The following is a 57225-nucleotide window of genomic DNA, read 5'->3' as shown; positions in this document are numbered from 1 at the left end:
GCTGGGGTTCCTCGTCACCTTCCTGCTCGGCGGGCTGACGGGCATCATCCTGGCCTCGCCGCCGCTCGACTTCCAGCTCTCGGACAGCTATTTCGTGGTCGCGCACTTCCACTACGTGGTGTTCGGCACGGTGGTGTTCGCGATGTTCGGCGGGTTCTACTTCTGGTGGCCGAAACTCACCGGCCGGATGCTCGACGAACCGCTCGGCAAGCTGCACTTCTGGATGACCTTCATCGGTTTCCACACCACGTTCCTCATCCAGCACTGGCTCGGCGTCGAGGGCATGCCCCGCCGCTATGCCGACTACCTGCCCGAAGACGGATTCCAGCTCTACAACCAGATCTCGACCGTGGGCTCGCTGATCCTGGCGCTGTCGATCGTGCCGTTCGCGCTCAACCTCTGGCGCACCTCCCGCAAGCCCTACGAACAGCTGCCCGACGACCCGTGGGGCTACGCCGCGTCGCTGGAATGGGCGACGAGCTGCCCACCACCCCGCCACAACTTCGTCCGTCTGCCCCGCATCCGTTCCGAGCGACCGGCTTTCGACCTGCACCACCCGGAGATCGCCGCCGCCGACCGTCCCCTCGACGAGACCAGCGGGCCCACCGACCACGCCGACCTGGGCGACCGCGGCCCGGGCCTGAACGCCGGCCATCCGGGCGAGGGGACCGGCAACCGGGGTGTCGAAGACTGACTGCTCCCGCTCTGCTTCTGCTCTCGACTGTGGCCTCTCTCGACCGTGACCGCCCGAATCGCGGTGCCCGGCTCACCGTCGGCCCGGGGGATCGCGAACGACCCGGGGGAGCCTGCACCGCTCGCGAATCCGGGCGGCGCAGGGGGCATGGTTCCAGAAACGCCTGGACGCACGACAAGGTCATCCGGTGATTTCTTCGTCGATCGTACGGGTGTTCCCGAAATGAAAGGGTGCCCCCTCCACGCCGGCGGATGACCCTTGACCGGGGTTCGCGATCTGCCTAGCGTCGCCGGGAGCCAACCCAGGAGGATCAGTGCAGATCGTCAAGGCCGACGTCGTCGTCACCAGTCCCGACCGTAACTTCGTCACCCTTCGTCTGGAGACCGACGACGGGCTGGTGGGGCTGGGCGACGGCACGCTGAACGGCCGGGAGCTGGCCGTGGTCGCCTACCTGCGCGAACACGTGGTGCCGCTGCTGATCGGGCGTGACGCCTCGAGAATCGAGGACACCTGGCAGTTCCTGTACCGCAGCGCCTACTGGCGGCGCGGTCCGGTGACGATGGCGGCGATCGCGGCGGTCGACGTGGCCCTGTGGGACATCAAGGCCAGGGCCGCGAACATGCCGCTCTACCAGCTGCTGGGCGGAGCGTCCCGCACGGGGCTGCTGGCCTACGGGCACGCCTCGGGCCAGGAGCTGCCGGAGCTGTTCGACAGTATCCGCGAGCACCAGGAGCAGGGCTATCGGGCGATCCGGGTGCAGACGGGGGTGCCGGGGCTGAAATCGATCTACGGCATCGCCTCCAACGCCACCTACGACGGCGGGCGCTACGACCACGAGCCCGCGCAGCGGGGTGATCTGCCGGCCGAGGAGGACTGGGACACCCGCTCCTACCTGCGTCATGTGCCGACCGTGTTCGAGGCGGTGCGCCACGAGTTCGGGCCCGAGCTGCCGCTTCTGCACGACTCGCACCACCGGCTGACCCCGATCCAGGCGGCGCGGCTGGGCAAGTCGCTGGAGCCGTACGACCTGTTCTGGCTGGAGGACGTGACGCCCGCCGAGAACCAGGAGGCCCTGCGTCTGGTGCGGCAGCACACCACCACGCCGCTGGCGATCGGCGAGATCTTCAACACCGTGTGGGACTACCAGCTGATCATCCGTGAGCAGCTGATCGACTACGTGCGCAGCGCGGTCACGCACACCGGGGGCGTCACCCACCTGAAAAAGGTTCTGGACCACGCCAGTCAGTACCAGATCAAGTCGGGGATGCACGGCCCGACCGACATCTCACCGGTGGGACTGGCCGCCCAGATGCACCTGGGCCTGGCGATCCACAACTTCGGAATCCAGGAGTACATGAAGCACGGCGAACGCACGAATGAGGTCTTCCGGCAGTCGTTCACGTTCAGCGACGGGCTGCTGCACCCGGGGGAGCGGCCTGGCCTCGGGGTCGACCTGGATCTGGCCGAGGCCGCGAAATACGAGTACCAGCGCGCCTATCTACCGTTCAACCGGCTGGCGGACGGCACGGTGCACGACTGGTGAGCTGATGGTGGACGTGGTGGTCGGCACCCGCACGTCGATCGCCTCCCGGGGACGCGGCTCGGGCAGGGCGCCGGTCTCGATGAAGTGCACCTGGTGGGCGATCGTGACGGTGTGGTCGCCGTAGCGTTCGTAGAAGCGGCCCACCAGGGTCAGGTCGACGGCCGGCTCCACCCCGTGCGGCCAGTCCGGGGCGATCAGCGTGGCCAGCAGTTTTCGGTGCAGGCTGTCCATCTGGTCGTCGAGCGCCGCCACCTGCCGGACCAGCCGCAGGTCACGGGCCTCGAGCAGGTCACGGGTCATGGTGGCGAGCCGCCCGCCGACCTGGCCCATCGACAGCACCAGCACGTGCGAGGCGCCCGGGGCCGCGCAGCGGGGGTAGCGGCGCCGGGCCAGCTCGGCGACGTGCCGTGACAGCCCGCCCATCCGGGCCAGGTCGGCGCCCACCCGCAGCGCCGCGAGCAGGGTGCGCAGGTCTCGCGCCACGGGCGACCAGCGGGCGATGACGCGCAGCAGGCGGTTCTCGAGGCCCTGGTGCAGCATGTCGAGGTGCCGGTCGCGGTCGATGACCTGCTCGGCCAGCGACACGTCACGTTCGACGAGGGCCGTGGTGGCGTCTCGCATCGTGCTGTCGGCCAGGTCGCACATCTGCAGGAGGATGTCGTCGACCCGGAGAAGGTCTGTCTCGTAGGTACTTCGGATACCGGGCATGATCAGCGACTCCCCGTGCTGCCTGGCCGGACCGTCTCGCCGGGCCGGTGCCGTCACCCGAGCGGATGAACCAGGTCCGTGCATTCTGTCAGAACTCGCGACACCGGCACGCGGGCACGAGATGAACGGCCCCGGAATGGCAAGTGCGTTGTGGCCTGCATGATCACGGCACCGTGTCGGGTGGGTTTCGGCTTGCCGAGCGTGTTTCGGAACGTGACGGTGAGTGCATGACCTCCATCGTGAGCCGCGGCCTGCTGGCCGGAGCGGCCGGCACCGCCGTGCTGAACGCCATCACTCATGCCGACATGGCCGTGCGCGGCCGGGACGCCAGTGCCCTCCCGGCCCGTGCCGTCGAACGACTTTCGGATTCGCTCGACCTGCCGGTGCCGGGGTCACGCCATGAGCGCTCCAACCGGGTGAGTGCGCTCGGCGCCCTCGCCGGCACGGCCGGCGGCCTCGCCGTCGGGGTGGCCGCGTCCGTCGCGCGCTCGGCCGGGGTGCGCCTGCCGGCTCCGGTCGAGGCGGTGGCGATCGGGGCGGGAGCCCTCGTCGCCACCGAGGGGCCGACAGCGCTGCTCGGCCTGACCACGCCCCGGTCGTGGACGGCCCGCGACTGGATCGCCGACGCGGTGCCCCACCTGGGCTACGGCATCGCGGTCGCGGCGGTTCTGCGGGCCACCCGCACCATGGAGGACGACGTGGAGCCCGCCGGGGTGGCTCTCGTTCTCCGGTCGGTCGCCCTGGGGGTCGCGAGTGGCTGCCGCAGTTCGTTGGGACTGGCGGCGCCCACGCTGCGGGGCGCCGGGTCGCGGGCGTCGAAGGTGATCGCCCTGGCCACCACGGCCGGTGAGCTGGTGGGGGACAAGCTGCCCGGCGCCCCGGACCGGACCCGGGGTCCGGTCGCCGCGTCGCGCATCGGTGCGGCGGTGACCGGAGCGGTCACCCTGGCCCACCGGCGTAACCGCAACGTCGTCCTGCCGGTGATCGGCGCGTCCGTCGGTGCCGTTGCCGGTACCTGGGGTGGGCACGCATGGCGGGAGTGGGCCGGGGCCCGGATGCCGGACTGGCAGGCGGCCCTCCTGGAGGACGCGTTCGCCCTCACGGTGGGCCTGTGGGCCGTGGGGAGCACCGAGTCGCCCGAGGGATTCGAGCCCACTGCGTTCTGAGAGAGGAGGTCACGCCATACTTTCATCGTGATCATGCGCTATTCGCCCTGGCGATCCAGATTCCGCGGACTCCGGTCCCCATGATCGACCTGCCCCTAGGCTTCGCCCCCATGGGCTGGGAACAGGTGCTGACGACCACCTACCTGGTCGGTGAGTACGTCATCAAGTTCTTCGCGGTCGGCACGGTGCCGGAGAACCGGCGGCCCGCCTCGTCGTCCGCGTGGCTCCTGCTCATCCTGTTCCTGCCGGTCGTCGGGCTGCCGCTGTACTGGCTGATCGGCAGTCCGTACGTGCACGGGCGGCGCTACCGCATCCAGGCGCAGGCCAACCACATCCTGGCCGGGCGCTCGGCCCACCTGCCGCTGGTCCCCGAGGGGGTGAGTCCCTCGCCCGCGCTGACCGGCCTGCTGCACCAGAACCGGCAGCTCACCGGCATGCCCTGCGTGGACGGCCGGGTGCGGGGACTGCACGACGACGCGGCCGAGACGTACGCCGCGATGGCGGCCGCCGTGGACCGCGCCGAGCGCTACGTGAACGTCGAGTTCTACATCATGGCCTGGGACGACACGACCGACGTGTTCTTCTCGGCGCTGCAGAAGGCGGTGGCCCGCGGCGTCACCGTGCGGCTGCTGATGGACCACCTGGGCTCCCGGAAGTACCCGGACTGGAAGGGGTTCCGCCGGCGTCTGACCGAGGCCGGGATCGACTGGCACCTGATGATGCCGATCAATCCGCTCGAGGGCCGCTGGCGCCGTCCCGATCTGCGCAACCACCGCAAACTGCTGATGGTGGACGGTGAGGTCGCCTTCGTCGGGTCGCACAACCTGATCGACCCGCACTACGGCAGTGCGAACAACGCCCGGATCGGCCGCAAGTGGCACGACCTCTCGCTGGAGGTCAGCGGTGAGGTGGTCGCGGCCGTCGAGGCGGTGTTCGCGACCGACTGGTTCATCGAGACCGGCGAACTGGTGCAGGCCCGGCGCCCGGTGCAGGACCCGGTCGACCCGGGCGAGAACGCGCTGCAGATCGTGCCGTCCGGGCCGGGGTTCCCGACCGAGCCGAACCTGCGGCTGTTCGTGTCGCTCATCCACATGGCGCACGAGAAGATCGCGATCACCAGCCCGTACTTCGTGCCCGACGAATCGCTGCTGGCCGCCATCACCACCGCCTCCTACCGCGGGGTGCGGGTGGAGCTGTTCGTGGGGGAGCAGGCCGACCAGTTCCTCGTCGGGCACGCCCAGCGCTCCTACTACCGGACGCTGCTCGAGGCCGGGGTGCACATCTACCTCTACCCGGCCCCCGCGGTACTGCACGCCAAGTACCTGACGGTCGACGACGAGGTCGCGGTGATCGGCTCGTCGAACATGGACTTCCGCTCGTTCACCCTGACCTACGAGGTGATGCTGCTCGGCTTCGGCGGCGACCTGGTGTCGAAGCTGCAGGCGAACGACGAGCAGTACCGCGCCGTCTCGCGGGAGCTGACGCTCGAGGAGTGGCTCCAGGAACCCTGGCGGCGCCGCTACGTGGACAACGTCTGCCGGCTGACGGCCGCCCTGATGTGAGGCGCGGCCGGCGCGCTGGTTCCGCACCGCCCCCGTGACAACCCTCAGCAGGCCGGGTGCGTGCCCCGGGTGGGCGGGGACCGGCCACACGCCGTTCCCGGATCCCCGGAACGGGCGCTGCTCCCATGACAACCTTCCACCGGCCGGGGGCGTGCCCGGGTGGGCGGGGTCTGTCGCACCCACCGGAATATCCCCCGGGCCGAAAGGGTTGCGGCGTGGTTGCGCAGCGCCGACGCGAACGAGGAGCGACACGTGGCCATTCCGCAGACCTACCGGGCTGTCCGGTTCCATGAGTACGGCGACGCCGGCGTCCTGAACGTCGAGGAGCTGCCCCTGACCGCCCCCGGGCCGGGCGAGGTGCTCGTCGAGGTCCGGGCCGCGGGCATCAACCCGGGCGAGATCGCCATCCGCAGCGGGGCGACGAAAGACCTCTTCCCCGCCACCTTCCCGTCCGGCCAGGGCAGCGACCTGGCCGGTGTGGTGCTCGCGGTCGGCGACGGGGTGGAAGACCCCCAGGTCGGCGAGGAGGTGCTCGGCTGGTCGGGGGCCCGCTCCAGCCAGGCCTCGCACGTGGTCGTGCCCGCGGGGCAGCTGATCCCGAAACCGGCCGCGCTGGGCTGGGAAGAGGCCGGGGCGCTGTACGTCGCGGGGGTCACCGCCTACGCCGCCGTGCGCGCGGTCACGCCCATCGCCGGTGACACCGTCGCCGTCTCGGCCGCTGCCGGGGGAGTCGGCAGCCTGGTCGTGCAGATGCTGCGCGCCCGGGGTGTGCGGGTGCTCGGCATCGCCTCGCAGGCCAACCGCGAGTGGCTGGAAGGGCTGGGCGTGGTCCTCGTCGAGTACGGCGACGGACTGGCCGGGCGGCTGCGCGAGGCCGCGGGCGCCGACGGCATCGACGCGTTCATCGACCTGTTCGGCCCCGAGTACGTGGAACTGGCCGTGGAGCTGGGCATCCCGCGGCACCGCATCGAGACGGTGATCTCGTTCGAGGCGGCGGCCCGGCTCGGGGTGAAGGCCGAGGGCTCGGCCGGGGCCACCAGCCAGGAGGTGCTCGCCGACGTCGCCGACCGGGTGGCCACGCGCGACCTGAACCTGCTCGTCGCCGCGACCTACCCGCTCGAGAAGGTGGCCGACGCCTTCCGCGACCTCGAACGGCGGCACACCCGCGGAAAGATCGTCCTGATTCCCTAGATTGACCGGGGTCCGGAGCGCGAAGACTGTCCGTTCCGGCCGTTTGGGTTGGGCCAAATGGGTGGTTTACGTCAGGACGCTCGGTGACTGCGCCAATACTTAGGCGTTATCACCCAGTCCTGGAAGGGTCATGCTCCTCAACCAGCCGATGACGGTCGTGCCGGACTCCGTGCGCCGGGCCGCGCTCGTCGTGGCGGCCGAGCTGGCCGTCACCCTCGCCGCCTGGGCCGCGCTGCGCACCCTCGACCTGCACCAGAGCCCGCTCCCGGCGCTGCTGCTCGCCTGGGGCGCCTGCTTCGTGCTCTACACCGCGCCGGTGCAGGACCGTCTGGCCCGCCCCGGGCGCTCGCACGCCCCGAGCCTGGTGCTGACCTCGGCCGCGGTCTGGATCGCGATGACCACCACCGAGCTGCCGAGCATCTACCCGGTCGTGATCGGGGCCCTGGCGATGGAGGTGGCGCAGCGCGACGCGTCCACCCGCACCGCCCTGACCGGCCTGGCCGCGATGTTCCTGGGCACGGCGGCCTCCCAGGTCGCCGTGCACCACGGCTGGGTCTCGAGCGTCATCGGCCCGGTGCCCAGCGACCATCTGGCCGTGGTGCTGGTGACGGTCGGCGGGGTCGTGCTGGTGCGCGGCGTGGCCCTGGCCCGGCGCTCCGCCTCGACCCGCGCGGCGCTGGTGCAGGAACAGCGGCGGCGGCACGAGGAGCTGCAGCACGCCGCCGCCCACGACTCGCTCACCGGTCTGCTCAGCCGCCGCGGCCTGGAACCGGTGGCCCGCGCGGCGAGCGCCCAGGCCCGGCCCGGGCGCGGCGTCGCCCTGATGTTCCTCGACCTCGACGGTTTCAAGGCCGTCAACGACTCGCACGGGCACGGCGTCGGTGACGAGCTGCTGGCCTGTGCCGCAGCCCGTTTCGCCGGGGCGCTGGGCCCGGACGCGGTGCTGGCCCGGATGGGCGGCGACGAGTTCGTGGCCGTGCTGCGCGAGATGCCCTCACCCGCGGCCGCGGTCGCGCGGGCGCGGGCCGTGCAGGATTCGCTGGGCGAGGAGTTCCGCCTGGACGAGCCCGGGATCCCGGTGCGGATCGGGGTGAGCGTGGGCCTGGCCTGGGCCGAGCAGCCCACCGCGGTGGACACCCTGATGCGCGACGCCGACCGGGCCATGTACCGGGACAAGCGCTGTCGCGAGGGCGATCGCCGCCGGGTGATCGTGCTCGACGACTCAGACCGGGGCGTGTTCCAGACGGTTGAGGATCTCGCCCAGCAGCCGTAGCCGGGACTCGTCGTGCCAGCGGGTGCGCTCGGACTCCACCCGCACGTCGTGCAGCAGCTGACGGGCGTGCATGATGCGGCGGGCCCGGTGGGTCGCCTGGTCGTCGGCCAGGTGCAGCAGCTGCTCGTCGAGGTCCAGCAGAGCCGGCCCGGCCACGACGGCGGGCTCGCCCGGACGGGGGGCCGGGACGCCCGGGCAGGCCGGCGTGGCGTCGTTGCGGGCGTCGACGAGCAGGTTACGCACCTGCCTGAGCAGTGACGGCCGGTCGGCCCGCTCCTCCTCGAGACTGCGGCGCAGCAGGTGCTCGGCCAGCTCCAGGCGGGGGTCGAACCTCACCTCCACCCCGGGGTCGGGGGCCCGGCCCCGCCCGGCCCCCCGCGGCCGGCGCACCGGGGCGGAGTCCGGCGCGCCGGGGGAGGGCGCCGGGGTGGCGACCAGACCGGACGGCTTGTTCTGATGGGTGGTCATGCTGGTTCCTTCGAGTTGGTGTCGCCGGTGCGACTGACCCCCGCGGCCGCGAGCAGGGGCTCGAGCGGACCGTCGGGATGGTGCAGGTAATGACGCAGGGCCTGCGCCATCGCCGGGTTGCCGGGAGTCATGGCGGTCACGAAGACGTCTTTCTCGGCCATGCTCAGACCCCCGTCGTACACGTTCAGCCGGGCGGCCAGCCCGGCCAGCCGCAACCGGATGCCGGTCAGGTCGAGACCGCTGTTCTGGCCCGCCCACCAGTCCACGACCCGCTGCGCCATCAGGTGCCCGGTCGCCCGGGTGGGGAACGCGACATCCCCCTCGTCAGTGTGACGTCTGCGCACCAGGCCCGGATGGTCTTTACGGAGATCGTGCAGGTGCTGCCCGTGATGCAGGGACGGGCCGGTGAACGTGGTCTCGAACAGCACCAGGGCGGCCCAGTCCATCAGGCCCTCGGTGAAGACACCGATGTCGTGGTTCTCGCGCGGACGCGTGGGCACGTGGGCGAAGAACTCGTGCACGAGGATCTGCGGCAGCGACAGGTAGGCCTCGGGACCGAAATACCCGGCCACCGCACGCAGTTTCACCAGCGTCTCGTCGGGGGCCAGCACCACCGTGCAGCCCTCGGCCGTGTACGGATCGGCGTCGGGACTCACCCGCAGCGGATGGTCGCGCAGCGGCGCCAGCTGCCAGCTCACCGCGGGCCAGGCGCTGTCGGGCAGCTCACCGAGCGCGTGCTCGTAGAACGCGTGCACCTGGTCGGCCACCCGTTGCAGCAGCACCCCGATCGGGTCGCCGGGCGCCTCGGGCGAGATGCCGGACAGGTCGGCCTGCAGCCCGCGGTAGAACTGCGCGCTCGCGACGTCGAGCGCGGCGGCCCGCACGATCAGGTCGATCTGGTGGCTCAGGGCGTCGCGCAGCCGGGTGAGCAGATCGGCCGGGGCGCCCGACCGGTGCCGGGGCGGCCGGGCGGCGTACTGCAGGGTGGCGAGCAGCGCCCGGCACTCGGCGTCCTGACCGCGCACCTCGAGCAGCTCACCGAGCCGGTCGTGCCAGCGGTCGAGCACGACACCGCGCGCCCGGATGCTCTCGACGAGCCGGTCCGGATCGGGCGCGTCCACCCGGCGCACCGTGCGCCGGGACGGGGGCGTCACGTGCGGCGCGAGTGCCGGCCGTCGCGGCGCGGGCCGATCGCGTCGTCGGCCTTGCCGGTCAGCCGCGGCCAGATCTGGCTGATCCAGAGCTCCCAGGCGAACTTGACCGCCAGGCCCTTGCCGATCTCGATGATGATCTCGGTGGCGTCGGGCGCATTGCCCTGACCGCTGGCGCTGACCCGGATCGTGCGCTCGAGATCGACCACGCGCGGCTCGAGCTCGGTCAGGTCGAGCATCTGCTGCGGCTCGGGCCCCGCCTGCCGCGGCACCGGTGGCCGCTGCCGCGTGCGCAGCGACTCCTCGAGCACCTCGTCGACCACCGCCTGGATCTCGTCGACCCCGGCGCTTCCCCGTGCGAACACCCAGCGTCGGGCATCGTCGTTCTCGGTCATGGCTCACAACCCCCGTATGCAGCCGCCCTCTGTGTTGAGTCTAGAGGGACGGGCCGCATCCGGGTGACGCCGCGCCGGAAACTCGTTCTGTGCGAACGTGGTTCGACGCGGTGGTGACGTAAGGGCAAACCGGCACGAACAAGTCGTGACCGGGCCATTACGCCGAGGTGTTCTCCAGCCAGTCGGCCACGAGCTTCTTCGGGGCCTTCTGCCGCCAGGCCGCGATCAGAAGAGTGTTGACCAGGCCGGGATCGGCGCCCTCCAGCGTCACCTTCACGCCGTCGAGTTTCTGCCCCCACCAGAGCTCTTCACAGGTCTCGGCGGATTCGGATACGGCATCGTGCACGTCGTCCTCGGGGACGAACACGTGCAGCTGATCGCGTTCTGGTGTCATCGTGGCGAAGATGCTGCCCCGCACACGGAATGACGTCATGGTGAAGTGGGGCTGCTCGCGCGTCTCGGGTAAACCGAGAGCCAGCGTGCGGACCTCTGTCTCATCCATGGTCGTTCCCTCCCGACCGACGGATCCAGATGGGCTCCGGATTGCTCGGACAGACTACTCCTCCGCCGGTACTGACGGGTGAGTAGGGGGATAACCCTGTCGTCGTGTGCTCGGGACGGGAGGAGGACGCGAAGTGCCCGGCCGGATCCCCGGCCGGGCACCGCGTGCTGGTCAGCTCCTCGACCCCGAGCTGAACCGTGCTGTTTCGGCGTTCTGCCACCGGTCGCGCTGGGACTCCAGGCGATTCCGCTGCGTGATCAGTGAACCAGGTGGTCCAGTTCGCCGGACTTGGCGCTGCTGACCCAGGCGGAGAATCCCGCCGGCGCCAGGCGCAGGGTCGGGCCCCGGCCGTGCTGTTTCGTGTCGCGGACCTCGACAGCGGCCTGGTGCTGCCGCATTTCGACGCATGAGCCGGTCGCGCTGGATCGGCGGGCCTTGATCCACTGCGTCGGGTCGGGGGTGGTGCTCATGTCACGAACTCCTTCACTGGGACGGACTTGCCGTACAGTTCGCCGAAAATCTTCCTGTACTCGGCCAGTTCGCGCGCTGTCTCCATGTAGCGCGAGTCCAAGTGGCTCTCCGTGTAGACCACGGCGGGATCCGCCGGGTCGGGAAAGTCCAGCATGGTGAAAACACCGCCCGCGATCCATGGGTGAGGCCCCTCGGAGAACGGGCGGATTCGAATGTCGATCTGACTGCTCAGATCTCGGAGGTGATCGATCTGATCCCGCATCACGTCGTCCGAGCCGACGACGTACTTCAATGCGGCCTCCCCGAGGACAATTCTGATGTCACACGCGGGATCACTGGACATTAGCACGCGCTGACGTTCTAAACGGAAATCAAGACGCTTTCGTCGAACCTGGTCACTAAGACCGCTCACGGTTCCGAGAATCGCATAGGCATAAGCCGGCGTCTGAAGAAGTCCGTGAACCACGTCGCCGTCCCAGGCGGCCATTTGAGTACAGGCCGCCTCCAGATCGGCGAGAAGTCCGAGATCTCCCGAAACGACATCCCGATAACTGTCCACAATGCCCGGTTTCAGGGCACTTCGGCTGAGGTGGATGAGCTCCTCGGCCTGCATGTCTGGAATGTCGTAAATACGAGACAATTCCCGGATGTCCCCGGGCTTCGCGAGTGTGCGACCGGATTCGATGCGATAAATCTTGGTGTGATGCACCAAGAGTGCAGTTGCGGCGTCTTCCTGGGTCTTACCCGCCCGCTCCCGCATCTGTTTCAGCCTCTGGCCCACTCGTCGCTGGGCCAGAGAGGGTGGTCGTTCGTGCTTCCCTGCTTCCGTGGCCATAACCGCATCCCCTCGGTGTCAGCCTGCTTTTAAACCCATCCCCGTGGCCCCTGTGCGGCATTGCCTGCATGGCAAACCCTGCATTCAGTTGCCTGTGAGATGCAGGGTTGCACAGAACATGCCCCGTTCGCCACCTTGGGTGACATGTCCGATACGCGCAGTCGCAATGTGGCAGTACCTCGGCGCCGCCGCGTCCCGCGTCGGGTCGAGCCCACCATCAGTCTTCATCGTGATGACGGTGGGTTTTGTGAGGCGTGCGGGGCCATTTGGCCGTGTTCCGGGATCATTTCGACGCTCCGGACCGGCCGGGTCGAGCTCCCGCTCGTCAATGGACGGGGTTACAACACCGGGGTCGCCGTCACCGCGGCGGTCATGGACGACCTCGTCATTCTCTGGGCGGGCGACCGGACGCTGGCGGTGCTGCACCGGGGCCCGTTCGCGGACTGGTTGTGGCGTCCGTCAGGCCGTCGTCTGATCCAGGACGACATCGTGCTCTACGACCACGACGGTCGACTGGGGCTCACCATCGACGAGGAGGCGGCGTACTTCGTGGACGACCAGGCGGTCGAAACGCTCCGGTCGGTGATCATGCGATGAGTGTGATCCCGAGACAGGAAGGAACCTCGGCGGCGGAGCTGAGAGCTCAGCTGCGCACCGAACTCGCCGAGCTGGACCGGACTCTCGTGGGTCCGGGCGGCCAGGTGAGGTCGGAGGGCGACGAGACCCGGGCGGTGGCCCGGCGCCGGATGCGGCACACGGTGGAGGCCCTCACGTTCGTGCTCGACGCGCATCCGGTCGACGCGGCGGGGCGGTGCCACACCTGTGGCCGGCTGCGCCGGTGCCCGGCCTCGGAGCTGCTGCGGGCCTGGGTCTCCGGGTGGCTGAACACCGGCGGCCTGGCCGACCGGCGGGAGGGCGACCCGGAACTCGTCTCCAGTCGCCGGCTCACCTAGGAACCAGAACGAAGGACGCCGTCGAGCCCGGTGTCCGGCAGCGAACGGTACGGAGCGGGGCGGGTTCACAGAGGGTGGGGCGGCGGTCCGATGGTGCCGCCGCCTGGGTCTCCCTCTTCGCAAGGCCCGGGAAGACGCGCAGAGGTCCCCGTGGCCCTGCAGAAACTTCCCGATCGGTTCACGGGGTCCCGATCGGGGAGTTTCTGGAAGGTCACGTGGCGAGTCATGAGACGGAGGTGGTTGTTCGACAGCACGTGCCCGAATCACAGGTGGTCACGGGCCGCGATGCCTGGTCGCACGCGGACCACATCCCCCCGCACGCATCCCTCCGCCGGGTGCGCGGCCCGTGACCCGCCTTCCTGATGAAGGCCGGTCCTCGACGAACGGCCGGCCCATCGACGTACAGGGAAAGAGAGAGGTCATGATCGTGGACAAGGCTCCCGGCGATCTACGGGCGCTGCGGGGTGAGCCGGTCGCCGGGGGCTCTGTGCATGATCACGGCCTGAACGAATGTCCCTGAGCCGGGTGGGGATGGGCGAGGCGCGCGTCCATCCCCACCCACACAACCCCCGCGAGTCGCGCCGTTCGTCGTGTGAGGTGCCCCGACGCGTCCATCATGAAAAGCGCCTCAGTCGTGCGGGTGGGCATGCACACAGCAGTAGTGCGAATCCAGCGGGAGGCAGTGGCTGTACGGCCACAGCACCATCCAGTCGGTCTTGCGCGGCCGCGGTTCGGGCAGGTCACGTAATTCCCGCACCGACGTGGCCGCGCGCTGGTGCGGCATCCGCGTGAACTCGAGCCGGTCGCCGGCCTGCGTGCTCTCTGACATTGCGCCGTTTCCCCCTGCGGCTTGCGGTGGAACTCCTGTGAGTATGGAGTGACGCTGTGTAATGTACGGGTCGATGCGTCACCAGTGAGCGCAAGACACGGGGGAAAGTCAATGGCAGAAGTGACGAGTGTGTTCGGCAGTGAGACGGCCGGCCCGGAGAACGACCCGATCACGCTCACGCGGTCGGGCGAGGTCACCGAGTTGTCGCTGCGCCTGACGCCCGACCTGCACGGCCGGCTCTCGGCCATGTTCGCGGAGTACGGCATCTCCTCGATCGAGGAGGGGGTGCTGAAGTCGCTCGGGCTGTGGCGCTACCTCGACCGCACGCTGCGCGAGGGCCGCCAGGTGGTGGTGCTCGACCCGGTGCACCCCCAGGGGCCCTTCGATGTGCTCGACCTGCGTAACTGGTGATGGGGCCTGTCCTGAGGACCATCACCTACTGCGGGCCGATCGTCTCCGGTGCTGATCCCCAGGACAGGCCCTAAAAGCCTGCTTTGACGAAATCGGCGACCCGCTCGCCGATCATCACCGCGGTCGCGGCCGGCCCTCTCGAGGGGGTGCCCGGCAGCATCGACGTGTCCGCGACCCGGACGCCGCTCACCCCGTGCACGCGTCCGTACTGGTCGACCACCGCGTCGGGGGTGGACGCGGGCCCCATCGCGCAACTGCCGCAGGCGTGGATCGCGGTGCCGAGGTGCGCGAGCATCCAGGCGTCCAGCTTCGTGTCGTCGTTCAGCACCGTGTCGTCCAGCTCGCTCAGACGGCGGAAGAGCTTCTCGAAGGCCCGGGTTCGCAGCAGGGCCACCGCGGTGCGCACCACCTCGCGCATGCGCTGCCGGTCTTCGGGGGAGCTCAGGTAGTGGTAGTCGATCGTCGGCGGTACGTGCGGATCGGCCGAGACGGTGGTGATCGTGCCCCGCGACGCGGCTTGCTGCACCGCCACCGAGAGCGCCAGGTCGTTGCGCGTGAGAGCCTGCTGCACCAGCCTTTTCCAGGAGACGCCGCGCAGGTCGCGGATCACGGCCACGGGACGGCGCAGCAGGGGGGCCAGGCCCCGCGGGCCGGTGCTCAGGCCGAGCGCCTCGGCGAGCGGGCGCAGCTGGGGCAGGATCTCCAGGTCGCCGTCGTGCGGTGAGCCCTCGGCGGTGAAATTGAGGACGCTGTGGAACATCTCGCGCTGTCCGCGGGCGGTCAGGCGGCGCCTGGGGGTCCAGGTCACCGAGAGATCCGGATGGTCGGCGAAGTTCTTGCCGACACCGGGGGAGTCGTGAACCAGATCGATCCCGGCGTCTTCCAGTTCCGCGGCCGGGCCGACACCGGAAAGGGCCAGCAGGTGCGGGGTCTTGATCGCCCCGGCGCTGAGCACGACCAGCGGGGTGTCGATCACCTCGATCCGGCCGCCTGTCTCGACCTCGACGCCGACGGCCCGGGTTCCGTCGAAGAGGACCCGCCGCACCAGGGTGTCGCCGCGCACGGTGAGGTTGGGCCGCCGCCGGTGCGGGTTCACGTAGGCGATGCCGGTGTTGATGCGCACCCCGTCGAGCGCGTTGACCGGCAGCGGGCCGTACCCCGGGGTGCCCTCGGCGTTCTTGTCGGGTTCGGGGACGAAACCGAGCTCGGCGCAGGCCTGTGCGAACGCCTGCGTGACCGGATGGTTCTGCGGCGCTCTCGACACCGGCACCGGGCCGTCGTGCCCGTGCCCGGGCGAATCCGGGTAGTCGTGGTCGGTCTCGAGCCGGAGGTAGTAGGGCAGGCACTTCTCGTAGGTCCACTCGGTGTGGCCGGCGGCGGCCCAGGCGTCGAAGTCGGCCCGCCGGGCCCGCACGAAATAGGTGCCGTTGACGGCAGTGGAGCCGCCGAGGATCTTGCCGCGGGCCACCAGGTAGCTGAGGTCGGGCGTGAGCCGCGCGAGGAAGGCCCAGTTGTTCGGGTGTCCGGGCATGGCCGCGGACAGCCCACCGGCGTCGAGAATCTCGGGTGGGAACGCGGCGGTGCTGGGGGCGTCGGGACCGGCCTCGAGCAGGAGCACGCGACGCGACGGGTCTTCGCTGAGGCGTGCCGCCAGCGGTGCTCCGGCCGCTCCGGCACCCACCACCACGACGTCGAACCCGCGTCCTTCCACCGAGCCAGGCTAACCCGGCTCACGGGGTGGACTCCTTGGGGTTCGGCAGCAGCGCGGTCGCCTGCTCGCGGGACACGGCGCCCACGGTGTGCGCGGTGTCGCTGAGCCGGGCGGCCAGGCCCTGCCCCAGGCCCAGGCCCTGCCCCAGCCCCTGCCGCAGGCCGGTGAGCCGGGAGCGCAGGCGGGCGGCCACGCTGAGGGCCGAGGGTGTCTCCACCGCGACCACCACCGAGAGCACCGCCGCCGCCAGCACCAGCACGCTGACCGCGCTGAGCGCCGTCCGCAGCCCGGCCTCGCCCGCGACCAGGCCGATCAGGGGCGGCCCGGCCAGCGGGCCGACGTAGCCCACGGTCGCGGCCAGGCCCACGCCCCGGGCGCCGTTGATCATCCCGGCCCGGCCGATGGCCAGCGGGAACACGTTGGCCAGACCCAGTCCCACCATCAGGAAACCGCTCAGCGCGATCGGCAGGGTGGCGCCGAACGAGGCGGTCAGGGTGCCCGCCGCCGCCAGCAGCGTGCCGCCGATCAGCACCCGGGTGTCGCCCAGGCGCGCGACCAGCCGGTGCCCGGCGACCCGGCCGGTGGCCATGGCCAGACTGAACAGGGCGTAGCCGGCGGCGGCCAGACCCGGGTTGGCGTGCAGGTTCTCGCGCAGGTGCAGAGCTCCCCAGTCGCCCAGGGCGCCCTCGGCGAACGCGGTGCAGGCGGCGATCCCGCCGAGCGCCACGATGACGGCGGTGTGCGAGGAGAACCCGCCGGGCATGGTGGGACCGGCGTCGGACGGGAGCAGGTTCACCGTGATGCGCGGCGGCCCGGCCGGGCCGGCGTGCACGGCGTGCCGGGCGCGGCGGTGGAACGCGTGCCGTTCCTGGGCCGGGCCGACGACCTTGTCCATGACCCGGGTGAGCCAGACGCAGGCCAGCAGCGAGGCCCCGGCAATGCTTGAAAGATGAAGTGTGGAGGGGGTGAACCCGGCGAGCAGCCCGCCGACGGTCGCGCCGAGCAGGCCGCCGACGCTGAAGACGGCGTGCAGGGAGGACATCATCGGCCGTTTCGCCCGCGCCTCCACCTCCACGCCGAGGCTGTTGGCGGCGACGTTGGCGGCTCCGCTGGCGATGCCGAAAACCAGCAGCGCGAGGCTGAGTTCGGCGAGGTTACCGGCCAGTGCGGGAAGGGGTAGGGTGGCCGCGAACAGCGGCACCGCGACCTGCCCCACCCGTCCGGAGCCGAAACGTGCACAGAGACAACCGGTTACCTGCATGCTGGCGAGGGCCCCGAGCGAGATGCAGAACAGGGCGGCGCCGAGCGAGGCGGGGGTGAGCTGGAGCTGGCGCGCGATGTCGGGGACGCGCGCGGCCCAGCTCCCGAACGTGATGCCGTTGAGGGTGAAGAAGATCGAGGCAGCGAAAAACACAGGAGTGTCCCTCTGATGTCGGTCGGCAGGCCTGAGGTCGGTGCGACGTGATGCGCCGGCCATCCGGCGGAGACTTCCCGAACATCGGGTGCGCGGGGAGAAAGACCGCCTGACAGGCGTGGATTGGCTCCGTGGCCAGACGTTCTCAGCGTGCGGGCAGACCGGCGGGCGGGTCAACCGGAGGGGAATCCCTCGCCGGAAACGGGCTGACCTGCGCTTTCGTAGGCTACGCGAGCGTAGGGGAATCGTTGTCGTGCGGGGGCGGTGTTACGTCGGGGGTCGAAGTTCCCACGGATGGCCGAACGCTGCCCGCTTTACCCAGCCTTGGCGACGCGTCCGCCGCGTCGTCATCCGCTGTTTCCCTGCCCTGGATTGGCTGGTCGTGACGACCAAGAGGCGAGGACGGCGGAAATGCACCAGCAGCAGGGCGGTGGGCTCATCGGCTCGGTCCGGCGGGGCCGGGTCCGGCGCTCGACACCGAATCTCCTTCTAGTAGCGGGGATTCTGGTGCTGGGGACGGCTCTGCTCGCCGGGGTGTGCGGCTGGCAAGGGCTGGCGCGCCGGGCCGGGGCGCTCGAGCAGGCCCGGGCCGAGGCCGGGCAGCAGGTCCGGATCCAGACCGCGCGCACCACCCTGGTGATCGCCGACACCGACGCCGGCAACGACGTCCTCACCGGGGCCGACCCGGAGCTCTTCAGCAACCGCCTCTTCGCCTACGACGCCCAGCCCGCGCTGCTGGGCCTGGTGACCGCGGCGCGCACCGACGCCGACGCGGCCCGGCTGGCCACCGCCAACAACCGGCTGAGCGGGTACGTGATGCAGGTGGCCACCGCGCGCACCCTGGCCCGGCAGGGGCGGACCGCGGAGGCCACCGCGGCGCTGACCGAGGCCTCGACGACGCTGCACGACCGGGTGCTGCCGTTGCTGGCCGAGGTGCAGAAGGCCGGTCAGGACCGGCTGGCCGACGACGAGTCGGCCGCCGACACCGCACCGGTCGTCGCCGTGCTGGTCGGGATCCTGGCCGTGCTCGTCATCATCGGCGTGCACCTGTGGCTCACGCGCCGCACCCACCGGTTGCTGAATCTCGGCCTGCTGAGCGGGATCGTGGTGCTGATCGGGGTGACGATCGCGGGCACGGTGGTGGTCTCGAGCAGCCGGGAGCAGGTGCAGGAGGCCGAGGACCACGCGCTGCGGGTGGCCGACGCCGTGGTCGAGGCCCGGTTCTCGGCGTTCGACGCGCGCTCGTCCGAGGCCCTGGGCGTGCTGAACCGCACCACGGTGGACGACGAGAAGGAGTGGCGCAGCTCGATCGACAACGCCACCGCGATGCTGGAGTACGCGGCGGCCGGTCAGTCGCGGGAGGTGCGCGCGGACGTCGCGGACGTGACGGGCAAGCTGCGCTACTACACCGGCGTGCACGAGCGGATGGTCGACCAGGCCGAGGCCGGCAACTGGACGCGGGCCCGCGCGATGACGGCGAACCCGGCGCCCGGTGGGGTGGTCGGGTCGTTCGAGACGTTCGACGCCTACAGCGGTGCCCTGCTGGCCCGGCAGGTGCAGGCCGCCGACGACGCCTGGGGGACGGCGGGCGAGGACCTGCGGCTCGTCGGCTGGATCACGCTCGCGGTGGGGGTGCTGGCCGCCGCGCTCGGCTGGGCCGGGATCGCGGCCCGTCGTCGTGAGTACCGATGAATTGAGGGCGTGGTGGTCGTCCTAGCGGTGAACGTTTCCGTTCCCGGGGAGGATCGTCATGATCGACTTCACACCCGCCACCACCGAGGCCGCCCGGCTGCTGCCGGGGGTGCGTGACCTGGAAGGCCCGACACCGTGCGGGAAGTGGCCGGTCGAGCAGGTGCTCGACCACCTGCTCGGGCTGTCGTACGCCTTCACCCTCGGCGCGGCCAAGCAGTCGCTGCCGGTCGGAGGCCCCCCGCCCGAGCCCACCGGTGCGCTGCCCGAGGGCTGGCGCGACGAGCTGCCGCGCCGGCTCGGCACGCTGGCCGCCGCCTGGGCCGACCCGTCGGCCTGGCAGGGCGTGACCACGGTCGGGGGCGTCGCGATGCCGGGGGAGGTGTGCGCCCTGGTGGCGCTCGACGAGGTGGTCGTGCACAGCTGGGACCTGGCCGTCGCCACCGGGCAGGAGCTCACGGTGCATCCGGACGTGGCCGGTGCGCTGCTCACGTTCTGGTCGGCGCAGGAAGGGGCCGACGGCGATCTGCCGCTGCGCAGTGCCATTTTCGGTGAGGTGGTCGAGGTCCCGGCCGGGGCGCCGGTGTTCGAGCGGGTGCTCGGGCTGACCGGGCGGGACCCGCGCTGGGCGGTGCGTGGCTGATCCCGGGATCAGCCACGCATGCTCTCAGCTCTCGATGTCGGCCAGCGGCCAGCCACCCGCCGCGAGCCGGGCCGAGACCCGGGAGATGTCCTCCGGCGAGGCGGTGTCGAGCGTGGCGTCGCCGATCAGCTGCTCGACGTCGGCCGAGGTGATCTCGGCGCCGAGCTCGGCCTGCATGGCCAGGTCGGCGGAGATCTGATGCACCTCGGCCTCGGTCAGCTTGCGGCGCAGCAGGCCGAGCAGCACCACGTAGTCCTGCTGGGGCACACCGGCGGGATATCCAGCGCGCAGCCAGTCCACCACCCGGTTGACGATGGAGATCTCGTCACTCATGTCAGATCCTCACTCGGCCTATTTGTCAGCGAGCACGGGGTAGATGTGGTCGAAGCTGACCTCTTTGCCGAAGCCGCCGGCCACGATCACCATGATGCCGAGCGCGACGACCAGCAGCACGAGAGCGAAGATCACGAAGGCCAGGGCCCGGCCGGCCGGGTGCGGGGCGGGGGAGACACCGGCGGCGTGTTCCTCGGCCTCGCCGCCGGTGCCGAACGCCATCGCGCGGATGCCGAGGGCGAAGAGGGCGGGCAGGCCGGCACCGAGAATCACGGAGACCACGAAGATCTTCCAGATGGCCTGCCACTCGAGGGAAAGCGTGTGCATGTCAGGCCCTTCTAGGCTGCGGTGGGCTGCTGGGCGGGGGTGTCCCACTCGTCGTTGACGTTGCCCGGGTGGATCGGCGTCTTCTTCGAGTGCAGGTACATGGACGCGGCCGCCGCCGCCAGGAACGCGGTGATGACGATCGCCCCGAGCAGCCCGCCGCCCAGGAGGTCGGCGACGTACCAGGTGATCGCCCCGACCAGACCGGCCGCGGGCAGCGTGATCAGCCAGGCCGCGACCATCCGGCCGGCCACCCGCCAGCGCACGGTCGCGCCCGGCTTGCCCACGCCGGAGCCGAGGATCGAGCCGGTCGCGACGTGCGTGGTGGACAGGGCCAGGCCCAGGTGGCTGGAGATCAGGATGACGGCGCCGGACGCGCCCTCGGCCGCCATGCCCTGCGGGGAGGCGATCTCGACCAGGCCCTTGCCGAGGGTGCGGATGATGCGCCACCCACCCAGGTAGGTGCCACTGGCGATGGCGATCGCACAGGCGGCCTTGACCCAGAACGGGATGTTCTCCGGGTCGGTCCAGTGGCCCGACGCGATCAGGCCGAGGGTGATGACCCCCATCGTCTTCTGCGCGTCGTTGGTGCCGTGGGCCAGCGAGACCAGCGAGGCGGAACCGATCTGGCCCCAGCGGAAACCGTTCTCGGTGAAGCGCTGAGCCACCCCGGCGGTGATCCGGTAGACCAGCCAGGTGCCGACGGCGGCCACGACCCCGGCGATGATCGGTGACATCAGTGCGGGCAGGATCACCTTGCCCACCACGCCGTCGATCTTGGAGCCGTCACCGTTCCAGTTCACGCCGCTGGTGCCCAGACCGGCCAGGGCCGCGCCGATCAGGCCGCCGAACAGGGCGTGCGAGGAGCTGGAGGGCAGGCCGAGCAGCCAGGTCAGCAGGTTCCAGGTGATCCCGCCGATGAGGCCCGCCAGCACGATGAGCAGCAGGTCGGACCCGCCGCCGTCGAGCAGTTCGGGTTTGGGGGTGCCGTCGGAGTTCTGGATCTTGATGACGGCGTTGGTCACCGTCAGGGCCACCTCGACGGACAGGAAGGCGCCGACCAGGTTGAGGGCGCCGGACAGCGCGACGGCGACCTTGGGGGTCAGGGCGCCGGTCGCGATGGACGTGGCCATGGCGTTGGCCGTGTCGTGGAAGCCGTTGGTGAAATCGAAGGCCAGAGCTACCACGACGACCAGGATGAGAATGACCGTTGCTGTCGTCACGGCCACAGGGTTCACCCCGAATGTTGTTCGGTTCCAGGGGTGCGAGAAAGGCGTACGACAGAGTTCGCCGGTTGTTAACCCAAGATTACGGGGCCGGCGGGGAGGGGTGACTATGTGGTGATCAACCGGGGGGCGGGAGCAGGTCGCGCACCTGGTCCGCGGAGGCCTGGAGCAGTGCTCGAGCGGCCAGGTCACGGGCCTCGCCGAGGTCGGTGCGGCGGATCGTGTGCTTGATGTCCGGCACCGAGCGCGGGTTCACGCTCAGCTCCGTCACCCCCAGGCCGGCCAGCAGGGCCACGGACCGCACGTCGGCGGCGAACTCCCCGCACACCGCCACCTCGGCCTGGCCGGCGGCGCCGTTGCCGGTGGCCCGCACGAGCTGCAGCACGGCCGGGTCGAACGGATCGCCCAGTGCCGCGACCGCGTCGTTGCCGCGCTCGGCGGCCAGCGTGTACTGGGTGAGGTCGTTGGTGCCGATGCTGAAGAAGTCGACGTGCGGGGCGAAGGCGGCCGCCTTCAGGGCGGCGGCGGGCACCTCGACCATGATCCCCACCCGCAGGCCGGCCGGGACCGTGCCCTCGCAGGCCTCGTGCAGAAGGGTTCTCGCGGTGCGGAGCTCGTCGAGCGTGGTCACCATCGGGAACATCACGCTGACCGGCGTCTGCCGGGCGGTGCGCACGATCGCCCGCAGCTGGGTGGTCAGCAGGTCACGGCGGCGCAGCCCGAGCCGCAGCCCCCGCACCCCGAGGAACGGGTTCGCCTCGGCCGGCATCGGCAGGTAGCCCAGCGGTTTGTCACCGCCGACGTCGAGGGTGCGCAGGGTGATGCGCTCGCCGCCGAAGGCGTCGGCCAGGTCGAGGTAGGCCGCCTCCTGCTCGTCGAGGTCGGGCGCGGTGTCGCGGCCCAGGAACAGGAACTCGGTGCGGACCAGCCCGATCAGATCGGCGCCGCGGGCGCGGGCGGCGGTGGCCTCGGCCGGGGTGGACGCGTTGGCGGCGACCAGGATGCGGACGCCGTCGCGGGTGACGGCGGGGCTGTGGGTGTGCCGCAGAGCGGTTTCGGTGGCCTGCCGGCGTTCGCGGTCGCGGCTCCGGAAGGCCTGCTGCACGGCGGTCCCGGGGTCGATCACGAGTTCGCCGGTGGATCCGTCGAGCGCCACGACGGTGCCCTCGGGCAGGTCGAGCACGGCGGCGCCGGCGGCGACCACGGCCGGGACGCCCCGGGCCCGGGTCAGGATGGCGGCGTGCCCGGTCGGGCTGCCGAACGCCGTCACGACGCCGTGGGTGGTGCCGCTGTCGAGTTCCGCGGCCTGGGCCGGGGTGAGGTCGGCGACCACGAGAATCGTTCCGGCGCCACCGGCCCGGGGGGTCCGGCCGGTGGCCGCCGGTTCGGCGGGCAGGAGCTCGGCGAGCACCTGCTCACCGACGGCGCGGACGTCGGTGGCCCGGGCGGCCAGGTAGGGGTCGGTGAGGCCCTCGAACTGCCGGGCGGTCTCCCGGGCGGCGGTGGCCCAGGCGAGCGCGGCCGACGCGCCGTCGTCGACCCGGGCCGACGCCTCGTCCAGCAGGGCCGGGTCGCCGAGCAGGGTGAGGTGCGCGTCGAAGATCTCGGCCTCGGTGGCCGCCACGCGGCTCTTCAGGGCGGTGATGCGCGCCCGCACGGTCTCGAGAGCGGCGGTCAGGGCCCGCTTCTCGAGTTCGGGGGTCTGCGTGAGGACGTCGTGGAGCCCGGGTGCCTCGAGGCCGGGGGAGGCGGTGGGTCGCCGCACGGAACCGATCGCGATGCCGGGGGAGGCGGGCATCGGGCCGCCGGGAACCACGGGTGGGGCGACGTCTTCGGTGGTCTCGTCGAAGGTGCGGGCGGCCAGGGCGCCGATGGCGGCGAGAGCGTCGCCGGCCTGCGGGCCGCTCGCCCGGGCCTGCATCTCGTGGCCGTTGAGCAGGCCCAGCGTGGCGACCCGGGACAGGCTGGTGGCCGGGACCCAGGCGGAACCGGTGGTGGCGTTGCGGATCTCGACGACGGCGTCCAGGTCGCGCAGCAGCGTCACGAGTCTCGCGGCGGGCCGGGCGTGCAGGCCGTGGGCCGGAGTGACGGTGAAGCTGGCCGGTGGGTTCGCAGCGGCAGGCGAGACCGACGCGTCGTCCGGCGGTCGCCCGTGATCGCCCAGCTGACTCTGCTTGCCCGCGAGGCCGTTTCGCGCCTCGGCGGCGACCTCGGCCCGGGTGGCGCCGGAGGCGGCCGTGACCACCGCCGCCACCAGCCCCTCGACGAGCGGGGCCGAGCAGAGCAGCACCCGGTCGGGGACCTCGACGAACTCGAGCGCGAGCTCGGCCGAGAGCACGGCACTGCCCAGGTCCATCAGCACGAGAACGCCGGCCTCGCCGTCGACCGACGCGATCGCCTCGGAGATCGCGACCGCGTCGGTGCCCAGCGTCTCCTCGTCGAGCCCGGCCGCGATCGCGACCGTGACCCCGGGCGCCATCTCACCGGCCAGGGCCACCACGGCCCGGGCCAGCGGACGGCTGTGCGAGACCACGACGATGCCGACCCGGTCGGCCTCGCCCACCTGTTCAGCCGTGCCGACCGGTTGCGTCATGTCGGGTTACTTGCCGTCCTCGCCGTCGATCATCGTGGTGGCGGCGGCCCGGAACAGCAGGGCCGTGCTGGTCGCGCCCGGATCCTGGTGTCCCACACTGCGTTCGCCCAGGTAGCTGGCGCGGCCCTTGCGGGCGAGCAGCCCGGTCGTGGCGTCGCGCCCGGCCTCGGCGGCGTCGGCCGCGGCCCGGATCGCGTCGCCGAACGGCTTGCCCTCCCCGAGCGCGGCCTCGAACGCGTCGACGGCCGGGATCAGCGCGTCGAGCATCGTCTTGTCGCCGGCGGAGGCCTTGCCCCGGGCCACGACCCCCTCCAGCCCGGCCCGGAAGGCGGCGGCCAGCGAGTCCGGGCCGAGAGCGTCGCACTCACCCGCCGCGGTGGCCATGCGCAGGAAGAACGTGCCGTACAGCGGGCCGCTCGCGCCGCCCACGGTGCTGACCAGGGCCATGCCGGACTGCTTGAGCATCGGGCCGATGCTGGGCGGGGTCGAGTCGTCGGCCAGCACGCTGACCACGGCCTTCATGCCCCGTGCGAGGTTCGAGCCGTGATCGGCGTCGCCGATGGCCGAGTCCAGCTCGGTCAGCTCGGCCGCGTGCTCCTCGACGTCACCGGCGAACCGGATCAGCCAGGACCTCAGGGTGGTGACATCGACGATCTCGCTCATCAGGCTCCCCAGCGCAGTCCCGGTGTGTTGACCGGGGCATCCCACAGACGGACCAGATCATCGTCCACCCTGAGCAGGGTGACCGAGCAACCGGCCATGTCGAGACTGGTGATGTAGGGCCCGACCAGCGAGCGCACCACGTTCACGCCGGCCTTCGCGAGCAGGGCCGAGACCTCGCCGTACATCAGGTAGAGCTCGAGCAGCGGGGTGGCGCCCATGCCGTTGACGAAGGCGATGACGTCTTTCGTGTCTCCCACGGCGGTGCGGAGGTCCTCGAGGATCGGCTCGAGAAGCATCGCCGCGACCTCCTTCGCCGGGGCCAGCGGCACCCGGCGGCGGCCCGGCTCGCCGTGGATGCCGACGCCGATCTCCATCTCGTGCTCGGGCAGGTCGAACGTGGGTCGGCCGGCGGCGGGCACGGTGCAGCTGGTGAGGGCCATGCCCATGCTGCGGCCGTTCTCGTTGACCCTGCGCACGACGTCGGCGACCTCGTGCAGCGGGCGCCCCTGCTCGGCGGCGGCCCCGGCGATCTTCTCGGCCAGCACGGTGACGCCGACGCCGCGACGACCGGCGGTGTAGAGCGAGTCCTGCACGGCGACGTCGTCGTCGGTGATCACCGAGACCACCTCGACACCGGTCTCGGCGGCGGCGATCTCGGCGGCCATCTCGAAGTTCATGACGTCGCCGGTGTAGTTCTTGACGATGTGCACGACCCCGGCGCCGGTGTCGGCCCGCCGGGTCGCCTCGACCACCTGGTCGGGCACGGGCGAGGTGAAGACCTCGCCGGCGATCGCGGCGTCGAGCATGCCCGGGCCGACGAAACCGCCGTGCAGGGGCTCGTGGCCGGAACCGCCACCGGAGATCAGGGCGACCTTGCCGGGCGCGGCCGGTGTGGCCCGGTAGACGATGCGGTTGGCCGTGTCGACGCGCAGGTGCTGCGGGTGAGCCGCCGCCATGCCCCTGAGGGCTTCGACGACGACGTCTTCGGGGGCGTTGATCAGCTTCTTCACTGAAGGCTCCTGCGGTCGTGATCACCGGTGGCGCCGACACTACGCCGTCCGTCCGCGCACGACCAGGGACCGCACAGCGGTGATCCGGCCGTGACCCGTCGAGGGAGGATGAAGCGGCCATATGCGTTCACGCACGGTCATTTCAGTTGCGGGCGCGGGATAAGGTCGGAGAGCGAGTTCATCGACCAGGCCATTGACTCCGCCGTGCCGAAGGGCCACACCGCCGTGACGAGCACCGATGTCGACACCTCCCTCGACGACACCCGGGCCGGGATCCGGGCCACCTACGCCGCCTTCATCGCGACCGGGTTCATCTTCGCCAGCTGGGCGTCGCGCATTCCCCAGTTCAAGGAGAAGCTCGGGCTCGGGGCCGGCCAGCTCGGCCTGGTGCTGCTGGCGATCGCGGTCGGGTCGCTGATCGCGCTGCCGATGGCCGGGGCGATCGTGACCCGCTTCGGATCCCGGCGCACGGTGGCCACTCTCGCGGTCATGGACGGTGCGTCGGTGGCCCTGATCGCCCTCGGCTACGAGGCCGGGGTGCCGCTGGTGGTGATCGGCCTGGTGCTGTTCGGGTTCGCCCAGGGGGGCTGGGACGTGGCGATGAACGTGCAGGGCGCGGTGGTGGAACGCCGTCTGGGCCGGGCGATCATGCCGCGGTTCCACGCCGGGTTCAGCATCGGCACGGTGGCCGCGGCGCTGCTGTCGGCCCTGATGGTGTGGCTCGGGGTGCCCGCGCCGGTGCACCTGCTGCTGGTGGCCGTGGCGGTGTCGGCCTACGTGCCGCTCGCCGTGCGCCGGTTCGTGCCCGACACCGAGCCGGAGCCGGAGCGTGAACCGGGTGCGCCGGCGGTGGCCCCTCAGTCGCCGCTGACGGCCTGGGTCGAGCCCCGCACCCTGCTGATCGGGCTGTTCGTGCTGACGTTCGCGTTCGCCGAGGGCACCGCGAACGACTGGGCGAGTGTGGCTCTCATCGACGGGCACGGGACGTCCGACGCCGTCGGCACCCTCGGGTTCGCGGTGGTTCTGGCCGCGATGACCGCCGGGCGCTGGTTCGGCCCGCACCTGCTCGACCGTCACGGCCGGTCCGGGCTGATGCAGGTCATGGCCGTCACCGCGACGCTGGGCATCCTGGTCTTCGTGTTCGCGCCGAGCGTGCCGCCGGCCTTCGTGGGCGCGGTGCTCTGGGGGTTCGGCACGGCGCTGGGCTTCCCGGTGGGCATGAGCGCGGCGGCCGACGAGCCCGCCCGGGCGGCGGCCCGGGTGAGCGTCGTCGCGTCGGTGGGCTACGTCGCCTTCCTCGGTGGGCCGCCGCTGGTCGGGCTGCTGGGCGAGGTGTTCTCGGTGCTCACCGCCGTGCTGTCGGTCGCCGTGGCGATGGCCGTGGCCGTGCTGGTGTCCCCGGCCACGAAACCACCGGCCTGAGCTCACGGCACCAGCACGATCTTTCCCCGGGCGTGCCCGGTCTCGCTCAGGTCGTGGGCGCGGGCGGCCTCGTCCAGCGGGAAGACCCCGGCCACGAGGCGTTTCAGGCGTCCCTGCTGGGCCAGGTCGTGGGCGGTCGTCAGGCCGTGCGCGGCCTGCGGGTCGGCGCCCGGCCCGGCCGAACGCGACAGCTTCACGCCCAGCTCCGCCGAACCCTCGAGGTCGGCGATCGTGACGACCCGCTCCGGGCCGCCCGCGATCTCGACCAGATCGCGCAGCGAGCCCTTCCCGGCGGTGTCGAGCACCGCGTCCACCAGCCCGCCACGAGGACCGGAGCCCGAGCCGGCGGAACCCCGCGCGCCGACCACGTCGTCCACCGTTCGCCGCACCCGCTCGCCCAGACCCGCCCCGTAGGCCACCGGAAGCGCCCCGAGCTCCCGCAGGAAGTCGTGGTTGCCCGGGCTGGCCGTCCCGATCACCGTCACCCCCCGGGCCACCGCGAACTGCGTGGCCACCGAGCCGACGCCACCGGCCGCCCCCTCGATCAGCAGCGTCTCCCCGGCCGTGACCCCGAGCTGGTCGAGCACCCGCTGCGCCGTCTCCGCGTTGCCGGCCAGCCCACCGCTCTCCTCCCAGCTCAGCGCGGAGGGGCGGGCAGCCCACAGGGCCAGCACGGCGTACTGCGCGTTCGCCCCGCCGTGCGAGGCCAGATCGACCAGGCCGAACACCTCGTCACCCACCCGGGTGCCGGTGACGCCGTCGCCGACCTCGTCCACCACGCCCGCCGCGTCCACACCCAGGGTGTGCGGGAGGGACAGGGGCATCCAATCGCGGAACCGGCCCGAGCGGAAATACGTGTCCGCGGGCGTCAGACCGGACGCCCGCACCGCGATCCGGACCTGCCCGGGACCGGCGTGCGGCTCGGGCACGTCCGCGACGTGCAGCACGCTGGAGGGCCCGTACTCACTGAACTGAAGTGCTCTCATGACCAGCGACCGTAAGCGGACGCCGGCGTCCACATGGTTAAAGTGAGAGCGTGACGGAGCATTTGACTCACCTGCGGGCCGACGCCCGCGACAACCGCGACCGCATCGTCGAGATGGCCCGCGAGGTCTTCGCCGCCGAGGGGCTCGACGTGCCGATGCGCGAGATCGCCCGCCGCGCCCAGGTCGGCCCGGCCACGCTCTACCGCCGGTTCCCGACCAAGGAGGCGCTCGTCACCGAGGCGTTCGGTCACCAGATGCACCGGTGCGGGCAGATTGTCGACGAGGCGCTCACCGATCCCGACCCGTGGCGCGGATTCTGCACGGCGATGGAGCAGGTGTTCGAACTGCACGCCCGCGACCGGGGTTTCACCGCCGCGTTCATGGCGGCCTACCCGAAGGCGCTGGACTTCACCGCCGGCCGCGCGCAGACCCTGGTCAAGGTGGCCGAACTGGCCCGGCGGGCGAAGGAGAGCGGCGGCCTGCGGCCCGATTTCGTGATCGAGGACCTGATCGTGATGATCATGGCCAACAGCGGCATCCGGGCCTCGACGCCGGCCGCGGCGGTGGCGGCCTCCCGCCGGTTCGCGGCGCTGGCCCGGCAGGCGTTCGCCGCGTCGTCCGAACGGGTGAATCTGCCTCCGGTCGGGCGGGTTTCGCTCGTCGTCACCTAGAGCGGCTGGTGTGGGCGAGCGTGCCCCCGCCGGTGAGGACCAGGCCGAGGAAGAACGAGGCCCAGCTGAGCCACAGCCCGATGCCCGGATCGCCGCCCGGCCGCAGCGTCACGTGCAGCGCGAACGAGACCAGACCGCCCAGCGTGAGCAGCACCCCGGTCATGATCGCCACGCGCAGCAGGCCTTTCGTCTCACGCAGCGCGGTGAGCACGGTGGATCCGTCGGCCGGGCCGGGGATGTACTGCAGGCGGCCGCCCACCGCGACCCCGTGCCGGTCGGCCCGCACCGAGCCGATGTCCAGCCCGGGCTGCAGGAGTACCGCCCCGCCGTGCCCCTCGATGTCGTCGAGCGCCCGCTGCACCGACTGTTTCAGCCGGGTGTCGAGCAGGGCCAGGGCCACCTCGTGCTCGGCGTCGGCCACGCTCTGCGGCCCACCACCGGGCAGGCGCCGCAGCGCCGGGGCCCGCTGCACCAGGCTGTCGTAGAGCTGGGTGAGCAGCTGCGTGAGCTTCAGGTCGGGCAGCGCGCGGGCCCGGCCCGCCGCCAGCGCGGCCAGATAGCCGACGACGATCGTTTCCATCTCAGTCCCCCGCTGCTGTGTGGGGCCCTGTTTCCCCAGTCCGGGCCTACGGCGGCGACTGGTGGAACGGGACCTGGTGGCGGCGAGCATGGCACAGCTCTTCCGGGCCCACGGGGCTTTTCGGGAAAGGTCATCCGAGGGGACGCGGGGTCCCGGGGGCGTTCCGGGGAAGCCCACTTGTGCACCGGTTGTTCAGCGCCGCGAACGGCTGCGCACCCCGTGCGCCGGCACGACCTCACCCGGTTCCACGTCCGCACCCCGCAGAACCGTCGCCCGCGCGGCCACCCAGGCGCCCCGTCCGAGCGTGATCGGGGCGTTGTCGAACTCGAAGGCCGGGTCGTCGTGACGGTGACTTCCCGTGCACAGCAAGGCTTCCTGGCTCACACAGACGTCGTCGGCGATGCTGATCGGCTCGAGGTTGAGCAGCCAGGCGCCCTCACCGATCCAGCAGTCGTCGCCGATGTTCAGCTTCCACGGCCAGAGCACACGCACCCGGTGCCGGATCAGCACGCGCTCGCCGACGACGGCCCCGAACGCGCGCAGGATCGGCGGGCGGAACCGGGCCGGCAGCCACCATTTCGACCAGACGAGGTTCATCGTGGCGAACCAGGCAGCCTGCCAGAGCCTCGAGCGGCCCTTGTCGTAGCCGGCGCCGGTGAAGGCGGCCAGATCCCGGTCGAAGTCACGGTCGGGGGCCCTGTCGAGATCCCGGCCGGAGTCGCGGTCGGGGTCACGGCCGGAATCGTGGACGCGCGGGGAGAGCAGGGCGTCGAGCGCGGGCGACGGGTGCGGGGCCGGGGCGGGCACGGCGATGACCGGCCGGGTGCGCGGGACACCGGGAGTGGGGTCGGTCACGGGGTCAGGCACTCCTCGATCAGCGCGTCGAGCCGGGCCGCGGCGGCGTCCCGGCCCAGGTTCGCCTCGGCGTAGACCCGGCCCAGCACACCCATCTCGTTGCAGTGCGCGGGTTTGCGGCGCAGGGCCAGCACGCTCTCGGCCAGGGCCTTCGGGTCGCCCGGGGCCACCAGGTGGGCGGCGCCGTCGGTGCGGCGCAGCTCCTGCGCGGTGGCGCCGTCGGGGGCGACCGCGGCGATCACGGCCCGGCCCGCCGTCAGGTACGAGGTGAGCTTGCTGGGCAGCGACATGTCGCCGACCCCGGGCCGCTCGTTGACCACCAGCAGGTCGGCGGCGGCCAGCGACTGCGGGTACTTCACCCCGTCGAGGGGGTCCACGAACTCCAGGTTGGCCAGGCCGCGGGCCTGGTCCTGCACGGCCGACCGCTGGCTGCCGTCACCGATGATCACGAAGCGCACCCCGGCGTCGTGCTCGGCGCAGATCCGCGCGGCCTCGACCAGGTTGCCGAGATCCTGCTTCAGGCCGATGTTTCCGGTGTGCACCACGGTGAACACGCCCTGCGGCCAGCCCAGGGCCTGCCGGGCCTCCGGGCCGGACAGGCCCGAGGCGTGGATGTGCGTCCAGTTCGGCAGCAGGCGGATGCGCTCGTCGGGCACCCCGTAGGCGTGCAGCTGGTCGCGGAACGCGTCGCTCACCACGGCGACCCGGTCGGCCCGGCGCACCGCGTAGCGCTCGAGCGCCGCGGTGGCCGCCGCCACCCGGCCGCTCCCGCCCGAGATCCCGCTCTGTGTGGCTGCCTTCGCCATCAGGTCCTGCACCACGACGACCAGCTGGGCCCCGGCGCGCCGGGCGATGCGGGCGCCCGCCACCGCCCCGCCGAGCGAGGGGGTCACGGCGACCACCACGTCCGGACGCTGCTCGACCTTGGCGCTGAGGCAGTTCATCATGAAGGTGAACTCGTAACCGGCCCGGCGCACGGCGCTCTGGCGCGAGGGAACGTAGTGGCGCAGGCGGCGGATCAGCAGGCCGTCGTTCGGCCCGAGCCCGGCCACCCCGTCGAACTCGTCGCCGGTCTGCCGGCCGATCTCGCGGGTGCGCAGGCGGAACCGGTACTGCGGGTCGAGCTGCCAGTTCGGGTAGTGCGGCATGCCGGTGAGCACGGTGACGCTGCGGGCCCGGGTGGTCAGGTGGTCGGCCATGCCGGTGGTGTAGGGCGCGATGCCGGTGGGTTCGGGCGCGTAGTTGATCCCCACCACCAGAACGTGTTTCGAGGCCAGCGAGGGGGTCTGGCGGGGGGCCGGGACCTTGGTCGCGCGGGGCAGGATCACCGGAAGTTCAGAGGTCGAATCCATGTCAGTAGGCTCCCGAGCCCTGGGTGACGGCGCGGACGGTGCGCCAGAGAATGGACAGGTCGAGCGCCAGCGACCAGTTGTCGACGTAGCGCAGGTCGAGCCGCAGCGACTCCTCCCAGGTCAGGTCGGAGCGACCGGAGACCTGCCAGAGACCGGTCATGCCCGGCCGTACCCGCAGCCGGCGCACCTCGGTGGGGGAGTAGCCCGCCACCTCGCTGGGGAGCGGGGGACGCGGGCCGACCAGGGACATGTTGCCGCGCAACACGTTCAGCAGCTGCGGCAGCTCGTCGAGCGAGTAGCGGCGCAGCACCCGCCCGATCCGGGTGACCCGGGGGTCGTGGCGCATCTTGAACAGCACGCCGTTGCCCTCGTCGGCGGTGGCCAGGGCGGCCAGCCGGGCCTCGGCGTCGATCACCATCGAGCGGAACTTGTACACGGTGAACTCGCGGCCGTCGGTGCCGACGCGGGTCTGCCGGAACAGCGCCGGGCCGCGGCTGGTCAGCCGCACGGCCAGGGCCAGGGCCAGCATCAGCGGGCCGAGCAGGGTGAGCAGCACCAGGGTGGCGCTGTAGTCGAAGGCCACCTTGAGCGCGCGCCGGGTGCCCTTGAGCACCGGCCGTTCCAGGTGCAGCAGCGACATCCCGGCCAGTGGGCGGATCGAGAGCCGGGGCCCGGCCACCTCGACGATGCCGGGGGAGACCAGCAGCTCGACCCCGCGGTCCTCGAGGGCCCAGGACAGGCGGCGCAGCGCGTGCCCGGACAGGTCGGGCTGCGAGACCACCGCGACCGCGTCGGCCCCGGCCCGGCTCACCGCGTCGAGCACCTCGGCGGGTGTGCCCAGCACCGGCACGTCGTGCACGTGGGAGGGGGTGACCTCGGCGGCGGGCAGGCAGACCCCGACCGGCACGATGGCGTGGTGCAGCGAGTTCTCGGTGTGGCGCAGCTGCTCGATCAGCGCGATCGCGGCGTCGCTGCGGCCGACCACGACCGTGCGGTGCAGGCCGCGCCCGGTGGAGCGGGCGCGGTGCAGGGCGGCGCGCAGCAGGCAGCGCACGGTCATGCTGCCGAGCACCGCGAACGGCACCGACATCAGGGCCAGGGTGCGGGGGAAGTTGCCGTTCAGGCTGTAGGCCACGGCGGCGACGCTGGCGAACAGGATCAGCCCGGCCCGCGCGATGCGCACGAACTCGTCGGGCCCGGAGCCCACGTAGCGGCGCTCGTAGGTGCGGTAGAGCCAGTTGATCACGACCCAGGTGGCCGGCAGCAGCACCGGCAGCGCGAGGTAGGTGTCGGGAATCGTGTGGAACCGCACCCGTACGGCGAGAGCCGCGGCCAGGGCGCCGACCACCACATCGCCCGTCAGCGCGTACCGGCTGTAACGGGAGAGCAGGGTGCGCGGGCGCTCCAGGCGGCGGGTGATGGCCTGCCCGGTGCGCCACGACGGCACCAGCAACTCGTCGAAAGTGGCCTCGAGCACCGTGGGAACGACCGGCGCCAGAGGTTCCCGGGCATGCGGGACGGACGTGGCCGGCCCTCTCCGGGCGACGAGTTCTTCGACGGTCAGGCCTGCTCCTGAAGCCTCGGACACGGACATCGGTATTCGGCCCCCCACGGCACGGAAAACGGTCCGACCCGGTGCTGACCCCCATTGGCCGACGTCGGAACCCGATGCTCAGGCTAGGACGAATGATCTTGCGGTGTGCGAACTTTCCGTGAATGGCGACGTTCGGAACCGTTCGGGCGGGCCGTGAGGCTCACCTGGGGGATAACCGGGGTCACCGATCGGCCGATGCGTACCCGGGGGGTTTCACTGCCCCCGATCCGCACTGGGCAAAGCGGTGCCGAGGCGGGGGCGGGGGTGATGTCCCGGCGGGTGTCATCAGCTGTTCCGGCGGAGGGAACCCGGATTCCGGAGGCTGCCCGGCGCCTGGGTGAACGGCGTCGGGGCGGGCCGGAAAGAACCGGGCGGACCGCCGTCGCCTTCCCTGGCCGGCTGATTGGTGCGTACTGATCAATCACTGAGTGCAATCAGAAAGGTACACCAAGTGCCGGGCCGCTGCGGCGTGGAGGTATTGACTGGTCGCAATGAGTGATTGATGGTGATTTGCACCGACCGGTCCGGGCGGGGGGAGATGGGCTCCCGCAGGCGGACGCGCGGACCGGCGGCGACCGGGCTTGGCGGGCCTGGCCGTGGACGCACTGGGGAGTGCAGGTGAGCGACCGATGACTGTGAACATGGCGACGGGTGCCGCTTCGGCAGGCAGGCACCTGGCTCCGCCCGACGACATCCACCAGGAGCAGGCGGCACCCGACGACCTGGTGACGAGACTGCTGTGTGCCGCCTGCTACCTGCACGACGACATCGCCGACGCGGCGCAGACGCACCTGCTGACCCCCTCGCGGCGGGCGCTGACCCCGAACTGGGAGGTCGACGTGGTGGCCCTGGCCCGGCACGCGGCCCGGGCCCAGGGGCTGCGCACGAGCCGTGACCGGTGGCTGAACACCGAGCTCTTCTACGTGGCGGGGATCGCCGTGCTCGGCCTGATCCTCACCCTGAGCGGCGTCTTCAACCTCTTCCAGTTCGTGCTCTTCGTGTTGTTCCTGCTCTTCTGCGCCTACTGGGCCGCGGCCGGCATCGTCTGGTTCGGGCTGCGCTCGGCCCGCCGGGCGGCGATCTCGGTGGCCCGCGACCCCGGGGAAGACCCGCCGCCGCCCCTGCGCCGGCGGTCCACCGAGGAGGCGCTGTACGACCTGAACCACTGCAACGCCGTGCTCTACCGTTCCGACGCAGCGCCTTTCGTGGGCTCCGGGGTCAAGCTCGACACCTGGCAGATGACGCTCGACATCAGTAGGCGTAGCGAGGCGGGTGGGCCCGGGATCACCGGGGCCGACCTGCAGATCGCGTTGCTGGAGCTGCTGCCGGGGCGGATCAGCCCGCGTCCGTCGGGGCACCACCGGCTCTACGTGCGGGGTGGCCAGGGCGCGCTGTCGGTCGACCTGTACCGGCAGGGTCCGCTGGAGCCGCGTCTGGACATGGACGAGGTACTGAACTGGCGCCGCCCCAGCACCGTCGTGCACGCGGCCACGCTCTGGCCGTACTTCGACCGGCGCGACGAGAGTGCGCGCACCTACACCTGTTTCCAGCAGTCGGCGCTGGGCGGGCAGGTGGTGGTCTCGCTGTTCGTGCGGGCCTGGGTGGCGAACCAGACGCTCTTCGTGGAGGGGCAGGTGTACGCGCTGCGGCCGCTGCACCCGCAGCTGTACGAGGTGAACGACCTCGACACCTCCTCCGGTGCCGAGCTGCGCGAGCTGGGGCCGATCGCCCTGCACGACGCCACCGCGCTGCTGCTGAACGCGCCGTCGGAGGTGCTGAAGAAGGCCCGGGCGGCCCGGCTGCGGGCGGCGAACGCGTCCGAGGCCGACGCCGAGATCGAGCACCGGCGCGACGTCGACTTCGGGGCGGTGAAGAGCCTGCGCGAGCAGGTCACGAACTTCGACCTGGGCGAGCACTTCGCGGCCGCCGACGAGGAGGTCTACTACCAGGCCTTCGTGCGGCGCACGATGGAGTGCATCGGCATCTTCCTGCAGACACGGGGTGTTGATCAGGCCGAGTTCGCCGGGCAGAGCGCCGACATCATCAGCCACACCAACGAGAACGCCCGCGGCATCTACGGCGCGGCCTCCGGCGCCTAGGGCGTCAACGGCGGACGCGGCGGTCGCCCGGGTCGGGGACGGAACCGAAGGTGGGGTTCCCGGCGATGGGCGACCGCCGCGTCCATCATTTTTGTGAACCAATCACCGCGAAACCGGCGGCCGGACCACGCACCGAATCGCCGGAACCCCCGGCTCACCCGACAGTTGGGGCGTGACCACCCCGTCCGCTTCACCCTCGACACCCAGCCTCGGCCGCCGCACCGACCCCACCGACTACCGCGACCTGCGCGACTACGCCGCCCTGGGCGACGGGCGCACGGTCGCCCTGGTGAGCCGCGGCGGCTCGGTGGACTGGTTCCCGGTGCCCGACCTGGACTCGGCGCCGCCGTTCGCGGCCCTGCTCGACGCCGAGGACGGCGGCCGGCTCGAACTGGCGCCCACCGTCGACTGGACCGTGGAACGCCGGTACGTGCGAGGTACCAACGTGGTCGAGACGACCTACACCACCGCCCGCGGGCGCGTACGGGTCACCGACTCGCTGAACAGCGGCGTCGCCGGGCGCCTGCCCTGGGCCGAACTGGCGCGCCGCGTCGAGGGTCTCGAGGGCAGCGTGCCGATGGCCTGGCGGGTGCGGGCGGGCAGTGGGCTGGGCGGGTACTCGCCCTGGGTGGAGGACACGGCGCACGGGCCGGTGCTGCGCATGGACGAGGTCATGATGGCGGTGCGGCTGCGCGACGCGGGTTCCGCCGAGGTCGAGGAGCAGCAGATCGCTGGACGTTTCGAGACCTCGGGCGGATCGCGGCACCTGGTCGCGGTGGTCGGGACCCACTCCGAACCGCTGAACCTGGCCCACGTCGACGACATCGACGCCCGGATCGACCGCTCGATCGCCGGCTGGCAGGAGTGGACCGGGCAGGTCGGCTACGACGGCCCCTACGCCGACGAGGTGCTGCGCAGCGCCCTGGTGCTGAAACTGCTGCTGCACAGCCCGACCGGGGCGATCGCGGCCGCGGCCACCACCTCGCTGCCGGAGAACCCGGCGGGCGGCAAGAACTGGGACTACCGCTACACCTGGGTGCGCGACACCGCGTACACGCTCGACGCCCTGATCCGCCTCGGGCTGCGCGAGGAGGTGCACGCCGCGGTCGCCTGGCTGCTGGCCACGATCCGGCGCAACGGGCTGCAGGTGTTCTACCGGCTCAACGGTGACCTGCCCGGTTCCCGGACCTACGCGGACGTGCCCGGCTGGAAGGGCAGCCAGCCGGTGGTGACGGGCAACCGTGCCGCCGGGCAGCAGCAACTGGGGATGTTCGGTGACCTGTTCTCGGTGGTGCGCAGCTACGTCGAGGCCGGGCACGTGCTCGACCTCGGGACCTCGCGGCTGCTGGCGGGTCTGGCCGACCACTGCTGCGACACCTGGCAGCAGCGCGACGCCGGGATCTGGGAGCTGGAGGACGACCAGCACTACACGTCGTCGAAAATGGGCTGCTGGCAGGCTCTCGACTGTGCGGTGGTGCTGGCGTCGGAGTTCGGGCAGCTGCCCGGCCCGGTGGAGCGCTGGCGGGCCGAGCGCGACCGGATCGGGGCCTGGATCGAGGAGTTCTGCTGGTCGTCGTCGCGGCAGGCGTACACCTGGTTCGCGGGCTCCGACGAGCTGGACGCGTCGGTGCTGCAGGGGGCGCTGTGCGGGTTCGACACCGGGCCGCGGATGTCGTCGACGATCGACGCGTTGCGCTCCGAGCTGGGCGAGGGGCCGCTGCTCTACCGGTACAGCGGGATGCGCGTCGAGGAGGGCGCTTTCGTGACCTGCTCGTTCTGGATGGTGTCGGCCCTGGTCGCGGTGGGCCGGGGCGACGAGGCCCGCGAGCTCCTCGAGCAGATGAACGCCCTGACCAACGACGTGGGGATCTTCGCCGAGATGATCGACCCGGCCACCGGGGACTTCCTGGGCAACCTGCCCCAGGGGCTGAGTCACCTGTCGCACATCGACGCGGTGCTGGCGGTGGCCGGGCTCGACCGGAGCGAAGACAGGTCCTAGTGCGTGGCGTCGACGTGCGGCACCGGGTGACGGGGGAACGTCTCCTTGGCCCGGAAGGCAAGTAGCAGCGCCAGGGCCGTCATCACCGCGCCGAACACCGGCAGCAGCACCAGGAAGCCGTGGCCGTAGAGGCGCTCGCCGATCAAGGCGCCCCCGCCGATGCCGATCTGGAACGCGACGACCTGCACCGAGGCGGCCGCGTCCTGAGTGCGTGGGGCCCGCCGGATCACGGCCGCCTGCAGGGACATCGACATCGGCGACGAGGACAGGCCCCAGAAGACGACCGCGATCACCGTGACCACCGCACCCGGCGTGCCGACGAGCACGGCCATCGACACGGACATGGTGCCGAAGATCGCCATCATCACCAGGTCGGGGCGGCGGTCGATGAAGCGCCCGGCCAGCACGTTGCCGACGACGCCGGCCACCCCGAACGCCAGCAGCAGCACGGCCAGGGCCCGGCCGTCGAGCCCGGCGTCGCGCCGCACCAGCGGGGCGACGTAGGTGTAGGCGGCGAACTGGCCGATCACCGCGGTGAGGGTGATGAGACACCCCGGCAACGTGGCCCGCGAGCGGATCTGGCGCCCCGCGGCGGCGAGCTGACCGACCGTGGTCTTGGCGGCGTCCCTCGGCAGCACCGGCAGTTTCGGCACGATCAGCAGGATGCAGAGCAGGCTGAGCGCACCCACCACGCCGACCGTGACCACGGCCACCCGCCAGCTGGAGGCCTGGCCGATCACCGTGCCGATCGGGGCGCCGAGCACCATGGCCACCGCCGACCCGGTGAAGACGATCGAGGTGGCCTTGCCGGTCTGCCCGGGCGGGGCCAGCCGCGCGGCGATCGGGGCCACGATCGCCCAGAACACGCCGTGCGCGGCGGCCGAGAAGATCCGGGTGATCGACAGAACGGTGAGCGACGGGGCCAGCGCGGCCACCAGCTGGGCCACCACGAACACGGCGAGCGTGCCGGCCAGCAGCCGGTTGCGGGTGAAGCGCATGGTCAGGGCCGTCATCGGGATGGTGGTGACGGCGGCGACCGCGGCGTAGGAGGTGAGCAGCAGGCCGACCTGGGCCTCGGTGACGTTCAGGTCGGCGCTGATCTGCGGGAGCAGGCCGACGGGGAGCATCTCGGCGGTGACGTAGATGAACGAGCACGTCGCGAGGACGAACAGCGCGGCATAGTTGGGGCGGTCCGGCGCTGTGGTGGCGGGGGGCGAGGCTACGCAGGTGCGGGTGGGGCTGGACACGTGCTTCATATTAAACTCTGGATTCGAGTAAAAACAGGGAGTTGACCGGTCGTGATCGGGACCAGGGCGTCCGAATTGCTCCGGGTGGTGCACGAAAATCCCGACGTGACAAGGGCGGACGCGGCCCGCAGGGTCGGGATCGGCACCGGGGCGGCCACCGAGCTGGTGGCCCGGCTCACGGCCGCCGAGCTGATCAGCGAGCGTCCGGCCGAGCCGACCGGGCGGGGCCGGCCCACCACCGTGCTGCAGCCGCACCCGCGCGGGCCGCTGGTGCTGGCGGTGGCGTTCGCGCACGAGACCTGGCGTGCCGAGGTGGTGCAGCTCGGGGGTGAGGTGGTCGCCTGCGACGCCGGCGATCTGGACCGGGCCTACGGCGACGGCGAGCGGGTGGTGCTCGAGGTCCGCGACCGGCTGACGAAGCTGCGGCGCCGGTTCCGCGGGCGGATCCGCGGGATGGGGGTCTCGGTGCCCGGCCTGGTGGCGATGGACCGGCTGGTCGAGGCGAGCACGCTGAACTGGCCCGGTCTCGACCTGGGGGTGCTCTGGCCCAAGGCGCCGGTGACGGCGGTGGGCAACGACGCCACGTTCGCGGCCTCGGCCGAGTCGCGCCGGGGGGCGGCGGTGGGGGCGTCGGTGGCGTTGCACGTGCGGGTGGACGCGGGACTGGGCGGCGCGCTCGTGGAGAGTGGGCGGGTGCTCACCGGGGCGGTCGGGCTGGGCGGGGAGTTCGGGCACGTGCCGTTCGCGGGGGACGACGTGGAGTGCCCCTGCGGGGCGCGGGGGTGCTGGGGTGCGTCGCTCGACGGGTCGGCCCTGGCCCGGTTGCTCGGCCGGCCGGTGCCCGCCGATCCGGTGGCCTACGCGCGGCGGGTGCTGGCGTCGGACGGGGCCGAGGAACGGCGGGCGGTCGAGGTGGTGGCGGCGCGGCTCGGGCGGGGGATCGCCGGGCTGGTCAACGCGGTCGACCCGGACCTGGTGACGGTCGGTGGGCTGGGTGTGGACTACCTGGCCTCCGCGTCGCGGGCGCTGGACGACGCGTACCTGGCCGGGCTCATGGCCTTCCGGCGGGCCGACCCGCCGCCGGTGCTGGCGGCGGAGCTGCGCGAGGGCGGGCCGGTGGCCGGGGCGGCGGAGGAGGCCTGGACCCGGTTGTGGCCCCTGCTGCCGACGTGAACGTGGCGGTCGGCGCTCCGGTGACCGCCACGTCCCCCGCCGGGCTGTCAGTGGAGGAACAGGCAGAACGGGTGGCCGGACGGGTCGATCATGACCCGCACATCGTCTTGCGGCTGGAACGCGTGCCGCTCGGCACCACACTCCCGGGCCCACTGTTCACCGGTGTCGAGATCCTCGACCTGGATGTCGAGGTGGATCTGCATCTGCTGGTCTCCGGCGGCGGGATTCGGCGCCGGCCAGACCGGGCGGACGTGGCCGTCTTCGAGCTGGAACGACAGGCCGGTGCCTCCCTGCGGTGACCGGAGCTTGCGCCAGTGCGGCAGCTCGTCCTGTTCCAGCTCCCAGCCGAGCAGACGCAGGTAGAACTCCGAGAGCGTTCTCACGTCGTCGGTGCCGAGCACGATGCCGCTGAGGGTCAGGGGTGGTCGGGACACGAGGAGCTCCTTCTAGGATGCGTGCATGTCTGTCACGTACTCCGACGTCGAGGCCGCTTCGAAGCGTATCGCTGGAGTGGTGCACCGCACGCCGGTCGTCACCAGCCGCCGCATCGACGAGCAGGCCGGGGCCGAGATCTTCTTCAAGTGCGAGAACCTGCAGCGGGCCGGGGCTTTCAAGATCCGCGGCGCGTTCAACACGCTGGCCCAGCTGACTCCGGAACAGAGGGACGCGGGGGTCGTCGCGTTCTCGTCCGGCAACCACGCCCAGGCCGTGGCGCTGGCCGCGCGCATTCTCGGGATCTCGGCCACGATCGTGATGCCGCACGACAGCCCGGCCTCGAAACTGGCGGCCACCAAGGAGTACGGCGCCGCGGTGGTGTCGTACGACCGTTACACCGAAGACCGTGCGGCGATCGCGGCCGAGCTCGCGCGCACCCGGGGGCTGACGCTCGTGCCGCCCTTCGACCACCCCTCGGTGATCGCGGGTCAGGGCACGGCGGCGAAGGAACTGCTCGAAGACGTGCCGGACCTGGACGCGGTGTTCGTGCCCCTCGGCGGTGGTGGCCTGCTGTCCGGAACAGCGCTCTCGGTGCGGCATCTCGCGCCCACCGCCCGGATCTACGGGGTCGAGCCGGAGGCCGGTGACGACGGGGCGCAGTCGTTCCGCAGCGGGTCGATCGTCACGATCCCCACCCCGCAGACGATCGCGGACGGGGCGGCCACCACCGCGCTGGGGCAGCACACCTTCGCGATCATCCGGGAGCTGGCGACCGACGTGCTCACCGCGTCGGACGCCGAACTGGGCTCCGCCGTGCGGCTTCTCGCGGTGAACACGAAGATGGTGGTGGAGCCCACCGGCACGCTCGGGCTGGCCGCGGCGTTGCGGCTGGCGCGGGGCGAGCTGGCCGGCCGCCGCATCGGGGTGATGCTGAGTGGCGGCAACGTGGACCTGGACCGGTTCGCGGAGCTGCTGACCTCTCAGGGACGGCTCACGTAGCGGGTGGCCTCGGTCGCGGGCAGCGGGACGCTGTAGAACGAGCCCTGTGCGTGGTCGGCGCCCAGTGAGGTGATGAGGGCGGCGTCGTCGGCGGTCTCGACACCCTCCACGGTGACCTGCAGGCCCAGGCGGTGGGCGAGGTCGATCGTGGAGGCGAGAACGTCGCGGCGGGCGTCGGTCTCGCGTTCCTGGTCGTCTTCGGCCGGGGTGGCGTCGCGGCCCAGGTAGTGCCGGAGGCGGGCCGGGCCGAAGCGGTGGTGCCAGGGCGGCTGCTCGCCCGGGGTGTCGGTGGGGCGGGGGCCCGGGGTCTCGCCGGCCTTCAGGAAGTCCGCGGCCAGCTTCAGGGTGGTCACGCCGAGCCCGGGCAGTTCGGGCAGTCGGGCCAGATGGGCCCGGCCGGTGCCGAAGTCGTCGACGGCCAGGCCGACCCCGATGTGGGCCAGGTCGCGCACCACCCGCCGCACCGCCGGGGACGTGAGATCGGCGTGCTCGGTGATCTCCAGCTGCAGGCGGTGCGGGGGCAGGCCGGTGCGCTCGAGCACGGTGACCACGTCGCGCACCGTGCCCGGCCCGGTGAGCTGCTGCGGGTCGAGGTTGACCGACACCACCGGCCCGTTCGTGAGCGTGCGGTGCCAGGAGAGTGCCTGTCGCGCGGCCCGTTCCAGCATGCTGCGGCCGAGCTCCTCGATCAGCCCGGCGCGCTGGGCGAGCGGGATGAACGCGTCCGGCTCGAGCAGGCCCCGCCGCTCGTGCTCCCAGCGGGCCAGGGCCTCCACGGCCTCGACCCGCCCCGTGCGCAGCCCGACGATCGGCTGGTAGTGGGCCAGCAGGCGTCCCGACTCGATCGCCGCCGGCAGCTCCGCCGCCAACGTGAGCCCGGCGACCTGCCGGGCGGCGCGATCCAGCTCGAACACCGCGATCGAGCCGGGACCGCGCTCGCGGGCCCAGGAACCGGCCAGCCCGGCGTCGCGCAGAACGGTCTCCGGTTCGGCCTGGGCGGTCTGACGCGACACCACGCCGACCGACGGGGTCAGCACCAGGGCGCGGTCGTCGAGGGTGATCGGGGCGCGCACCGCGTCCTGGGCGTCGGCGACGCGCTGGATGATGTTCTCGACCGTGCTCGGCGTGCCCTTCGCGCCGGGGGCGACGGCGGCGACGATGAACTCGTCGCGGCCCATCCGGCCGATCAGCTCGGCCGGGCCGCCGAAGCGGGCGGACAGGCGCTCGGACACCGTGCGCAGCAGCTGGTCGCCGACCGCGGTGCCGAAACCCCGGTCGAGCGGCTCGAACCCGCCCAGGGTGAGCAGGCAGACGCCGAGCACGCCCGGGGGAGAGGTGGCCAGCAGGTCGGTGAGGGCCGAGACGAAGCCTCGGCGGTTGAGCAGCCCGGTGACCGGGTCGCGCAGCTCGGCCTCGCGACGGCCGGCCTGGGCGCGTTCCAGGGCCAGGAGCGCGGAGCTGCGGATCGCGTCCTGCTGCTGCAGGGTGCGATCGCGCAGGGCACGGGCGAAGCCCTGGCCGACGGCGCCGATCAGCTCGGCGACGCGGGTCTGGACGTCCTCGGGGGTGCCGGCCGGATTCTCGCGGGTCTCGCTGGTCAGGAACCGGCGCACGAAGAGGCTGGTGGTGCGGCCGAGGGCGTCGGGGGAGCCGAAGCCCAGGACGACCAGGGCCTCACCCGCCTCGGCGCCCGCCGACGGGTCGAACGGGGTGCCGTGCAGGGCCTCGATCAGCCGGACCAGGCGGCGGTGCAGCTCGTCGACCACCACGGTGCGGTCGGTGGTGACGTAGCCGGTGCCGCTGAGCAGGCGGGCCCACTCCAGGGCGAAGACGACGGTGTCGACCTCGGCGCTGACCTCGGTGCCGAGGTCGGGGGTGAGCACGTGACGGTTGTCGCTCGGGCCAGAATCTTCGGGGTTCACGCCGCCGGGTCCCGTTCCGTGGTCGGGGGTGGTCTCGAATTCGGGGGTCTCGGGGGCTTTCAGGGCTTCGGGTGCTTCGGGTGCTTCGGAGGCTTGGGGGGCTTGGGGGGCTTGGGGGGCTTGGGGGTTTTCGGGGTTTTCGGGGGTGAGGACGGTGGTCGGGAGGCGACCGCCGAGGGTGACGGTGCGGGCGCCGTTGGCCCCGGCCCGGATGCGCACCAGGTGTCTGGGGGTGCTGCGGGACGAGATGCCGTGCGGTACCGCCTGGGCCCGGTCGGGGGTCGAGTCCACCGGAATCCTCCACAACTCGGTGCACGTGGCGCGTCGTCTGGACAGGGTCGCCGCCGGTTTGCAGCGTGACCGAGCCGCACGACAGCGGTTCCGGTCGTCCCCCGAGCCTAGTGGGTCGATTTGCGCATAAGTAGTTCAAGCGGGCATCCGCGCCGGGAAGGGCGCTGACCTGCGGCTACGGCGTGTCGCACGGTGAGAAGGCCTGAGATGTCAACGATGTCGGTGCATCGCGGGTGCCATAACTCGGTTCGGACACGCGGAAGCTTTAACTCAGAGTTGAGGTCCACTACAGTGAGCTACGCCAAATCGGATGGCGGAGTGGAGTCCGGACCGCGCCAGCAGGGATCGCGTCGTGCGCGCCGGAACCTGGGAGCCCGGAAGCTCAAGAACATGTGGGAGGGGCTTCGCCGTGTCGGAGAGCCTTTCGGAGGTCGATCTCTCGGGCGCCGCTGTGGGCGGCGCCGGAGTCCTCCTCGTCGTGCTGGGGTGCGTGGTGGTGCTGTTGGCCGTCCGCTACCGGCGCGAGAACGTCCAGCTGAGAGCGAGAAACACCGAGTTGTCGATGGAGAACGACCGCTGGCACGAAGATTTCGCGGCGGCGACCGGTGAGCTCACCGCGCTGCGCGACGGTCTGCACGCCGACTGCGCCTATCGCGGAGCACCCCGGGCGGAGGCGTCATGAGCGACTTCAGTGCGAGGGCGGCCGACGTGCGCCGGCTCGCCACCGAGATGTTCGACGGCGCGGCTGATTCCGCCGTGCGCACCCGTGACCATCTCGAGCTGCATCCGGAGCAGGGCCTGGCCGTGACCGGAGTTGCCGTGGCTGCGCTGCTGCTGGTCCTCGTGGTGCTGGTGGTGCGTGCGGTGCGCCGTAGCTCGCGCCGTCACCAGGCTGCGGTGCTGCGTGACGACCTGGTCGACGCGGTGCGCATGGGCGAGATCGACGTCAACGACTTCCGCGTCTTCGCGATGATCGACTTCTGCGACCGGGTGGCCCGCGTGGGCCGGCGCCCCAAGGCCGGGCGGCACGCGAGCAGCCGTCCGGTGCTCGACAGTGCGCTGGCCAGCAGTCTGATCAGTGCGGTGGGCCCGGGCAGTCTGCTGCCGCCGGGCGGCCCGTTCTGGCCCTACGCCGCGCCGGAGCCGGGCGAGGTCGAGGTGACGGACGTGTGGGTGCGGGCCGTCAGCTTCCAGCGCCAGATCATGGGTGAGCGCCGCAGCCGTCTCGACGACAGCGTCGAGGAGATGCCGACGCCCGGATCCGGTCCGAAGCCGCGCCGTCTGGTGTCGGTGCCGACCGGGGAGGTGCCCGCGGTCGGGGTGCCCACGGGTGCGGTACGTGGGGCGAAAGACGTTTCCACGGAAGAGCTGCTGCTGTCGGCCGAGTCCGTCGCCGACCTGGTGTCGATGCTCGAGGACGACGACGAGCTGGCCGCGGTGCGGGCCCTCGAGGCCGTGCCCGACCTGGCCGACGACGACTTCGAGGACGCGCTGGCCCCGCGCACCGGTTTCGTGTCCCGTCTCGACGAGACCCAGCCGGCGCCGGTGATCGACCTGCGTGACGCGTCGACGGTCGGGCGTCCGGCGGACGACGCGGCTTCGGCTGACGCCCGCGAGGGGATCCCGGCGGGTGACGAGGTCGCGGTGGTGGACGTGCGCGGCGCGACCGGGCCGATGCGCCTGGTTCCCGCGGGGTCCTCGGTGCGTGAGGCCGAGGTCGCGAGTGCGGCTTCGGAGGGCGTCGGGTCCGGTATTGAGGACGCGTCGGTCCCCGATGACGTCCCGGCCGGCGGTTCGGTGCGTGGTCCGGTGGATGGTTCGGTGCGTGGCCCGGTTGATTCCGGTGCCGCCCGGGAGGGCCTCGAGGGTCGTGCCCCGGGCGAGCGGGTGGCCGGGGCAGAGACCGGGACGACCGCGGTGGCCGGTGCGTCAGCTGCGGCCGCGACGGCCGGGGACGGTGCCGGGTCGGGAGTCGGAGCTGCGACGGTGGCCGCGGCCGACCTCGTGTCCGGAGCCGTGTCGGGCCCGGTGACCGTCGACGGGTCCTCTGTCGCCTCCTCCGTCGGCTCCTCTGTCGACCTCGAGGCGGCCGACCGGGAGGCAGCCGAGGCTCAGGACGGGGCGGGCGACGTCCTGTCCGACCCCTTGTCCGACCCGCTCGCCGCGCCGCTGCTGAGTGACTCCGACGAGGAGCCCTCGCCCGAGCTGGAGCCGGTGTTCTTCGCGGCGACACAGGCGAAGCGGGCGGCCGAGAAGGCTTCCCGGGAACGGTCGGTCGTGGAGGAGGCGGAGCGGGCGCAGGCCCGGGCCGCCGCCGAGCAGGCCGGTGTCGAGCGGGCCCGCGCCGAGTGGGCCGTGCAGGAGTGGGCCGCGGCCTCGCGGGTCGCGGCGGAGAAGGCGGCGGCCGAGCGGGTCGAGGCACAGCGTCTGGCGCGGCTGCGGGCGGAGCTCGAAGAGGCCGAGCGGGTGCGCGAGGAGCAGGAGCGGGCCGAGGCGATGCGTCTCGAGCGCGCCGAGGCCGAGCGTGCCGCCCGTCTCGCCGCCGAGCAGGCGGCGGCCGAGCGGGCCGAGGAAGAGCGTCTGGCGCGGCTGCGGGCCGAGATCGAGGAGGCCGAGAGGGCCCTGCGGGAGCGGGAACTGGCCGGGATCCAGCGCCTCGAGGTCGAGCTGGCCGAGCGTGAGCGCCTGGAGCTGGTGCGGACCGAGCAGGCCCGCGCCGACCGGGAACTGGGTGAGCAGGATCTGGCCGGCCAGGCCCGGCTGGAACTGGAGCAGGTGGCCCGGGCCCGGGTCGAGCAGCTGCGCTTCGAGCGGGAGCGGGCCGAGCGGCTGCGGGCCGAGGCCGACGAGCTGCGCACCCAGCGCGAGCTGGCGGCCGAGGAGTTCCGGGCGGCGGCGCAGTTCCGGGCGCAGGCGGCCGAGCGGGCCTCGGAGGCCCGGCGGGTGCTGCAGGCGCTGAGGAAGATGGACACGTCCGCGCTCGCGGCCCGGCCCATCGACCTCGACTCGGCCGACGTGGCCGCCGAGGTGGCCGGGGCGATGCGGTCGATCGACCTGCGTCCGCTCGAGATGCCGCACCACATCGACCTGACCCGCATCGAGCGGGAGGACCGCCAGGTCCAGCCCGCCGGGGTCCCGGTGGCCGCGCACGCCGGTCTCGGCGTCGATCTGTTCGCCGCCCGGGGCGGGGCCGAATCCTGGTGGGCCCGCACCGACCAGGGCGGCCACCATGGCACCGACCGCGTCACCGACCGCAGCAGTGGCCGTGGCGACGACCGTGGTGGCGACCGTGGTGGCGACCGGAACGGCAACCCGGGCAGTGACCGTGACCCGGGCCGTGACCGGAGCTGGAGCGCCCCGGTCCGGGACGATCGTCCGGTGCAGGCGCTGCGCTCGCTGATCCAGCCGCCCGGGCCGCGGACCGAGCCGGTCTCGGCCCGTCGTCCCGGCGGACACGCCGGCCTGACCAAGGACGCCATCTCCGGCCCGATCGACCTCCCGCTGCTGAGCGGCCGTTCCGCCGAGCCGAGCAACGAGAGGTTCGACGGACGGGACGACGAGCGCTTCGACGAGCCGACGGCGCACCTCGCCGAGGACCTCGCCGCCGAAGCCGACCTCGGCGCCCAGGTGGCCGGGGAGACCGAGGCGACCGACGCGTCCACCATCAGTGACGTGGACTCGCCCCCGACCAACCCGATCCCCCTGCCGGTGCTGCCGGTGCTGCCGGCTGCCGGGCCCGGCACGGACGAGCCGCAGCCTGAGTTCGAGGACGCCCGGCCCGCCCCGGAGATCCGGCCGCGCTGGATGACCCCGGGCGAGCGGGTCGGCGGCGAGGTGCAGACCCTCGGCGAGAAGCGCCCGTCCGCCGGTGAGGCACCGCGTACCGGGTTCTGGGGACGGCGCCCCACCCGCCGTCCGCGCGGCGGGTTCACCGCGGTGATCGGTCACGGCAAGCCGCCGGGCGCGCTGATGCCCTTCACCGGGCAGATCCCGGTGCAGGGTGGCGCCCCCGAGGCGGAGGCCCAGGCCGATCACGACGAGACGGTCCGCTGACCGGACCGCTCGAGGAGTCACCACCGTTCCCCGGTACCTGACAGGTGCCGGGGAACGGTGCTTTGTCCCGGAGCGACCATGCCCTCACCGAGCGCTCTCGATGCACCCCTGCACTACCCGGAATTAGCCTCTCGGGTTGTCCTGAATTGACCGGCCGCTCATTGGTTGCCAGGGGTATCCATAAGTCACTGCTGCCTCATGGGGCGGTATCCACCCGCACAGGGGTCGGGTGGATACTCGCCTTCGCGGGGGTCTCGTCGAGTGGCCGAGCGGATGCCGAGTCCTGCTCTGCTGCAGAGTCTTTGCCCCAGCAGGGGAGTGTCGATGCAATGTGGATGCAGTGCGAAGGTCTTAGCCGATCGCCGAGATCACATCGGCTCACCACTTTCTTTCCGTCGTCAATGGGCTGTTCGTGCCGTACCTTGCGGTGACCGGTGACAGATCCGGGCGAATGAGCGAAAGTGGGAGCCATGTGTGCAGGGCGCGGACTTCCCGGGAAGGACTGCGCGGATGGGGCAGACGGTCATGACCCAGCAGGTGCCGAGTGGCGCGATGAGCCAGCCGACGTTCGGTGAGGCCGGGCCGGCCGCCGTGCTCTTCTCCGTGACGGAGGGGCAGCAGCGCCGCGCCGTGCCGCCGGGTCACGAGGTCACGATCGGCCGTAGCCGCAACTGCGACCTGCGCATCGCCTACGAGCCGGAAGACGACCACGTCTCCCGGCATGCGGCCACGGTGCGGGTGCTGGCCGACTGCGTGCTGATCCGCAACGTCTCCTCGTCGAAGCTGCTTCAGTTGCGCCCGCCCACCGGGGCCACGCGCACGGTCGAGCCCGGCGCCGCCACCACCTCGCTGCCCTGGCGCCAGTTCGACGTGATCGTCACCGGCCGCTTCGGTCGCGACTACGTCGTGCACGTCGACGCGCGGGGCCTGCCGCCCTCACCGTCCGAGGTCGACGACGAGTCCGACGACTCGCCGACCGTGGTCGTGCCGCCGATCATCCTCACGCCCGCCCAGCGCCGCCTGCTCACCGCACTGTGCGAGCCGCTGCTGACCCGCTCCGGCACTGAGGCCAGCGCCGCGACCTATCGCCAGGTGGCCGAGCGGGTCGGGCGCCGCCCTGGTTATGTGCGCAACGTGTTCAAGCAGGTGCGCGAGAAGCTCGACAGCCACGGCGTGCCCGGACTGGTCTCCCGCGAGCGCCCCGACGCCGCCGAGGACTTCCGCCTGCCCCTGGCCATGTGGGCCATCCGCAGCGGCACGATCACGCACGCCGACCTGGCCCAGGCCCAGACCTGGTTCGCGGTGGCCGCGGCCAATCCGGACGGCGTCGACGGCCCCGACCACGAGGACGACCCCGAAGACCACTGAGGCCCGAGCCCCGACGCTTCGGGATCACCGGGAGAGATGCAGCACCCGGGATCCATCGAGCCGGTGCCGGGTTCAGGGCTGCCGGGTTCAGGGCTACCGGGCTACCGGGCTACCGGGTTCAGGGCTACCGGGCTACCGGGTTCAGGGCTGCCGGGCTACCGGGTTCAGGGCTGCCGGGCTACCGGGTTCAGGGCTGCCGGGCTACCGGGTTCAGGGCTGCCGGGCTCAGGGCTGACGGGCGGGTGCCTGGCACCGGGGATCGATCGGGCGTGCGCCGGGCGGGCTGACACGGTGCTGCCGGGCGAGAGGCCACGGGACCGTTGACCTGGTGCCGGATCTGCCGAACCGGACGCCTGACACCGGGCCCCTGCCGCGTCCGCAGCCTTCTTGCCTCGGCGGCGGTGCCTCTGTCCTCGAATCTTCATCCGCTCCCGCGTGCCTTTACCCGTCAGCGGCATGGCGGCTCGGCGCATGGTCGGTGCTTTCGATTATCGATAATCGAAAGCACCGAACTTTCGCTTCGGGTGGTGCGCGGTTCGGTTGGGATGCGGTTCGGGCGGGGGCGGGACGCGCGTTCGCTCGCGTGGCGTGCGGGGATGCGCGTGCGTGGAGGGAGAAGTGCCTGGGAGGGGGCGCGCGTTTGGGAGGGGGCGCGCGTGTGGGAGGGGGCGCGTGCTTGGGAGGGAGCGCGTGCTTAGGAGGGGGCGCGCGTTTGGGAGGGGACGCGTGCTTGGAAGGAGCGCGTGCTTATGAGGGGGCGCGCGTTTGGGAGGGGACGCGTGCCTGGGAGGGGACGCGTGCCTGGGAGGGGACGCGTGCTTGGAAGGGGACACGCGCCTGGGAGGGGGCGTGCGTTTGGGAGGGGGCGCGTGATTGGAAGGGGACGCACGCTGGAAGGGGACGCGTGCTGTGGCGGGACGCTTACGGGGCAGGTGGCGGGGCGCTCTAGTAGGCGCCGTTGCCCTTCACCACGGCCCGGACGGTGCGCCAGAGGATGCTGAGGTCGAGGGTCATCGACCAGTTGTCCACGTAGCGCAGGTCGAGCAGGAGGGACTGCTCCCAGCTCAGGTCGGAGCGGCCGGACACCTGCCAGAGGCCGGTCATGCCGGGGCGTACGCGCAGGCGCCGCACGGCGTCGTCGGAGTAGCCGGCCACCTCCCGGGGGAGCGGGGGGCGAGGGCCGACCAGGGACATGTCTCCCCTGGCGACGTTGATGAGCTGGGGGAGTTCGTCGAGCGAGTAGCGGCGCAGCCGGGCCCCGAGGGGCGTGACGCGGGGGTCGGTGCGCATCTTGAAGAGGACGCCGTTGCCCTCGTCGTGGGTGGTGAGGTCGTCGAGGCGGTGCTCGGCGTCGGTGACCATCGAGCGGAACTTGTAGATCGAGAACTCGCGGCCGCCCACGCCCACGCGGGTCTGCCGGAACAGGGCCGGGCCAGGGCTGGTCACCCGCACCGCGATCGCGATCGCGGCCAGCAACGGGGCGAGGACGAGCAGGATCGCGCTGCCCAGGATCCGGTCGAAGGCGGCCTTGAGCAGGAGGTCCCCGCCGTCGGCGGTGGGCTGCTCGAGGTGCAGCAGCGACAGTCCGGCCAGCGGGCGGATCGACAGTCGGGGTCCGGCCACCTCGACGATGCCGGGCGAGACGATGAGCTCCACGTCGAGGTCCTCGAGGGCCCAGGCCAGCTCACGCAGGGGATGGCCCCACAGATCGGGGTGCGACACCACCGCCACCACGTGCGCCTGGGTGGCCTCGACCGCCTCGAGCACGTCGGCCGGGCCCCCCATCACCGGCACCCCGTCCATGTCGCTGGGGGTCACCGGGCTGGTGGCCAGGCAGATGCCGACCGGCACCATGCCTCGGTGGGTGTTGTGCCGCAGCAGGTGCACGAGTTCGAGCGCACCCTCGGCGTCACCCAGCACGATGGTGCGCTCCAGGCCGATGCCGGCCGCGCGGGCGTGGTGCAGCCGGATCCGCAGCACCTTGCGCACGGCCAGGGCACCGAGCACGGTGACGGGCACCGCGAAGACCACGACCGAGCGCGACACGTACGCCTTGGACAGGAACGACGTGACGGCGATGGCCGCGAACAGCACCACGCCCGAGCGCAGCACCCGCTGGAACTCCTCGGTGCCGGCGCCCAGGAAGCGGCGTTCGTAGACCCGGTCCATGCCGGCGATGCCGATCCAGATCAGCGGCAGCACGATCGGCACCCACGACCAGAACCCGGGGGCCTCGCCGTCGAAGCGCAGCAGCACGGCCAACAGGGCGGCGACGCCGGCGCAGAGGGCATCAGCGAGGACGACGTGGTGGCGGTAGCGGGTGAGCGCGGCCCGGGCGTCGATGTCGGCGTGCCGGGGCAGGCCCTTCAGGGACCCGGGCGGGTCGAGCCGCGACGACCCGGGCATGTCGACCCGCGACGCCGGCGGGTCGGCGGGCGAACCGGGCGGACGGTCCGGCGCCTCCGCGGCGCCGGTCACGGGGCCCGGCGGGCCGGCCGGACCCGGGACACCCGAGCCTGACGCTGCACCCGCACTGCCCACAAGCCCCGGTGCGGCGGTGGCGCCGGGATCGGTGAATTCAGAGTGCCGCTCGCGTTTGCCGGGGCTGACGCGCAGGCCGTGACCGATGGGGCTCGTCTTTTCCCCGGAGCGTTGGCGGCGCGACATCAGGACAAACCCCCAGAACACTCCAGTCGGGTCGATCTCGGAATCCCGGCCCGCTCGTCGCAGACCTCTTCAGCGGTGGTCCGGGCGATCACACCTTAGGGCATTCATCACTGCTTGAGGTCGGTTATTCACAGCTGGTTACATGGAATCGCTCCAGGTCAGTGGAATGTGTGAATTGCCCGGAATTGGGAGGCGCTTGAGGCTCGCGTGATCTCCGGGGTCTTTCAGTGGTCGGCACCGGCACGGCAATGCGACTGAACACCGGGTCCATTGCCGGTCGATCCGGAATGTGATGCGGGAAAGATGGGCGACTCGCCCCGGGGTGTCGCTGTTGCGCTATTACACGGTGCATCATCTAGACCGGGTGTGCGTCTGGACGGCTGACTACTGTCGGGACGGGTGCCGACCAAGCAACGGTCATTGAGCGACGCAGGGAGCCTGAATGCCGCCCTCGGAGACTTCGCGACACGGCGGAGCCGGCAGGACCGCCGTCGACAAGCCACGCCTGCTCACCGGCGGGAGCTCCGGCGGTGAGCCGCCCGAGGTGCGGGTGCGGCAGGCCCTGCAGCCACCGTGGGGCAACCGCCCCGGTGCGGGCCGCCGCGTGCAGCCGTTCACCCCGGCCGGCGACGGCATCACCCGTCAGCTCTGCTCGGCCATCCACCTGAACGCCTCGTTCGGCGGCGAGGTCCTCAACGACCTCGTCTACCCGGACTGGAAGGCGATGTCGCCGAACTGGCAGGTCGACGCCGTGGCCCTGGCCCGGCACGCCGCCCAGGCCAAGCAGCGCCGCGAGACCCGCGACCTGTGGCTGCTCGTGGTCACCGCCGCGGTCGCGATCATCCTCGAGATCGCCCTGGTCTCGATCTTCACCGGCGACCTGGGCGCGGGCGGCCTGCTCATGCTCGGCTTCTTCGCGCTGGTCGGCTCGTACGTGGCCGGATTCGCGATCATCTGGTGGCACTACCGCGCCGTGCACGACTCGGCGCTGGCCTCCATCGGCATCAAGGGCCTGAACGCGGTCGAGCCCCCGCCGCTGCCCGAGGAGATCGAGGGCCCGATCCGCAGCTCGGGCCGGGCCAACGTGATCGTCTTCGCCGGCGCTACCCCGTTCAACGGCTCCGGTGAGCAGATCGACAAGTGGAGCTTCACCATCGACACCCGGGTCGGCACGCTCGACCCCGGGCTGGGCAAGCGCTCCGAGCCGCGCCTGTTCGAGAGCATCGACCTGCACCGCTACCTGCTCGAGCAGATCCCGCTGACGATGGAGAACAAGCCCAAGACCGGCCACCGGCTCTACGTCATCGGTGGTCACGCCCGCGCGGTCGGTGGCCTGTTCCGCTACGGCCCCGTTCTGCCCGACAAGGACTACGAGCTGCGCTTCCGCCGCCCGGTGTCCGAGGTCCGGCCCGAGGTCATCGAGCGGGCGATGCGCCAGCAGCACCGCTCGGCCCGGCCCTACACCTACTTCGAGGTCACCGGCTGGGACGGCCAGGTCGTGGTCACGCTCTTCGTCCGGGTCGAGAAGCAGGGCCCGATGCTCGAGGTGGAGATGGCGGTCACCGCGCTGCGCCCGCTCAAGCCCGACTACGGCGACGTGGTGAAGATCCCGCTGGGGCCGGGCGCGCACCGGCTCCCGTTGCTGCGCACCGTGTTCCCGATGGTCTGGCCGCTGCTGTGGGGCAGCCCGTCGCGGGCCGTGCGCAAGATCCGCATGGACCGCCAGGAGAAGGCCGACCGCATCGACCTCGACCAGCAGCTCGAGGAGCGCAACGACCTGAGCTGGGCCGCCGCGCCGAGCCTGCGCGACCGAACGGCCGCCGCGGCCAACGGTAACCACTTCGGCGCGGCCGACGAGCGGGTCTACCACAACGCGTTCAAGCGCCGGGCCATCGATGTGCTTCGCGAGTTCCTGGTGGAGCACGACGTCGACGTCAAGGAGTTCGACCTGGCGGCGTCGTTCATGGTCCCGGGCATCAAGGGCTGATGCATAGCTGACGTACAGGTGACAGTCGGCCCGCGTGCAGGGGCCGGGTGAAAGGTCGTCACCATGACGACGACCTCGCCCGGCCCGGACACGGCCCACCAGGCCGAAACGCGGGCCGGAACACGGACTGCAGCACGGGCTGAAACACCGGTGTCGCCCGGCCACCGGGACGATTCCTCCGGACGGCAGCGTGGCCGTCGTCGGTTCCTCGCATCCTCCGACGGCGACCCGGCCTGGGCCCGTCCCGCGCTGCTGGTGCTGCTCGCCGCCACCGCCGCGCTCTACCTGATCAACCTCAGCTCCTCGGGCTACGCGAACGAGTACTACGCGGCCGCCGCCCAGGCCGGCTCGGAGAGCTGGAAGGCGCTCTTCTTCGGCTCGCTCGACGCCAGTAACTACATCACCGTGGACAAGCCGCCGGCCTCGCTGTGGCTGATGGGCCTGTCCGGCCAGATCTTCGGCTTCAGCAGCTGGAGCATGCTGCTGCCGCAGGCGATCGAGGGCGTGCTCAGCGTCGCCCTGGTGCACGCCGCGGTGAAGCGTGTGGCCGGTCCGGGCGCCGGTCTGCTCTCCGGTGCGGTGCTCGCCCTGACCCCGGCCGCGGTGCTGATCTTCCGCTTCAACAACCCCGACGCCCTGCTGGTGCTGCTGCTCACGGCCGGCACCTACTGCATGGTGCGGGCGCTGGAGAAGGCGTCGTGGAAGTGGATCCTCCTGTGCGGCGTCGCCATCGGCTTCGCCTTCCTGGCCAAGATGCTGCAGGGCTTCGTGATCGTCCCCGCCCTCGCCCTGGCCTACCTGGTCTGCGCCCCGACCACGATCGGCCGCCGCGTGCTGCAGCTCCTGGCCGCCGGCCTCACCATGATCGTCTCCTGCGGCTGGTACATCGCGATCGTCTCGCTCTGGCCGGCCGACTCGCGTCCGTACATCGGTGGCTCCGAGGGCAACTCGATCCTCAACCTGGTCTTCGGCTACAACGGCCTGGGCCGCGTCTTCGGTGGCTCCGGCAACGGGGGCGGCGGAGGTGGTGGGGGCGGCATGAGCGGCGGCGTCGCGGGCTCGTCGTTCGGTGGCCCCACCGGCCTGAACCGGCTGTTCGGCGACGAGATGGGCAACCAGATCTCGTGGCTGCTGCCCGCCGCGCTGGTCGCGCTGGTGGCCGGCCTGATCATCACCGCCCGCCGCAACCGCACCGACCGGGTGCGCGCCTCGCTGATCATCTGGGGCGGCTGGCTCGTCATCACCGGCCTGCTCTTCAGCTTCATGGAAGGCACGATCCACCCCTACTACACCGTGGCCCTGGCCCCGGCGATCGCCGCCCTCATCGGCATCGGCGGCACGGTGCTCTGGGCCGCCCGGGACACCTGGCGCGCCCGCATCGCCCTGGCCGTGATGGTGCTCGCCGCCGGTCTCTGGTCGTACACGCTGCTCGCCCGCAACGGCGACTGGCACCCCGAGATCCGCTACGTCCTCCTGCCCGTCGCCGTGATCGCGGCCCTGCTCCTGCTGATGCCGTTCAAGCTCGGCAAGCGGGTGCTGGCGGCGGCGCTGCTGGCCGGGGTGATCGCGGGCGGCACCGGCACGGTGGCCTACGCCCTGCCCACCGCGGCCAGCGCGCACAGCGGCTCGATCCCCTCGGTCGGCCCGTCCGGCGCCTCCTCCGGCATGGGCGGCATGGGCGGCATGGGCGGCATGGGCGGCGGTGGTGGCACGGGCGGCACCGGCTCCAGCAGCAGCGACTCCGAGCTCACCGAACTGCTCCAGAGCGCCGGCACGAAGTGGGCCGCGGCCACCAGCAGCGCCAACTCCTCCGCCTCCCTGCAGCTTTCCAGCGGTGTGCCGATCATGGCCATGGGCGGCTTCAGCGGCAGCGACGACGCGATCACGCTGGACGAGTTCAAGCAGTACGTCGAGGACGGCCAGATCCGCTACTACATCCCGGGCGGCATGGGCGGCATGGGTGGCGGCATGGGCACCCAGGCCGGACAGCCCGGAACCGGAACAGGAACCGGAACAGGAACAGGAACCGGAACCGGGACCGGGACCACCGACGACAGCTCGAACAGCACCACCCAGCCCCCGAGCAACGGCACCGACAGCGGCACCACCGACAGCGGCACCACCGACGGCGGACGCGGTGGTTTCGGCGGCGGTGGCGGCATGGGCGGTGGCTCGGGGAGCAGCAGCGAGATCTCCGAGTGGGTTGCGGAGAACTTCACCTCGACTACCGTGGACGGTACGACGGTGTACGACCTCCAGTCGCCGACCAGCACGAGCACCAGCAGCAGCTCGAGCTCCTCGACCGACGCGTCGTGACCGCTCCGGAAGGCCGCACGACCGGCTGAGCTGAACCCGATCGACCAGCGAGCCGGAAAGCTGGAAACGGCCCCTGAACCGGTGCGGTGGTGCTGCGGATCCCCTCCCCGCAGTGCCACCGCACCATCATGTGGGCCCTCGTTCTCACGCTGGAGTGGGACCGTGAAGACGCTCGACCTGGTGCCGGAGACCGACGGGCCTGCCGACGACCCGCCGTCCTCACCCGCGCGCCTGTGCCTCTACGTCCTCGGCACCGTCAGCGTCACCCTCCTGGGCAGCGTCGTCGTCGGCACCGCCGACGCGCCCCGTCACGACGCCGTCCCGTCCCCGACCCCCTTCGCCACCGCGGTGCAGATCGACGAGGCCCCGGTGTCGCTGCGCGAGGTCTGCCCGGTCCGCACCGACCACCGCAACCAGCTGACCGTGACGTTCGCGCTCGCGAACACCGACGCGTCCATCGTTCTGGTCTCGAAGATCAGCTCGCCCGCCGTCGGCGCGCTGCGCCAGCTGGGGGTCACCCGGGCCGGCGGCGACTGCGCGAAACCCGGCCGCAAGGGCGCGAAAGCCGTGATCCGGCCGAGGGCCACGCGCTTCTACACGGTGCGCTGGAATCTCCCCGACAGCTGTCCCGAGCGGTACCCGCTGCGCGCCCGGGTCACCTACCTGAGCCCGGACGACGACAAGCCGCGCAAGAGTGACGTGAGGCTCCTTCCCGACCTCGGCGGCATCGGGTTCGTGCAGTGCCCCACGGCCCGCACCGAATTTCCGCAGGCCGAACCGTAGGGGCCCGGTCCGGATGCGGTCGCCCGCGGGCACTCCCAGACTCGTGACGTGCAGACGTCCACCTGCCCGAAACGCATGGAGTACGGTCCCTGTGGTGGGGTCCGTCCCGACCTGACCTGCGAGATGGCCGATCTTCCGTGCCCGTTCGCGGCGTCCGGCGAGGTGGTGCCCTGGATCGGCCCGCCGGTGGCCGAGTGGCGGCCCGACCTGACGAAACCCGTGATCCTGACCGACTTCACGGTGCGGCCCTACGCCCTCGACTCGATCTCCACCGTCACCGCGGCCCTGGCCGGCTCGTGCGACGGGGTGCTCGTGGGCGAGCATCACAACCGCCCCGACCTGCCGCCCACCCTGATGACGAGACTGCTGGTGGACGCGGGTCTGCCGGCCTGGATCACCCTCACCTGCCGCGACCGCAACCGGGTGGTGCTCGAGCAGGAGCTCGCCGGTCTGGCCGTGGCAGGAGCGACCGCCGTGCTCTGCGTGACCGGTGACGGACGGGCTCACGACGTGCGTCCGGACGTCACCCAGGTCTTCGACATCGACAGCACCCGGCTCGCGGCGCTCGCCTCCGGCACCGGGCCGCTCGTGGCGGTGGCCGAGTCGCCCGACGCCCCGCCGATCGCGTTGCGGCCCGGTCGTCTTCGCGAGAAACAGCGTGCGGGGGC

The 57225-nt window shown here is 71.8% G+C and carries 49 protein-coding genes (2 of these 49 only partly in view); 24 read left to right on the top strand and 25 right to left on the bottom strand.

From position 1 onward, the window contains the following. Positions 1-694: the final stretch of an aa3-type cytochrome oxidase subunit I gene (ctaD, locus tag J2S57_RS03280; protein ID WP_307238124.1), read on the top strand. It extends 1070 nt beyond the left edge of the window; only the last 694 of its 1764 coding nucleotides appear in the window; the start codon falls outside the window, past its left edge; the stop codon is at positions 692-694. Positions 695-1007: 313 nt separating this feature from the next. Continuing rightward, positions 1008-2237 carry a D-mannonate dehydratase ManD gene (gene manD / locus J2S57_RS03275; RefSeq protein ID WP_307238122.1) on the top strand — a complete coding sequence of 410 codons (1230 nt, stop codon included), beginning with the start codon at positions 1008-1010 and terminating at the stop codon, positions 2235-2237. On the opposite strand, the gene phoU is transcribed toward manD, so the two are convergent. Further along, positions 2193-2945 carry a phosphate signaling complex protein PhoU gene (gene phoU / locus J2S57_RS03270; RefSeq protein WP_307238120.1) on the bottom strand — a complete coding sequence of 251 codons (753 nt, stop codon included), beginning with the start codon at positions 2943-2945 and terminating at the stop codon, positions 2193-2195. The genes manD and phoU overlap by 45 nt on opposite strands. A 227-nt stretch (positions 2946-3172) precedes the next feature. On the opposite strand from phoU, the gene J2S57_RS03265 reads away from it, so the two are divergent. The 4 genes from J2S57_RS03265 to J2S57_RS03250 all read left to right on the top strand — a co-directional run bounded on the left by J2S57_RS03265 (position 3173) and on the right by J2S57_RS03250 (position 8137). Beyond that, positions 3173-4111 (top strand): hypothetical protein, encoded by a 939-nt coding sequence (locus J2S57_RS03265; protein ID WP_307238118.1) that lies wholly within the window; start codon positions 3173-3175, stop codon positions 4109-4111. Positions 4112-4221: 110 nt separating this feature from the next. Then, positions 4222-5673, top strand: coding sequence for a cardiolipin synthase (cls, locus tag J2S57_RS03260; protein WP_307238116.1), 1452 nt, complete (start codon positions 4222-4224; stop codon positions 5671-5673). A gap of 258 nt (positions 5674-5931) precedes the next feature. Beyond that, positions 5932-6864, top strand: a complete 933-nt coding sequence (locus J2S57_RS03255) for an NADP-dependent oxidoreductase (protein ID WP_370882559.1) — start codon at positions 5932-5934, stop codon at positions 6862-6864. A gap of 130 nt (positions 6865-6994) precedes the next feature. After that, entirely contained in the window at positions 6995-8137 is a 1143-nt protein-coding gene (locus tag J2S57_RS03250; RefSeq protein ID WP_307238112.1) for a GGDEF domain-containing protein, read from the top strand. On the opposite strand, the gene J2S57_RS03245 is transcribed toward J2S57_RS03250, so the two are convergent. The 6 genes from J2S57_RS03245 to J2S57_RS03220 form a co-directional block, all read right to left on the bottom strand. Further along, the gene (locus tag J2S57_RS03245; RefSeq protein ID WP_307238110.1) at positions 8087-8605 is read right to left on the bottom strand and encodes a hypothetical protein; all 519 of its coding nucleotides are present in this window, start codon (positions 8603-8605) and stop codon (positions 8087-8089) included. The genes J2S57_RS03250 and J2S57_RS03245 overlap by 51 nt on opposite strands. After that, entirely contained in the window at positions 8602-9759 is a 1158-nt protein-coding gene (locus J2S57_RS03240; protein WP_307238108.1) for a hypothetical protein, read from the bottom strand. The genes J2S57_RS03245 and J2S57_RS03240 overlap by 4 nt, the downstream gene beginning before the upstream one ends. Then, positions 9756-10151: a hypothetical protein gene (locus J2S57_RS03235; RefSeq protein ID WP_307238106.1), complete on the bottom strand. Its 396-nt coding sequence runs from the start codon at positions 10149-10151 to the stop codon at positions 9756-9758. Before J2S57_RS03235 ends, J2S57_RS03240 begins: the two co-directional genes overlap by 4 nt. A 157-nt stretch (positions 10152-10308) precedes the next feature. Continuing rightward, on the bottom strand, positions 10309-10653 hold the full coding sequence (locus J2S57_RS03230; RefSeq protein ID WP_307238104.1) for an MmcQ/YjbR family DNA-binding protein: 345 nt from the start codon (positions 10651-10653) through the stop codon (positions 10309-10311). 257 nt (positions 10654-10910) lie between these two features. Further along, on the bottom strand, positions 10911-11123 hold the full coding sequence (locus tag J2S57_RS03225; protein WP_307238102.1) for a DUF397 domain-containing protein: 213 nt from the start codon (positions 11121-11123) through the stop codon (positions 10911-10913). Next, positions 11120-11959 (bottom strand): helix-turn-helix domain-containing protein, encoded by an 840-nt coding sequence (locus tag J2S57_RS03220; protein ID WP_307238100.1) that lies wholly within the window; start codon positions 11957-11959, stop codon positions 11120-11122. The genes J2S57_RS03225 and J2S57_RS03220 overlap by 4 nt, the downstream gene beginning before the upstream one ends. 372 nt (positions 11960-12331) lie before the next feature. On the opposite strand from J2S57_RS03220, the gene J2S57_RS03215 reads away from it, so the two are divergent. Continuing rightward, entirely contained in the window at positions 12332-12556 is a 225-nt protein-coding gene (locus tag J2S57_RS03215; protein WP_307238098.1) for a hypothetical protein, read from the top strand. Beyond that, positions 12553-12912, top strand: a complete 360-nt coding sequence (locus J2S57_RS03210) for a hypothetical protein (RefSeq protein WP_307238096.1) — start codon at positions 12553-12555, stop codon at positions 12910-12912. The genes J2S57_RS03215 and J2S57_RS03210 overlap by 4 nt, the downstream gene beginning before the upstream one ends. Before the next feature lie 628 nt (positions 12913-13540). On the opposite strand, the gene J2S57_RS03205 is transcribed toward J2S57_RS03210, so the two are convergent. Next, positions 13541-13741: a hypothetical protein gene (locus J2S57_RS03205; protein WP_307238094.1), complete on the bottom strand. Its 201-nt coding sequence runs from the start codon at positions 13739-13741 to the stop codon at positions 13541-13543. A 111-nt stretch (positions 13742-13852) separates the two neighbouring features. On the opposite strand from J2S57_RS03205, the gene J2S57_RS03200 reads away from it, so the two are divergent. Further along, complete coding sequence (locus J2S57_RS03200) at positions 13853-14152, top strand: hypothetical protein (protein WP_307238092.1); 300 nt, start codon at positions 13853-13855, stop codon at positions 14150-14152. Between the two features lie 70 nt (positions 14153-14222). Here J2S57_RS03200 and J2S57_RS03195 read toward each other — a convergent pair whose 3' ends face one another. Both J2S57_RS03195 and J2S57_RS03190 read right to left on the bottom strand, forming a co-directional pair. Then, positions 14223-15863, bottom strand: coding sequence for a GMC family oxidoreductase (locus J2S57_RS03195; protein ID WP_307238090.1), 1641 nt, complete (start codon positions 15861-15863; stop codon positions 14223-14225). Positions 15864-15882: 19 nt separating this feature from the next. Continuing rightward, positions 15883-17277, bottom strand: a complete 1395-nt coding sequence (locus J2S57_RS03190; RefSeq protein ID WP_307238088.1) for an MFS transporter — start codon at positions 17275-17277, stop codon at positions 15883-15885. Between the two features lie 411 nt (positions 17278-17688). Between J2S57_RS03190 and J2S57_RS03185 the strand changes: the two genes are divergently transcribed. Further along, the gene (locus J2S57_RS03185; RefSeq protein WP_307238086.1) at positions 17689-18969 is read left to right on the top strand and encodes a GlnX family signal transduction membrane protein; all 1281 of its coding nucleotides are present in this window, start codon (positions 17689-17691) and stop codon (positions 18967-18969) included. A gap of 58 nt (positions 18970-19027) precedes the next feature. Then, a complete protein-coding gene (locus J2S57_RS03180; protein ID WP_307238084.1) occupies positions 19028-19609 on the top strand; it encodes a TIGR03086 family metal-binding protein in 582 nt (193 codons plus the stop codon). Between the two features lie 24 nt (positions 19610-19633). Here the strand turns inward: J2S57_RS03180 and J2S57_RS03175 are convergent, their stop codons facing one another. The 6 genes from J2S57_RS03175 to dhaK all read right to left on the bottom strand — a co-directional run bounded on the left by J2S57_RS03175 (position 19634) and on the right by dhaK (position 25758). Further along, on the bottom strand, positions 19634-19942 hold the full coding sequence (locus J2S57_RS03175) for a DUF3349 domain-containing protein (protein ID WP_307238082.1): 309 nt from the start codon (positions 19940-19942) through the stop codon (positions 19634-19636). Between the two features lie 18 nt (positions 19943-19960). After that, entirely contained in the window at positions 19961-20269 is a 309-nt protein-coding gene (locus J2S57_RS03170) for a hypothetical protein (RefSeq protein ID WP_307238080.1), read from the bottom strand. Between the two features lie 11 nt (positions 20270-20280). Next, positions 20281-21489, bottom strand: a complete 1209-nt coding sequence (locus J2S57_RS03165) for an inorganic phosphate transporter (protein WP_307238077.1) — start codon at positions 21487-21489, stop codon at positions 20281-20283. Positions 21490-21610: 121 nt separating this feature from the next. After that, complete coding sequence (gene ptsP, locus J2S57_RS03160) at positions 21611-24085, bottom strand: phosphoenolpyruvate--protein phosphotransferase (RefSeq protein WP_307238075.1); 2475 nt, start codon at positions 24083-24085, stop codon at positions 21611-21613. A gap of 6 nt (positions 24086-24091) precedes the next feature. Next, positions 24092-24748: a dihydroxyacetone kinase subunit DhaL gene (gene dhaL, locus J2S57_RS03155; RefSeq protein ID WP_307238073.1), complete on the bottom strand. Its 657-nt coding sequence runs from the start codon at positions 24746-24748 to the stop codon at positions 24092-24094. Continuing rightward, positions 24748-25758, bottom strand: a complete 1011-nt coding sequence (gene dhaK / locus J2S57_RS03150; RefSeq protein ID WP_307238071.1) for a dihydroxyacetone kinase subunit DhaK — start codon at positions 25756-25758, stop codon at positions 24748-24750. The genes dhaL and dhaK overlap by 1 nt, the downstream gene beginning before the upstream one ends. 225 nt (positions 25759-25983) lie before the next feature. Between dhaK and J2S57_RS03145 the strand changes: the two genes are divergently transcribed. Then, on the top strand, positions 25984-27180 hold the full coding sequence (locus J2S57_RS03145; protein WP_307238069.1) for an MFS transporter: 1197 nt from the start codon (positions 25984-25986) through the stop codon (positions 27178-27180). Between the two features lie 2 nt (positions 27181-27182). Here the strand turns inward: J2S57_RS03145 and J2S57_RS03140 are convergent, their stop codons facing one another. Beyond that, positions 27183-28166, bottom strand: coding sequence for an NADP-dependent oxidoreductase (locus tag J2S57_RS03140; protein ID WP_307238067.1), 984 nt, complete (start codon positions 28164-28166; stop codon positions 27183-27185). 50 nt (positions 28167-28216) lie between these two features. Between J2S57_RS03140 and J2S57_RS03135 the strand changes: the two genes are divergently transcribed. Beyond that, the gene (locus J2S57_RS03135) at positions 28217-28837 is read left to right on the top strand and encodes a TetR/AcrR family transcriptional regulator (protein ID WP_307238065.1); all 621 of its coding nucleotides are present in this window, start codon (positions 28217-28219) and stop codon (positions 28835-28837) included. Here J2S57_RS03135 and J2S57_RS03130 read toward each other — a convergent pair. The 4 genes from J2S57_RS03130 to J2S57_RS03115 form a co-directional block, all read right to left on the bottom strand. Beyond that, positions 28830-29417 (bottom strand): hypothetical protein, encoded by a 588-nt coding sequence (locus J2S57_RS03130; RefSeq protein ID WP_307238063.1) that lies wholly within the window; start codon positions 29415-29417, stop codon positions 28830-28832. The genes J2S57_RS03135 and J2S57_RS03130 overlap by 8 nt on opposite strands. 192 nt (positions 29418-29609) lie before the next feature. Next, positions 29610-30086, bottom strand: coding sequence for an LbetaH domain-containing protein (locus tag J2S57_RS03125; protein ID WP_370882558.1), 477 nt, complete (start codon positions 30084-30086; stop codon positions 29610-29612). Positions 30087-30268: 182 nt separating this feature from the next. Next, positions 30269-31624, bottom strand: a complete 1356-nt coding sequence (locus J2S57_RS03120) for a glycosyltransferase (protein WP_307238059.1) — start codon at positions 31622-31624, stop codon at positions 30269-30271. Between the two features lies 1 nt (position 31625). Continuing rightward, positions 31626-33212 carry a sugar transferase gene (locus J2S57_RS03115; protein ID WP_307238056.1) on the bottom strand — a complete coding sequence of 529 codons (1587 nt, stop codon included), beginning with the start codon at positions 33210-33212 and terminating at the stop codon, positions 31626-31628. A 635-nt stretch (positions 33213-33847) separates the two neighbouring features. On the opposite strand from J2S57_RS03115, the gene J2S57_RS03110 reads away from it, so the two are divergent. Both J2S57_RS03110 and J2S57_RS03105 read left to right on the top strand, forming a co-directional pair. Further along, positions 33848-35317: an AbeC-like domain-containing protein gene (locus tag J2S57_RS03110; RefSeq protein WP_307238054.1), complete on the top strand. Its 1470-nt coding sequence runs from the start codon at positions 33848-33850 to the stop codon at positions 35315-35317. Between the two features lie 172 nt (positions 35318-35489). Beyond that, positions 35490-37316: a glycoside hydrolase family 15 protein gene (locus J2S57_RS03105; RefSeq protein WP_307238052.1), complete on the top strand. Its 1827-nt coding sequence runs from the start codon at positions 35490-35492 to the stop codon at positions 37314-37316. Here J2S57_RS03105 and J2S57_RS03100 read toward each other — a convergent pair. Then, positions 37313-38563, bottom strand: a complete 1251-nt coding sequence (locus tag J2S57_RS03100) for an MFS transporter (RefSeq protein ID WP_307238049.1) — start codon at positions 38561-38563, stop codon at positions 37313-37315. The two genes, J2S57_RS03105 and J2S57_RS03100, sit on opposite strands and share 4 nt — an antisense overlap. Positions 38564-38614: 51 nt before the next feature. Between J2S57_RS03100 and J2S57_RS03095 the strand changes: the two genes are divergently transcribed. Next, positions 38615-39736 carry an ROK family transcriptional regulator gene (locus J2S57_RS03095; protein ID WP_307238047.1) on the top strand — a complete coding sequence of 374 codons (1122 nt, stop codon included), beginning with the start codon at positions 38615-38617 and terminating at the stop codon, positions 39734-39736. Between the two features lie 47 nt (positions 39737-39783). Here the strand turns inward: J2S57_RS03095 and J2S57_RS03090 are convergent, their stop codons facing one another. Further along, positions 39784-40170, bottom strand: a complete 387-nt coding sequence (locus tag J2S57_RS03090; protein ID WP_307238045.1) for a VOC family protein — start codon at positions 40168-40170, stop codon at positions 39784-39786. Between the two features lie 25 nt (positions 40171-40195). Here J2S57_RS03090 and J2S57_RS03085 point away from each other — a divergent pair, with 25 nt between their 5' ends. Further along, positions 40196-41170: a threo-3-hydroxy-L-aspartate ammonia-lyase gene (locus tag J2S57_RS03085; protein WP_307238043.1), complete on the top strand. Its 975-nt coding sequence runs from the start codon at positions 40196-40198 to the stop codon at positions 41168-41170. Here the strand turns inward: J2S57_RS03085 and J2S57_RS03080 are convergent. Further along, on the bottom strand, positions 41152-43383 hold the full coding sequence (locus J2S57_RS03080) for a putative bifunctional diguanylate cyclase/phosphodiesterase (RefSeq protein WP_307238041.1): 2232 nt from the start codon (positions 43381-43383) through the stop codon (positions 41152-41154). The two genes, J2S57_RS03085 and J2S57_RS03080, sit on opposite strands and share 19 nt — an antisense overlap. A 409-nt stretch (positions 43384-43792) precedes the next feature. Here J2S57_RS03080 and J2S57_RS03075 point away from each other — a divergent pair, with 409 nt between their 5' ends. The 3 genes from J2S57_RS03075 (at position 43793) to J2S57_RS03065 (ending at position 48804) form a co-directional block, all read left to right on the top strand. After that, entirely contained in the window at positions 43793-44065 is a 273-nt protein-coding gene (locus tag J2S57_RS03075; RefSeq protein WP_307238039.1) for a hypothetical protein, read from the top strand. Continuing rightward, positions 44062-47436, top strand: coding sequence for a hypothetical protein (locus J2S57_RS03070; protein ID WP_307238037.1), 3375 nt, complete (start codon positions 44062-44064; stop codon positions 47434-47436). The genes J2S57_RS03075 and J2S57_RS03070 overlap by 4 nt, the downstream gene beginning before the upstream one ends. 510 nt (positions 47437-47946) lie before the next feature. Next, positions 47947-48804 (top strand): hypothetical protein, encoded by an 858-nt coding sequence (locus tag J2S57_RS03065; protein WP_307238035.1) that lies wholly within the window; start codon positions 47947-47949, stop codon positions 48802-48804. Positions 48805-49749: 945 nt separating this feature from the next. Here the strand turns inward: J2S57_RS03065 and J2S57_RS03060 are convergent. Next, positions 49750-51282 (bottom strand): sugar transferase, encoded by a 1533-nt coding sequence (locus J2S57_RS03060; RefSeq protein ID WP_307238033.1) that lies wholly within the window; start codon positions 51280-51282, stop codon positions 49750-49752. 631 nt (positions 51283-51913) lie between these two features. Between J2S57_RS03060 and J2S57_RS03055 the strand changes: the two genes are divergently transcribed. The 4 genes from J2S57_RS03055 to J2S57_RS03040 form a co-directional block, all read left to right on the top strand. Further along, positions 51914-53458, top strand: a complete 1545-nt coding sequence (locus J2S57_RS03055) for an AbeC-like domain-containing protein (RefSeq protein WP_307238031.1) — start codon at positions 51914-51916, stop codon at positions 53456-53458. 63 nt (positions 53459-53521) lie between these two features. Next, the gene (locus J2S57_RS03050; protein ID WP_307238029.1) at positions 53522-55774 is read left to right on the top strand and encodes an ArnT family glycosyltransferase; all 2253 of its coding nucleotides are present in this window, start codon (positions 53522-53524) and stop codon (positions 55772-55774) included. 162 nt (positions 55775-55936) lie between these two features. Beyond that, positions 55937-56557, top strand: coding sequence for a hypothetical protein (locus J2S57_RS03045; protein ID WP_307238027.1), 621 nt, complete (start codon positions 55937-55939; stop codon positions 56555-56557). A gap of 75 nt (positions 56558-56632) precedes the next feature. After that, a protein-coding gene (locus tag J2S57_RS03040) for a methylenetetrahydrofolate reductase (RefSeq protein ID WP_370882557.1) crosses the window boundary here: on the top strand, positions 56633-57225 show its 5' portion. 364 nt of this gene lie beyond the right edge of the window; the window shows 593 of its 957 coding nt (coding positions 1-593); its start codon is at positions 56633-56635; its stop codon lies off the right edge, out of view.

The organism is Kineosporia succinea (assembly GCF_030811555.1).
GTDB classification, from domain to species: Bacteria; Actinomycetota; Actinomycetes; order Actinomycetales; family Kineosporiaceae; genus Kineosporia; species Kineosporia succinea.
This window is presented reverse-complemented; position numbering and strand designations above follow the sequence as displayed.

What these genes read in the sequence shown, in the direction of transcription:
- phoU (WP_307238120.1), bottom strand. Translation starts at nt 2,945, where the DNA reads ATGCCCGGTATCCGAAGTACCTACGAGACAGACCTTCTCCGGGTCGAC.
- J2S57_RS03265 (WP_307238118.1), top strand. Translation starts at nt 3,173, where the DNA reads ATGACCTCCATCGTGAGCCGCGGCCTGCTGGCCGGAGCGGCCGGCACC.
- cls (WP_307238116.1), top strand. Translation starts at nt 4,222, where the DNA reads ATGGGCTGGGAACAGGTGCTGACGACCACCTACCTGGTCGGTGAGTAC.
- J2S57_RS03250 (WP_307238112.1), top strand. Translation starts at nt 6,995, where the DNA reads ATGCTCCTCAACCAGCCGATGACGGTCGTGCCGGACTCCGTGCGCCGG.
- J2S57_RS03245 (WP_307238110.1), bottom strand. Translation starts at nt 8,605, where the DNA reads ATGACCACCCATCAGAACAAGCCGTCCGGTCTGGTCGCCACCCCGGCG.
- J2S57_RS03235 (WP_307238106.1), bottom strand. Translation starts at nt 10,151, where the DNA reads ATGACCGAGAACGACGATGCCCGACGCTGGGTGTTCGCACGGGGAAGC.
- J2S57_RS03230 (WP_307238104.1), bottom strand. Translation starts at nt 10,653, where the DNA reads ATGGATGAGACAGAGGTCCGCACGCTGGCTCTCGGTTTACCCGAGACG.
- J2S57_RS03225 (WP_307238102.1), bottom strand. Translation starts at nt 11,123, where the DNA reads ATGAGCACCACCCCCGACCCGACGCAGTGGATCAAGGCCCGCCGATCC.
- J2S57_RS03220 (WP_307238100.1), bottom strand. Translation starts at nt 11,959, where the DNA reads ATGGCCACGGAAGCAGGGAAGCACGAACGACCACCCTCTCTGGCCCAG.
- J2S57_RS03215 (WP_307238098.1), top strand. Translation starts at nt 12,332, where the DNA reads ATGGACGACCTCGTCATTCTCTGGGCGGGCGACCGGACGCTGGCGGTG.
- J2S57_RS03210 (WP_307238096.1), top strand. Translation starts at nt 12,553, where the DNA reads ATGAGTGTGATCCCGAGACAGGAAGGAACCTCGGCGGCGGAGCTGAGA.
- J2S57_RS03205 (WP_307238094.1), bottom strand. Translation starts at nt 13,741, where the DNA reads ATGTCAGAGAGCACGCAGGCCGGCGACCGGCTCGAGTTCACGCGGATG.
- J2S57_RS03200 (WP_307238092.1), top strand. Translation starts at nt 13,853, where the DNA reads ATGGCAGAAGTGACGAGTGTGTTCGGCAGTGAGACGGCCGGCCCGGAG.
- J2S57_RS03185 (WP_307238086.1), top strand. Translation starts at nt 17,689, where the DNA reads ATGCACCAGCAGCAGGGCGGTGGGCTCATCGGCTCGGTCCGGCGGGGC.
- J2S57_RS03180 (WP_307238084.1), top strand. Translation starts at nt 19,028, where the DNA reads ATGATCGACTTCACACCCGCCACCACCGAGGCCGCCCGGCTGCTGCCG.
- J2S57_RS03175 (WP_307238082.1), bottom strand. Translation starts at nt 19,942, where the DNA reads ATGAGTGACGAGATCTCCATCGTCAACCGGGTGGTGGACTGGCTGCGC.
- J2S57_RS03170 (WP_307238080.1), bottom strand. Translation starts at nt 20,269, where the DNA reads ATGCACACGCTTTCCCTCGAGTGGCAGGCCATCTGGAAGATCTTCGTG.
- ptsP (WP_307238075.1), bottom strand. Translation starts at nt 24,085, where the DNA reads ATGACGCAACCGGTCGGCACGGCTGAACAGGTGGGCGAGGCCGACCGG.
- dhaL (WP_307238073.1), bottom strand. Translation starts at nt 24,748, where the DNA reads ATGAGCGAGATCGTCGATGTCACCACCCTGAGGTCCTGGCTGATCCGG.
- J2S57_RS03140 (WP_307238067.1), bottom strand. Translation starts at nt 28,166, where the DNA reads ATGAGAGCACTTCAGTTCAGTGAGTACGGGCCCTCCAGCGTGCTGCAC.
- J2S57_RS03130 (WP_307238063.1), bottom strand. Translation starts at nt 29,417, where the DNA reads ATGGAAACGATCGTCGTCGGCTATCTGGCCGCGCTGGCGGCGGGCCGG.
- J2S57_RS03120 (WP_307238059.1), bottom strand. Translation starts at nt 31,624, where the DNA reads ATGGATTCGACCTCTGAACTTCCGGTGATCCTGCCCCGCGCGACCAAG.
- J2S57_RS03110 (WP_307238054.1), top strand. Translation starts at nt 33,848, where the DNA reads ATGACTGTGAACATGGCGACGGGTGCCGCTTCGGCAGGCAGGCACCTG.
- J2S57_RS03085 (WP_307238043.1), top strand. Translation starts at nt 40,196, where the DNA reads ATGTCTGTCACGTACTCCGACGTCGAGGCCGCTTCGAAGCGTATCGCT.
- J2S57_RS03070 (WP_307238037.1), top strand. Translation starts at nt 44,062, where the DNA reads ATGAGCGACTTCAGTGCGAGGGCGGCCGACGTGCGCCGGCTCGCCACC.
- J2S57_RS03065 (WP_307238035.1), top strand. Translation starts at nt 47,947, where the DNA reads ATGGGGCAGACGGTCATGACCCAGCAGGTGCCGAGTGGCGCGATGAGC.
- J2S57_RS03055 (WP_307238031.1), top strand. Translation starts at nt 51,914, where the DNA reads ATGCCGCCCTCGGAGACTTCGCGACACGGCGGAGCCGGCAGGACCGCC.
- J2S57_RS03050 (WP_307238029.1), top strand. Translation starts at nt 53,522, where the DNA reads ATGACGACGACCTCGCCCGGCCCGGACACGGCCCACCAGGCCGAAACG.